The organism is Microcoleus sp. FACHB-831, from assembly GCF_014695585.1.
In the GTDB taxonomy this organism is placed as follows: domain Bacteria; phylum Cyanobacteriota; class Cyanobacteriia; order Cyanobacteriales; family FACHB-T130; genus FACHB-831.
On the sequence record NZ_JACJON010000054.1, the window covers coordinates 1 to 57,671 of the forward strand.

The following is a 57,671-nucleotide window of genomic DNA, read 5'->3' on the forward strand; positions in this document are numbered from 1 at the left end:
CGGACAGCAATGTCTTTCCGTTTTGTCGAGTGGCTGAACCACAATCGGGACGTATTCATCGCGAATATCGCAGCTTTGGGCTTTGTTTGGGCTTGAAATCTGTTTAAGTCCCGTTAAACGCAGATAATGCACCCCAATCCTTGCAATCTCTAAAAGCTGAACCGATTCGGGTTGATTCGTTAACCCTTTTAGAATCGGATGACTTTATATTGCACCTAGAATTTCCAACTCTGTCTAGAAAAAAATAGCAAGATGTAGGGAAAGTTTGGCTGGTGGAACCGCGAGGCCTAAATTTTTTAATTATCGAAGACAATTTGTGAAATTAATAGCAATTTACAAGTTGTAGAAGCAGCCTTTGAGAAAATAAAACAGCCAGCGATCGCGTAAACTTAAACACGATTAACACAACAGGAGCTTTCCATGTCCCATTTGCTGCGGATGATTCTACCGTTGCTAGTATTGCTCCTGAGTGTCACTGGTCTTTTTCTTAGTTCCTGGATTGTTATCCCCGCTCCAAATATGACGTTAATCGTATTAGGGGTAGGTGCGCCTGAAGTAAGCAACTGGCTGATGGTGCTAAACGCAGTAGCTATTCTGTTAGCAATAGTAGTAATGCGTGGCAGTAAACTTAAGGGCGCGAAGCGTTACTCTCGCATAGCTGTGGCTGCTAGTTTGCTAGCACTGTTTCTGAGTTCCTTGCCAGCTTTGCAACTGAGTTCGACAGAACAGCGTCTAAACCGTGCAATGAGCAACGCGCTTGGCTCCGACTATAGCGTAAATCTGCCAAATAATGGGCTTTTACCCATGCGCGATCGCCCCTTCGTTCTGGCTGATGCATTTAGAGGCATCAATCCCGGTGAAAGTCGCTATACATCTGGCATTCGCTTTGCTCAACCAGATGGCGTACCCCTGAGCATGGATATCTACCGTCCGCCTCAAGTGGGAAAATATCCCGCCCTTGTTGTAATCTACGGTGGCTCGTGGCGCAGCGGAACCCCAACACAAAACTCTGATTTTAGCCGCTATATGGCAGCGCGTGGCTATACTGTCTTTGCAATTGATTATCGTCATGCACCCTTGCATCGTTTCCCCGCCCACCTGGATGACGTGCGTACCGCCCTAGCCTTCATCCGCCAGCACGCAACCGAGTATGAGGCTGATATAGAACGCATGGCTTTGCTTGGGCGTTCGGCAGGCGGACATTTGGCGATGCTAGCAGCTTATCAGCCTGATGCTATGCCTGTTCGGGCTGTTGTCAGTTACTATGGCCCTGTTGACCTTGCGGGAGGCTATGCCAGTCCGCCACGCCCCGATCCTATCGATACGCGAGCTGTTTTAAGGGCATTTCTGGGTGGAACGCCCGATCAACTGCCCCAGCAGTATAGTCTTGCCTCTCCTATTAACTATGTGAAGCCTCAATTACCGCCAACTTTATTAATACATGGAAGTCGCGATAATTTAGTGCAATTTAAGTTTATACAGCAGATGCACGAACGTTTGCGTGCAGTTGGAAACACTGCTGTTTTGCTGGAAATTCCTTGGGCTGAACACGCTTTCGATGCTGTTTTTCAGGGGTTTAGCAACCAGTTGGCGCTTTACTATACTGAGCGATTTCTCGCTTGGGCGCTGCGCTAATACCATTTTGGATTGTGAAAGCTTTTGCCTAGAGTGGATTTCAGAGTATTTATTGTATGTTTGAAGCTAGGAAAGCGATTTTTTGTTATAGAATTTGTACCCCGCGATCGCATTCTTGTTCTCGCCAATAAAATACGCGCTGAAATTCAACGCAATTCACTTTACTAGCACTAAGCCTATCTTTAGTATCTCTATACACCCTGGTCAATTTGGTACTACTGTAGTATTTAAACGAATTCCTGCATAGATTTAACAAGGATTGCAGGTTTTACCCTAAGTTTTTCGTCCAGAAATTCACGCAGGTGTGAGGATAGACCATGCGGCAACTTGTTGGGGGCAGCCTACAATTTGGTGGATTAGTTGTTAAGGCTTTATTAATTTCAAGCATCTATCATATGGTAGATATTTCAGCCGCTAAAGGTCAAAGTATTGAGGCGGTAGAATTTGTCAACGGACAGGAAACAATTAATCAAGATAATCAGGATGCCCAACCTCTGGATCGAGAAGATATTGATGGGATGGGGCAAGTAAACAATGTATCGCAATTGCGGGACGTAAAACCAACAGATTGGGCTTATGAATCGCTGCGATCGCTTGTCGAACGTTACGGCTGTATAGCAGGTTATCCCGACAGCACATTTCGGGGAAATCGTTCGCTAACGCGCTATGAATTTGCCGCTGGATTGAATGCGTGTTTAAGACAAATTGAGAAATTAATTGCCTCTGGTACGGGCGATTTGGTCAGCAAATATGATTTTGCTAAACTGAGAAAGCTGCAAGAAGATTTTGCAATCGAGCTAACAAATCTGCGCGGCAAAGTAGATGCTCTCGAAGCGAGGACAGGAGAACTGGAAGCTACCCAGTTTTCTACAACTACTAAATTAAATGCTGAATTAATTACTTTTCTTGCCGATGCTTTTGGTAAAGAGGCTGACCCCCGAAATAACGCTATTTTGCAGTATCGCGCTCGCCTTACCTTTGATACAAGCTTCACTGGCAAAGACCGCTTGCGAACTCGCTTACAGGCCACTCAAACGGCTAGATTTGACACCTCTACAAAAAACAACGGGCCAACTAATGAAGCTCGTTTAATCGCTACTGGAAACAGCAATAACGATCTCATCCTCAACAGATTAGAGTATCGCTTTCCAGTTGGGGAAAAACTAACAGTTTATCTTGAAGCTAATACAATCGATCCTTCGCTGACATCAGATCCGATTACTCCATTTGCTGAACCTGCTGATGGTGCTGTTTCCAACTTTGGTGAAATTAACCCGATCTATGTTCCTATAGATAATAGAGCAGGCATAGCTGCTAACTACAAATTTAATAACGCCCTCAATCTGGATGTTGCCTACTTTGGTGAATCTGGGGCGGGTACAGATCCATCAGCTAATAATCCTAGCAGCGGATCGGGAATATTTTTAGGTGGCTACAGTGCCTTTGCTCAGTTAAATATTAAGCCAAATGACCGCTTTACAGTTGGCTTAACTTACGTTAATTCTTACTCTCCTCTGAATGGAGTTGATACTCTCACTGGTAGCAGAGCATCTAGAATACTTGTTAATAATACCGCAGGTGTGCCCGTCCCCGTTGTGGGGAATTCATACGGTATAGAAACAAATTACAGGATAACTAATGGCTTTGCGCTTGGTGGCTGGGCGGGTTACACTGCTGCTCGTGCTATAGGTCTTGGTGATGCTGATATATGGAACTTTGCTATTACTTTGGCTTTCCCCGATCTTGGTAATAAAGGAAGTTTGGGCGGGATAATTTTAGGGATGCAACCCAAGGTAACTGGTAGCAGTCGTGCGTTAGGTGCGGCGCTGGTGGCAAATGGACAATTGTCTGAAGGAAGAAGCGATCGCGATACTGGATTCCACATCGAAGCTTTTTATAGATATCATTTAACGGATAACATTTTAATTACTCCTGGCTTCTTTTGGCTGACAGCACCTAACCATGATGCCCGTAATCCTGATGTTGTGATTGGTGTTTTGAGAACAACTTTTCTTTTCTAGTGGCACTAATGTCAGGATTTGATAACTTTTGGATAATCCAAAAATCTAAGTCTTAGGATAGTAGCGATCGCCGCCCTGTTCTACTAAGAATAATCTATTACCGCAGCAACGGGGATTTACTTGCTATGCCACAAAGGAAATGGCTATTTTTAATTTTATTTTCTGCCACTCTAGCTATAACTTTGCTGGTTGGGGGTTTGAGAAGCGATCGCGTCTTCGCGCAAAAGGGAAGCGATTCTAAACAAAAATTAGTGATGGTTACTTCCGCTGACTATCCACCTTATGAGTTTCGAGACACTGCAACTGGTAGTGCTGATATTATCGGCTTTGACGTAGACATTGCTAAAAATATTGCGCTTCAGTTAGGGTTTGAACTTGAAATTAAAGATACAGACTTCAGCGGTATAATTCCTGCATTGCAGTCGGGTCGTGCTGACTTTGCTATGGCTGGTATGACTCCGACAGCAGAACGCAGGAAAAATGTAGATTTCTCCGATATTTACTACGAAGCCAAAAATACAATTGTTGCGAAAAAAGGTAGCAACTTTACCAAGCCAGAAGATTTAGCAGGGAAAAAAGTCGGAGTTCAGTTGGGTTCGACTCAAGAAAAAGCAGCGAAAGAATTTAAGGATGTAAAGCTTGTAGCGCTTAATAAGACTGGGGAAATAATCCAAGAAGTTAAGTCAAAGCGGATCGCCGCTGCAATTATAGAAGATACAATCGCGAAGGGTTTTATCGCCAACAATCCAGATTTGGAATTTAACACGATTCCAAATAAGGGGGAAGCTGGCTCTGCGATCGCATTTCCCAAAGGCTCCAATCGAGTCAATGACTTCAACCGCGTATTGGCGCAAATGAAGCAGAGCGGTGAAATAGAAATTCTAGTTAAAAAGTGGTTTGAAAATCAGGGCAAAACTGAACCCCCCGCTAGCAGTTCAAGCTTATCTTTTGCCAAAATAACTTCCCGGATTCCTTTTATTCTAGAAGGAATATTAGTTACCTTACAATTCACAGCAATATCGGCAGTTTTGGGGTTCATCTGGGGAACCATTCTGTCTTTGTTTAAGATTTCCACGATTAAGCCACTGCTTTGGTTTGCTACAGCCTACACATCAATATTTCGAGGCACGCCGCTACTATTGCAAATAGCTTTAGTCTATTACGCAACGCCTCAACTAACTGGATTTAATATTCCCGCCTTATTAGCAGGCGTAATTACCTTTACTTTAAACTCAGGAGCTTACATTTCTGAGACAATTCGTGGCGGTATTCTTGCAGTTGACAAAGGACAACGGGAAGCGGCTTTATCCTTGGGTGTTCCCTACAGACCGATGATGCTAGATGTGATATTGCCGCAGGCGATAAAAAATATTTTGCCAGCGTTGGTGAATGAGAGTATTGCACTGCTCAAAGACTCGGCGTTAGTTTCCACAATTGGTGTCACCGACTTATTGCGCCGTGCCCAAATTGTAGGAGCAGAGCAATATATTTACTTTGAACCTCTGTTATTTGCTGGTGCGATTTACTATTTGATGGTTATGAGTTTAACATGGGGGGGCTATGCGCTCGAACGAAGATTACAACGCAGCAGTTAAGGTTGAAAATTTGCATAAATCCTTTGGCAACCTTAAGGTGCTGCAAGGAATTTCGACTGAAATTGGGCACGGTGAAGTTGTAGCGATTATTGGCCCTTCTGGGTCGGGTAAATCAACTTTTCTGCGCTGCATGAATTTACTGGAAATACCGACTTCGGGAAAGATTTATATCCAGGGATCTGATATTACATCCCGAAAAACAAACATTATGAAGATTCGTCAGAATGTTGGGATGGTGTTTCAACATTTCCATCTGTTTCCGCACATGACCGTCCTGAAAAACGTCACCTATGCGCCAATAAAGGTGAAGCACCTTTCTCCGGAACAGGCGCGGCAAGAAGGCTTGGAATTGCTGTCAAAAGTTGGTTTGGGGGAAAAGGCGGATGTTTATCCTTCTAAATTGTCGGGGGGACAGAAGCAGCGTGTTGCGATCGCTCGTTCTTTGGCGATGAAGCCGGATATCATGTTGTTTGATGAACCAACTTCAGCACTCGATCCAGAAATGGTTAAAGAAGTTTTGGAGGTGATGAAAGACCTTACCAAAACTGGCATCACGATGGCAATTGTGACGCATGAAATGGGGTTTGCGCGAGAAGTTGCCAATCGCATTTTATTTTTGGATAAGGGAAATTTGGCTGAAGATTCGCCGCCTAGCGAGTTCTTTACTAACCCGAAGTGCGATCGCGCCAAACAATTCCTTGAAAAAATGTTGTAACGACTAAATTTAAGCAGAATCGCTCTCTACTCTGACTCTCTTAACCATTTTACAAAGCGATTTCCGAGAAAATTTGCCTTACTCAATTTGGCTGGACTTTCCCTGGTGTTGGTTATTTTTTACTAAGAGTTAAACCACCTTAATACGTCCCCGACGAAGGGCACGATATAGACGGTTAACTATCCGGTGTTCTTCTTCCTCAAGAGCATTTTCCAGAAATGCTGTTCTCAAGACACGCTGCTCATGAGCTGTTATCTGATGAGAATTAGCAATTCGAGCTGCAATTTCGTAAATCTCAGATTGCCAGAAAGAGCCTTGTGAACTAATACAGGTTTCCATATTTAAACCTTTTTGAGGAGCCATTGTTTTTCAACAAGCAACTTCATTATAAAAAGCTGAAAAGTGCTAATCAATTATCATTAGGTAGATCCTGGCGAGGATGCTAGCCTTATTTTTAAACGTTTTTGGTAGCTAATTGTAGGCAGTACAATTGGCAATTTAGCCGCTGGGGAGACGCGAACGAATCTGCGTCTCTACAAAAGGACGGACAATCAGAGGCTGCCAGGGTTTAGCTGGCTGGAAGATTGCCTTTACCAGCGATATATCTTTTGTTTAGTAGAAGCATATATTAACTACTTAATTATATGCGTAAGTACCACCTTTAGAGGATGTGTGAAAAATATCTAAATATATGATCGAAAAAGCGATCGCGTAGTCAAGCATCTCGATGTAGAGTATTGATGCTTAAACTCTTAGTTCCTGCGCGTTCCTCTCAGAATCGTTAATATAGCTTTTTAAAGGTTTTCTTAAACTTGGGGGGAGTATTAGAGATTGGGGCGACTTACAAAGCTATTTAGCAAAACCTTTAAGTTAAAAGACAGTGCCAAACATCCCAACAATATGGTGATAACTGCGATGGGATAGGCGAACCAACGATTATCCTGCTCTATTTTTAGAGACTTGATATTTGAATCTTGCACAAAGGCATTGATCTCAGAGGCTTTGCCCCCTGTAGAGCTAAAACTGATATTAATTGGGAAGTAGAGTTTCCCGTCAGCCGTTAGCAGGACAAGCTGATTTGATTTCCCCTTTGTCTCAACCTCTGCTTTCTTTAACCCATCGAGTGGGAAAGGAGTTACGGTTTCCCCCTGCAAACTGGACAGCACGAGTTTACACATACCCAGACGTTGGAGGCGATCGCATTCCAACGTTGCCAGTTGGGGATTGAGCAAAATTACTCCACCTTGGACAACCAAAACAACCCCTGCAACCGTTGACCAGAATGCTTTCTGTACTTCTGCGGAAACGCCATGAATTTCAAATGAGGTATATCGCGGTTTCGATTTTCTAGAGCCTTTGTTAGAACTTCCCATGCTTGCCTTCATCTTGTAGGGCAATTGAAAAAGATAAATGTAAACTTGGTTAGATACAAGCTGGTTCAACCTAACTCCGGTTTGGGTTGAGAATCAAAAGCATTCAGGCGATGGGTGTTATATTGTTTACCTTTTATGTTGCTATTTAACCCCGGCTGTCGCCGTCCCCCTTACCAACGGGGACTACAGGAGTACCTCATTTGTCACAAACATTTAGGTAATCCATATTAGGTTTAGCAAATCCCTCAAAGTCAGGCTGCGCTATCTTTTGGCACTGGTCGAATAATTGCTGGCGCCGAGGGTTTGGCTGGTTGAAAAATTGCTTGCAGCGCCCGTTCGAGTGTTTCAGCCATAACGATGCGGTTCTCGTAGACAACAATTACTCTTACTAATGTCGGCAGACTATTTTGTTCTGCTTCTAGATAAAGTGGTTCAACATAAAGTAGAGATTTTTCAATCGGAATTACCAATAAATTCCCCTGAATTGCTCTCGAACCTTGGCGATTCCACAAGGAAATTTGCTGGGATATTTCCGGATCTTGGTTAATCAAAGCTTCAATTTGCTCAGTTCCGTAGACCAGTTGTTGCTTGGGAAATTGATATAACAATAACTTGCCGTATTCTGAACCATCCGAACGCGCCGCCAACCAGGCAATTAAATTAGTACGTTGCGTAGGAGTAAAAGGAAGGAGCAAAATAAACTCTTCCTCGTACTCTGTTGGCAGCTTCATAATTAGATAATAAGGCTGCACTGGTCGAGGTTCGCTGCCATAAATCTCAGTGGGAACTTGCCAAAGGTCTTCCCGGTTGTAGAATACTTGCGGATCTGTCATGTGATAAGCCAGCAAACGTTCGGATTGGATGTTAAAAAAGTCCACCGGATAACGCAGATGACTGCGGAGGGTAGCTGGCATGGTATCCAGAGGTTTTAGCAAGTCGGGGAAAATTGCACTCCAGGTCTTAATGATGGGGTCTTGGGGATCGGCAGCATAGAAATTAACATCACCGTTGTAGGCATTGATGACAACTTTGACGGAATTGCGGATGTAGTTAAATTCGTTTTTGCCAGGGTCGGAATAGGGATAGCGATCGCTCGTAGTATATGCATCGATAATCCAGTAAAGATTATTTTGTTGGCTATCTGTTTTTTCACGCTCCTTATCGGCGTCAGCAACTATTAAATAGGGGTTTTTATCGAAGCGCAAAAAAGGAGCGATCGCGCGAACTCTATCTCTAATATTCCGGCGGAATAGAAGCTTTGTTTGCGGCGTAAAATTACGGGTAAAAAGCATCTGCCAGTCTTTTAAATACTCGGCAAATAACAGGCGCTGCCACAAAGCTCCAATTGCTACCCCGCCGCTGCCATCATACGTGTTGTAGACATTTTCGTTGCCGCTGGGATAGTCTAACTCAGCAGCTCTAGTTGGGGTCATTACATAGGTGTTAGTAAGTTCACCGTAGTAAATCCGGGGTATGCCAATAGGAATACTCGCTCGAATGCGATCGTTTGATGTCCCTAAAGCGGTGGTAGGATTTGCATTTGTGGCAATATCTTTAACATAATAATCTGGAAGTCCGCCTGGGGCGACTTTATTCACAGGACTAAGGGTAAAACCGTAACCATGAGTATAAATTAAATGTTTGTTAACCCAAGTCTTGGCTTCTTCTGGAACCGCATTGTAATCTAACTCTCTAGCAGCAATAATGACTTGTTGCTTGTCTGTATCTACATCGTTTATCTTCAGGGTGTATCTGTCAATATCAGCATCTAAAAATTTGTAGTAAAGCCGGATTTGTTGTAACTGCTGATTAGTTTTCAGGAGGGGATTCGTATCCCAGAGGCGAATATTGCGAATCGTCTTGTCGTTCTTCTTTAGGTCAGCAGCGCTTAGTTCTCCTTGCGGATCGAAGATTTTTACTTCAATATTTTGCAAATCAAATGCTGCCCTTGTTAGGGCAATACTGCGTTCTAGGTAAGGCCTTTCTCGCAGCAGTTCATTTGGTTGAACGATAAGACGTTGCACTACTGCGGGTAAGGCTCCCCCTGCTAAGGCGCCGACCACTACATACACTCCTAGCGCCAATAAAGGCCATCTTTGTACTCGCCCTTTGCTCCTGAACCAGAAAAGCATTCGCCATAGCAAAAAAGCTGCACTCACAAGTGAGAATATGCTCAAAATGGTATGGATTGGCAACAGCAGGTTCGATTCAGTGTACCCAGAACCGTAAATCGCGCCAATAGGTGAATACAGCAATTCATAGCGCTTCAGCCAATAACGGAGGGCAAGAGCCAGCATTAGCAAGCTACCCAGTCCGTATAAGTGGCGCAACTGGGGTCGCGAAAATCCAGGAAATCTACCTTGGCTCAGGCTATCTCCTGATAGTAAATAAAGCAGGGTGACTGCTACTATACAAAATAAAAATAGGCCGAATAGCCAAAATTCCAGTAATTCCCAAGCTGGTAATTTAAAAACATAAAAGCTAATATCTTTTTCAAATAAGGGGTCAACGCTTTTAAAAGTTGTGGGCTGGAAATATTGCAACATCCTCGCCCAGTTTGCTGACAGCACCAGACCAAAAACTAAACTTATGGCTAGGGCGATCGCTCTCAACACAAACTGAGGATAAATCAACACCAGCACCGCCGCTGCTAAGACAAAACCAAGCGGGCCTACTTGAGACAATACTTGCTTACCCAAAGGCCAAATCAAATCGAGTTTAAATCTCGCTGGTAGGGGAGGAGATATTTCAAAACTGAGATTAGGATGCCAATAGGTTGCTGCTATTTGACCATAGTGGAGTAGCATCAACCCAATCAGCAAACTCAATCCCACCACTATGGGCAACAGCGATCGCAAATTTAGAAGCGATGACTTAGGACTTAGAACTGAGTGCTGAGGAGTGAATAAAGACTCCGGACTCCGGACTCCGAACTCTGGACTTATGGGGGAGCTTTCTTGGGAATATTTTAATCGCTCTGCCAGGGTCAAATTGAGAAGTAAAAATGCACCTGAAACGCTAAGCGCGATCGCCCATAATACGAGTTGAGTTCTTACCCTCAGCAGAAATGACTTTAAATATCCAACTTCCTGAAACCAAAAAACATCTGCTGCCAGGTGAGCGACTAGATCGAAAGCTAGCCACACTCCTAGCAGCAGTATAATAAGTCGAGTAATTCTGTTCATCGTTCATTGTTCATTGTTCTATTACTTCTAACTATGAACCATGAACCATCAACTATGAACTATGAACTATTAGCTAAACTGTTCGCCTACATCTAGGTTAAACAGCGTTTGCAGCGCTTGCATAGCTTTGCGCCTAGCTTCGATATCTTGCTGCGATCGCAGTTGCACCATCGGATCGTGCAGAATCTTATTTACAATTCCGCGTGTTAGTGCCTCGATGATTTCTTGATGTTTGTCAGCAAACTCAGAACCCAGGCGAGATAGGGCTTTTTCTAATTCTTGAGCGCGGATGGTTTCCATTTTGTCGCGCAAGCAGCTAATAGTTGGAACCGTTTCCAAACTGCGCCACCACACTTCAAAAGCTTCCACCTCTTCTTCGAGCAATCCTTCGGCTTCCATCGCCAGACGCCGCCGACTTTCCTGGTTTTGAGCCACTACCGCTTTCAAGTCATCGACATTGAATGCATATACGTTATCCAGCTCGTTAACATCAGCATCCACGTTGCGCGGTACTGAGATGTCGAATACCATCAAACGGCGATTGGGTTCGAGAGTTGCTTCCAACTTCGACCGATCCAGCAGGGGTTCTGTCGCGGCGGTGCTGGTGAAGACTATATCAGAGGTAGCGATCGCCCCCGTCATTTCCCCAAGCTCATAAATTTGCAGGCTTGCTTCTGGGAACTGGCTCGCCAATTCTTCCGCCCGTTTTACACTGCGGTTCACAATTGATATCTGGACTGCTCCCTTAGCTAATAAGTGTTGCACCAAGAGTCGCGACATTTTGCCAGCGCCGATAATTGCTACTCGACAAGCAGCTAAATTTTGCGCTTTCAACTGCGCTAACTCCACAGCCGCCGAACTAATGGAGACAGCACCAGTCCCGATACTTGTTTCCGTGCGAACCCGCTTTCCAGCCGTGAGCGCTTGTTTGAACAAACGGTTCAGCAGGCTGCCAATGCCATTGTATTGCTGTCCCAGTTTGTGAGTATGTTTGACTTGAGCGAGAATTTGGCCTTCTCCCAGCACCAGACTATCTAACCCACCTGCTACCCGCATCAGGTGCATGACGGCATCGGTGTGTAATAAAACAAACAGGTGATGCCGCAGATGATGTAAGGGTAATTTGCTGTGATCGGAGAGAAACTGGGTGACTTCGCGCACTCCCTGTTCAGTTTCCCTAGCAACGATATAAATTTCTAGGCGGTTACAGGTGCTGAGGATAGCAACTTCTTGGATGTGCGGGTAGCTGGTTAGTTGAGCGATCGCGCTTTCACAACTAGCTTCTGGAATGCTCAGTTTTTCCCGCACTTCCACTGGTGCCGTCTTATGACTTAGCCCCACGACTGCAATATTCATCTTGTTTTACAGTGTTCTCAAATCGTCAGGTTTGCAGGCTGTAAATTTGTCAATTCAGGCAATTTATAAAGTTGTCAAGTTAGAAGGTTGGGCAAATTCGCCACCCCGGAGACCCTCTGCGGGTGTCAATTTGACGAATTTGCAACTTTTAACCCTTTAACGATCTTAAACCTTCTAACTCTTTATTTACCGCAATTGCAGCGACTTGGGTTTTTCAAACATATGGATGGTGTCAACAAATCGCGCCGTCTGCGACTGGCTGGAGATTACCAAGCTCTGAGTCCGTGCGCCACCGCTGAAGAAACGCACGCCTTCCATCAGCGTACCTGGGGTAATACCGCAAGCTGCAAACAGAACCGTGTTGCCACAGGCGAGTTCTTCGGCGTTGTACACTTTGTCTGGGCTGGTAATGCCCATTGATGTCAACCGTGCGATATTGCTTTCTTTGCTTTCGCCAATCAAGCCTGTTTTGACTACCTCTGGATCGTAGATCAGCTGGCCTTGGAAGTGTCCGCCCAAGCAGCGCATTGCAGCAGCAGAAATTACGCCTTCTGGTGCGGCTCCGATTCCCATGAGGGCGTGAATGTTTGTTCCAGCAAAGCCACAGCAGATGGCAGCAGAAACGTCACCATCGCTGATCAGTCGCACTCTGGCGCCAGCTTGACGGATTTCTTGAATTAGCTCTTTGTGACGGGGACGATCCATCACCACTACTACCAGTTCCTCAATAGAGCGATTTAGACAATCGGACAAAATTTTGAGGTTTTCGGTAGCTGACTTGTTGATATCTACATGATTTTTAGCTGCTGGGGGTGCAGCGAGTTTTTTCATGTAGAAGTCAGGCGCGGCAAATAGACCGCCTTTTTCGGAAATGGCTAATACTGCCATTGAACCATTTTGACCGTAGGCAACCAGGTTTGTACCTTCGCAGGGGTCAACTGCGATGTCAATTTCAACCAGTTCGTCTGGGTTGCAGAAAGTTTTGGCGTCTTCACGGGTACATATACCGACTTCTTCGCCGATGTAGAGCATGGGGGCGTCGTCTCTTTCGCCTTCGCCGATGACGATGCGACCCCGCATATAGATTTTATTCATCCGCTCCCGCATAGCTTCTACGGCTACTTGGTCAGCGATGTTTTTTTCGCCTTTCCCCATCCACCGTGCGGATGCCATCGCGGCTTGTTCTACAACCTCTATGATTTCTAAACCGAGTGTATTTTCCACTAAGACTATCTCCCAACTGCTTGATTTTGCGTCGTTTATTCGGGCTGCTACCAGTAGACAAGTCTACCAGAGTAGGTATGCCCTCTAGGGCGAGTGTTGTATCGACCTGTGTTAAGTTTTGCTTCCGATAGCGATCGCTTTTTGTCTGAGCAGTACATTTGTACTGTAAATAAATAAGTAGAACTGCTCTCCAAGCGTCTGTATTTGAGGCAGAAAAATTAATGGCAACCTACCCATTTCTAGTTCGCCAACCCACGAAACACTTCAAAGTGGAATTAGAATAATGCAACTATTAAAAACTTATATAAAAAGTGGTGCTGGGGCCTATGTCGATGTTCGAGAGGGCGATCGCGCTAGAGTTGAGACTATTAATATGACAAGTTGATTTATGGAAAATAAAAGAAAAATTATGAATAGTCGGAACTTGCTCAAAAGATACGCTGCTGGAGAAAGATATTTTGCTTAAATTAGCTTCGCCTCGCGATTTGGAATAAAAAAAATTGCGTAAAATTAACTTGAGTAGAGCCGATTTGGATAACGGCCGATTGGAGCGATACCAACCTGAGTGGGGCTAACTAGCGCCAGTATTGATCTAGGCTAGATAAAGTTCATATAAAATCGACAACTTTAGAAAATGCTGAACTTTCTCAACCCTCTCTTAGGTCGTCATCCAGAGCGTATCAAAGCCAATGTAGAAATTTACACTTGGCAAACTTGCCCTTTCTGCATTCGGGCAAAAATGTTGCTGTCGTGGAAAGGCGTTAAGTTCACGGAATATAAAATTGATGGCGATGAAGCAGCTAGGGCTAAAATGTCTGAACGTGCCAACGGACGCCGCAGCGTGCCCCAGATTTTTATCAACAATCAGCACGTTGGTGGGTGTGACGATATTTATGCGTTGGATACAAAAGGCCAGCTAGATCCGCTGCTAGCCGAAGCAGCTTTAACCTAGAATTAGTCAGCGCAGACAGGAGTCGGTTGTATAGCCCGGGCTTCTAGGGTGCGGGCAATATCAGACTATGACAGTTAACGATCCAGGATATCTAATTCACCAACAATGGATGAGTCGTGCCTTAGAACTTGCAAGATTGGCAGGAGAAGCGGGTGAAGTTCCAGTTGCTGCGGTAATTGTTGATGCTAATGGTAACGCGATCGCTTGCGCCGAAAATCGCAAAGAACGCGACAACGACCCTACAGCACACGCTGAAATCTTGGCCATCAGAGCAGCGGGAAAAGCACTGAAAAACTGGCACCTGGGCCAATGCACTCTCTACGTCACCCTGGAACCTTGCCCGATGTGCGCTGGTGCAATAGTTTTAGCTAGGCTTAAACTTCTCGTTTACGGTGCAGACGATCCAAAAACTGGCGCAATTCGTACTGTTGCTAATATTCCCGATAGCGCCTGCTCTAATCATCGCTTGCCAGTTCTTGGCGGTATCCTAGAATCCGCCTGTCGCCAACAACTGCAATCGTGGTTCGCCTATAGAAGGCAAAAGTAACAAGGCAAAACTGAAAAGAAAAGAGTTTTTTTACCCAAATAGCACGGGTTGTCCTCCTGTCTGCTAAATCTAACGTCTCGCGTTTAGCAAGATCTAACTGATGACAGCCCTAGAAGTGTCCCTCTGGTACAAGACAGCAGAGACTAAAAAATCTAGTTTAGATATAAGGATGCCAATAAACCCTGAATTCCAGATGACTCAGCTCGACTCCTCAGAACAGAACATAGAGACGACAACACCAGGTAAGAGTGTTCCTTTTAGTCCCGGCCTTTCCCCCTGGCTACCCCGCATCGTCTATCCGCTGGGACGTTACGTTGTGATGCCCTTTTACTTTGGCAGGATGGAAGTTTCTGGGCAGGAGCATATTCCCAAAACCGGGCCAGTTATTCTAGCTCCAACCCATCGGTCTCGCTGGGATGCGTTTGTAGTACCTTACGCGGCAGGTAGACTGGTCACGGGGCGCGATCTGCGACCTATGGTTTCAGCTAATGAAATGAAGGGGCCGCAAGGCTGGGTCATTCGACGCATGGGCGGGTTTCCTGTGGATACCGAGCAACCAGGTATTGGCAGTTTCCGTTATGGAGTAGAGCTACTCCATAAGGGAGAAATGGTTGTTATTTTTCCAGAGGGCGGCATCTATCAGGATAATCGCGTTCATCCTCTCAAGCGGGGTCTGGCTCGGATCGCTCTGCAAGTTGAATCTAGCAGTCCAGGATTGGGTGTGAAAATTCTCCCCATCAGTATTATTTACAGCGAACGAGTACCGCACTGGCGCTGCGATTTTACAGTAAATATCGGTAGCCCTTTGAATGTGGCTGATTATTGCAATGTATCGCCTAGACTTGGTTCGCAAAAGCTAACTGCTGACCTGGAAGCGACGCTTAAACAGCTAGATGGTGAAAGAGCGATCGCTCCCTCTCCTATTCAATCCTCTACTTCTCTAGAAAACGTTCCCAGCGCTCAGCTGTAGGTTATTATCTCCGCGTTCTCAGCTATAAGCTGGGAACGCAAGTTTAGAGCGCTGCTGACAAGGCCAATTTTTAAATTTTTCACCATTAATAGAAAATATTCACTCGTGGGTGTTGGGCGATCGCTTCCTAGCAGGCGATCTTTTTCCATACCCCAAAATATTAAATTTTTCCGAATTTATCTTTACACTCCTTGAATTTGCAGTTATTGATAGAAGCAATATACTTCTTCCCCCCTAAGACAGATTTATGGGACAAGTGCTGCATTATCCAGTGCAACTCTCTTTCAAATTTTGGGCGTTAGCACCCCAAATATTAGTCACAGATGCACATGGCAATCTAGTTTTTTATGTAAAACAAAAACTCTTCAAACTCAAGGAGTCTGTTACTGTATTTGGCGATGTCGAACAGACTTCTCCCTTGTATACAATCAATGCCGATCGTATCATAGACTTCTCAGCTCGCTACAATTTTACTGATAAAAACGGATTTCATATAGGTGCAGTGAAGCGGAGGGGGATGAAATCCCTTTGGAAAGCGCGTTTCGATATTTTTGATGGTGATACTAATGTCTTAACTATCAGCGAACAAAACCCTTGGGTAAAAGTCTTTGATGCCTTATTACAAGAAATTCCTATTGTCGGTATGTTAAGCGGGTATGTCTTCCATCCTGTTTACCAAGTTTCCCGACCAGACGGGAATGTTGTTATGCGGTTGGAAAAGCAACCTTCTTTTTTATCGAGAAAATTTACTATAAAACAGGTCGATCAACTCAGCGACATTGAAGAGACGCGGGTTTTGCTTAGTATTCTAATGATGATTTTATTGGAGCGCACTCGCGGCTAATTCCATTTTATATTTTGGATTTTAAAACCAAAATACCAACGTGAAGTCTAAAACAAAACTGTAAGTAGAGGGACTTAATAATTTGTAGGAGGAGTAGAGCGATCGCTCTACCCCCCCTACCTTTGTCAATGTTGGGTTTGTCGCTCAATCCAACCTACAAAATAATATTTATTAATTCGGTTGTTCTAGTTATAAAGGAGCGATCGCCTACAATTTTATGCTGAATTTGGATAATCAATCATGTAGAGACGGCGATTTATCGCGTCTGTACAACAAACAACTAGACACCCAAATTTAACTCCCAACCGTTCAGCGTCCCAGTATCCAACTGAGCAAAGTCTACTACCCGCAATTGCCACCTACCCGATGCTGGCACGTTGATCAATTGCCCTAATATTGGTGTACTTTGCACCGAATAAATTGTTTGCAACTGAGTTGCAGAACCCAGTACGCGACTTTGCAACAGCACCGTCCTACCATCAGGAGCAATCAAACTAACCTCTATATCCCCCAAAAAGCTGTGTTCGATATTGACGCTTACTTGAATATCTCGCACTCGGTTGTTATCACTAATTGAAATAGCACTGCTAATACCTTGGGGATTGTCATCGGGAATGGCAACGCGGTTGTCATTACGTCCCTGAACGCGCCGGGAAACTGACCCTTGAACCTTCTGCTGTTGGGCTGCTTGGACAGCTTTAAAAGCATTGACTTTGCCATAGCCAAACCACTGCGAGTAACCGTTGGCATCATAAGTGCCTAATTTTAGACCCAGTTGGGGGTCTGGATCGGTGTCAACAATTTTGTCAGCGGTTTGTTGCAGAATTCGCTTAACGTCCTTGGCGGTAAGATCGGGGTTGGCTGACAGTATAAGTGCGGCTACTCCGGCGACAATTGGACAGGCGCTGGATGTACCGCCGAAGGTTCCGGTGAAGTTGCTTTTGTCGTACCCCGCAGCGCCCATTTGGTCGGTGGTGAATACGCCCAAGCCGGGGAGTGTTATGTCTACTTCGGGGGCGGTAGGAATTAAGCCTGTTTTTTCAAACCACATCCCCGGCGGCGCGTTGTTGCTGGGGGCGCAAACGGATATGCTTGTTCCCCAGTTGCTATAGGCGGCTTTTTTATTGAGGCTGGTAGAGGAAGAAACAGCGATCGCATCTGGATGAACCGTAAAACCTGCTAGCCACTGGGTTGACCCTTTGAGGATATTATCCGGCCAATCGCGTTCGTTAACCGTTCCGTTGGTAGGACGATTGGCATTACCTGCGGCGAAGACTATTACACAACCTTTACCATTGCGTCCAGATGTAGCGGCGCGGGTAAGGGCGGCGCGTTGTCGCAAGGAAAGGGGAAAATATACGGCTGCTGGCCCCCAACTACAGGATATGACCGAAGCTCCATTCTTCACAGCATGGCCAAACACCTGTTCGATGCTTTCATCATCCAAGTATCCTGTAGTGCGGATGGGCATAAAGGCACAACCGGGGGCGACTCCTACTATGCCACTGCCGTTTTCTTCTGCTATTGCTATCCCCGCGCAAGCTGTCCCGTGACTCGGTTCGCCTCCTTCGGGTAAGGGTACGAAGTCGTTATCTTGGAAGTCTTTGGGGGCAACAATTTTGCCCTGACCCTGAAAGTCTGGGTGGTTGATGTCAAAGCCATCATCGGTGACAGCGACGACGATGGAGCGATCGCCTTTAGTTATATCCCACGCTTTCTCAACAAAAATGTGGGAATTACTTGCTATCTGAAATCCCTTGCCGCTGTTGTTAAGATACCACTGTTGCGGATATAAGGAATCTGTGGGGTGGTAATGCTTTTCTTGTCGCACGACGATATTAGGTTCAGCTACAAGTACCTCTGAACGCGCCATCAATCGGTTAGAAATTTTGACAGGATTTTCCCCAGCTTGCTGGGTAACTTGATAAACGAAGGTGTTAGGAATTCCCTCTACTGGTTTGAGCATTTTTAAGCCCAATTCAGCTATAATTTCCTCCCTCTTTTGTTCATCCACCTGCGAAGCAAATTGAATCGTTACTTGGTCGGTCAAGTATATGAGTGTTGCTGGACTATCTTTAAGTTGGTAGACGTGACTAGCAAAGGCAACATCATCTGAAGTTCTTGCCGCCTGCATTGCTTTATCTCGAAGTGCAGGGTCAACTCTAAACTCTTGTAAGGATGGGGATTGTCCGCTTTTTGTAGGAATTTCGCCTGCCCGTTGGGCATTTGGGATTTGCTTTGGTAATTTGGTATTAGGTGAAGTGAGGCGGAGGGTGAAGCGATCGCTTACTTTTTCCAGCGCCAGTTCTTCACCACCCCGCTGTAAAATGTTACCCACGCTTTCTTCGGGTACGCCCGCCACTTGGGCATTTGCTTGGCTAGATTCAGGCGGATTACCAGGGCTGTTCATATAATAAATTACTCCTGAATATTATTTCTTTTTAACTAGCGATCGCCTCTTTCATTTTTTACTAGCTAATTGCTAATTTATTGCTTGTTATTCATAATTTCTAAAACTTTCCTTCCCTCCTCTCCCACTGGGGAGACGCGATAAATCGGCGTCTCTACAATATTCCCTCGTATCATATCCGTTCAATTGACCTGAATAAAAATTTCCCCGCTTCACCGCGTCCCCGCATCAGTCTTAACTAAGGGTATTCAACCGGACACGATATCACTCGCCAATTTCCCATTCCCCATTCCCCATTCCCCATTAATTAATAGGTAGTTCAACTATAAAACAAGTTTCTTTTGATTTACTCTTTACCTGAATTGATCCTCCTAAATAACTTACCAATTTTTGCACCAGCGCCAGCCCCAGACCAGTTCCACCATGTTTCCAGGGGTCGTTACTAGGAATGCGATAAAACTTGTCAAAAATGCGGGGAATTTCAGTGACGGGAATTTCCACACCAGAATTGCTCACGCTTAACTGAATTATTCCCGCTTTAGTACGCGCACTTACTGTAATTTGTTCTTCCGGTGGAGTGTACTTACAAGCATTATTAAGCAACTCTGTGAGAATGCGAGCCAAAATGTACGAATCAGAAATCAGACCAGGAATTTCAGGAGCAATATCAATTTGTAATAGTTGTTGATGTTTCTGTGCTTGATATTCAAAGGGTTCGACTACGTGAGGAATCCAGTCTTGTAAATTAATTAGTGTTTTGTCTAAATCTTGAGCCGCTACATTGAGTTGCTGCAAGTCCAGCAGATCGTCTATAAGCTTTAGTTCCCGTTCGCACTCATCATTCAACAGATCGAGGTAAATAGCACTTGGACTAGATTCTGCATTGAAATTGCCTACTTTAGAACAAGAACCGCATTCTTCATTTATTGATTCCAACATTTGCAGCGCCATTTTCATGTTTGATAAAGGCGTTTTTAGTTCGTGAGAAACGGTCATCAAAAAATCGTCTTTTAGGACGTTAATTTTTTCCATTTCCTTCACTTGAGCTTGTGCAGCTTGGTAAAGCCGAGCTTGACGAATAGCGATCGCGCATTGATTTGCCACCTGCTGTATCAAGCGTATTTCTAACTCATTAAATACATATTCTTTGTTAGTCACTAACCATAAATCGCCCAACACGCCTTGATCGTCAAAAATAGGGCAAGCTAGCGTTGCTAACCGCTCGTAATTACCATCGAGTCGAGCGGAAACTATTTTACAAAATTGCAAATACTGGCCTTGCAGTAGCTGAGAGTATATCTCAGGAAAATTAGCTATTTGCACCACGCGCCCCTGAGATGAGGGCGTTGAAGTTGCATATTCATAACAAATAGTGGAAGTAGCTGCGTCAAGGTCATACAACGCTGTATGGCAGTATTCAACTCCAAGGACAATTGCTAATTCTTGTACAGCTGTTTGCAAAATATTACTTTCGTCGAGGCTGTCGCGCACTTTGTCGGTAATGCGTTTGAGCATTGCTTCAAATTTGAGAGCCTGTTGCAACTGAGCTGTGCGTTCTTGTACCTGAAGTTCGAGGTTTGTGTTGAGCTTAGCAAGCTGTTGATAAAGTTCAGATTGTTGAAGGGCGATCGCAAGCTGTCCTGCCAGTTGTTCTAGCAAATCTATTTCAAATTGGTGCCATTGACGGGGTGCCAAACAGTGATGGGCAATTAGCAGCCCCCACAAGTTTTCCCCTTGTAGAATAGGTACTACCAAATTAGCTCTAATCTGAAATTGAGCCAGTAAATCTACATGGCAAGGAGCCAAACCTGCTGTGTAAATATCCGTTACTGCTTTAATGTAACCCTGTTTATAGTCTTGAACATAGGATTTAGCAAAGCAGAGGTCATGTATTGTTTTTCCCACGATAGAAGTCCAAGCAGAATCTACCGACTCCACTGCAACAACCCCACTCCAGTCTGATTCAAAGCGATAAACAATTGCTCGATCGATTTGAAGAAAATGCCGCACCTCAGTTACTGTAGTGGTGAGAATTTCCTCTAGGTTAAGAGACTGGCGAATGCGAGTTGCGATCGCTCCCATCAGTCTTTCCCGTTCGTGCTGGTATTGTAATTCCGCATTTGCCCGACTAGCTTGAACCAGACGATGCAAGCGCTGACGCAATACTGCCCAGTGGATGGGCTTGGTGACATAATCGGTAGCACCTGACTCAAATGCTCTATCGACAGATGCTTTATCCTCAAGGCTAGTGATCATCAATACAGGCGTGCCAGATGGCATATTACTACTAGCAAGCGCTCGTAATTTGCTACAGCAAGTAAACCCATCCATAACGGGCATCATGGCATCTAGCAACACTATATCGGGACGTTTGCGAGTGAAAGCAGCTATTGCCTCTTCCCCGTTACTAGCCTGTATTACTTGATACCCCTCTTGTTCCATCATGCAGCACAACTGCGTCCGCATAAACCTATCGTCATCGACGATAAGCACGGAGGGGGAATCTTGGTGAGTGGGAGTGAAATTCATACCTGACTCCGGTGGCGTTCCATGTTCAAAGCCGCCTTAACCCTTTCATACTCTGTTTGAATTTCTAACACTTTCACGGATGCAGCTTGAATATTTTCACAGCGGCTCATTGCTTCAATTTTTTTGCACAAATTAGCGAGATTTGTAGCACCAAGGGCAGCACTGCTGGATTTAAGAGTGTGGGATGCGTGATTTAGAGCGATCGCATCTCTTTGCTCAACTCCCGTTAACATTGATTGTAATAATTTTGGCGCATCTTCTAGATAGCAATCAATCAATGTAGTCAGGATGTGCGAGCTGTTTTCTCCGAGTGTTTGACAAAATTCTTGCAGTATTTCCCTATCGATGGAAGTGTCTGCTACCACCTGCCTAGTGCTGAGTGGAAAGTTATCATTAGTTTGCTGCCCAAATCTGGAAATTTCTAAGCTACTCTCTTGTGTGCTGACACCGCTTATGGGCTGACATTTCTTTAAAGCCTCAACCACTTGTGCCATTCTGAAGGGCTTGCTAATGTAGTCGTCCATGCCTGCATCAAGGCACTGTTGGCGATCGCCTTGCATGGCGTTAGCTGTCATAGCAATAATCCGAGGACGCAAACCCAAGGGCCATTCCTGACAAATCTGCCTTGTCGCCTCCAATCCATCCATTTCTGGCATCTGCACATCCATCAGCACCACATCATAAGGTTGACGGCGCAGGGATTCCAGCACTTCTAGCCCATTGCCAGCCACATCTGCTCGATACCCAAGCTGTTGCAGCAGGCACACGGCGAGTTGCTGGTTTATCCTGTGATCCTCGGCTAAAAGAATCCGCAATGGTAAGCTTTGGGAGAGTTTGAGGTCTAATTCACTTAGGTTGGAGGGCGATTTGGTGAAACCAGAGCGTTGGTCGGCTGTAAAGGCTTTTCGCTGCTTCGACATCGCTAGAGAAGCAAAAATAGTGGTTACGGCATTGTAAAGCTGGGATGGTTTAATCGGTTTGGTCAGGTAAGCTGCGAATTTTACCTTATCTACAATTTCTCCCTTCTCTTGCTTGCCCAATGAGGTCAACATTACTAAAGGTAAGTCTTGGCCATTAGGTAACAAGCGTATTTCTGTCGCCAAAGTTAATCCATCCATCTTTGGCATTTGCATATCTAAAAGGGCCATGTCAAATGCCTGCCCCTCACGCAGCCAGCCTAGAGCTTCTTCCCCAGAGGATGCTGCCTGCGTCACCATCCCCCACGACTGTGCTTGCAAGGTCAAAATCTGGCGGTTGGTAGCATTGTCATCCACAATTAACAGTCTTTTTCCAGTTAACTGCGGGGTAGCATTTAGTTCGACAAGCGGGGAATCTGGAGAAGATGGGGCAACTAAGGTGAAATAAAAACTAGAGCCTTCCCTTTGTAAAGATGGGTTTACATACAAGGGCGGTTCCCAATTATCAGGAGGATTTCCTCCTACTACGCCTCTGGTCTCAACCCACAGCCTGCCACCCATGATTTGGCTCAAACGCTGGCTAATAGCTAATCCCAACCCAGTACCGCCATATTCGCGGGTTGTAGCGGAATCAACCTGGCTAAAGGACTTAAACAAACGATGCATCCGGTCTGAAGGGATGCCAATTCCCGTATCTTTGACGGCAAATTGAATTTCGTAAATAGAGGATTGGGAATGAATTGTCCCAATTTCGGAGTCCTTGTAGAGACGCCGATTTATCGCGTCTCTTAATTCCCCATTGCTAATCCCTATAGGAGAAGCTGCGTTCTCCACCCCTCCCTGTTGTACAGCCGAGCGATCGCATCTGGCCTGTTTTGCCGAAACTGTTACTACCACCTCGCCAGTTTTAGTGAATTTGACCGCATTACTGAGTAGATTTACTAAAATTTGGCGCAGTCTAGTCACGTCGCCAATTATCGTGCTGGGGGTTCCTGGCTCGATCAGGTAGGCTAACTCTAAACCTTTTTCACAAGTAGCGGGAGCAACTAAATCCAGGGCACTTTCGATGCACTCTTGCAGGTTGACGGGTTGTTCTTCTAATTCCAGCTTGCCTGACTCAATTTTGGAAAAGTCTAGGATGTCGTTAATGATGGTGAGTAAGGTATCAGCACTACTGCGGATTGTTTCGGCAAAATTTCGTTGCTGGGGCGATAGCTCTGTATCGAGCAATAATCCGGCCATGCCAATTACTCCGTTCATGGGGGTGCGGATCTCATGGCTCATTGTGGCCAAAAATTCACTTTTGGCACGGGTTGCTTCCAGCGCCTGCTTAGTAAGGATAATTTCAGTCTCCACAGCTTTTTTAGCTGCAAGCCGCATCTCCAGTTCATCCATGACGATATCGGCTAAATTTTGGAGAATCTCCTTTTCGGCTTCTGTAATATGACGGGGTTTATGGTCAAGTACGCAGACAGTTCCCAACCTGTAGCGATCGCTTGTCACTAACGGAGCCGCTGCATAAAACCGCAGCCCAAAGTCTCCAGCTACCAATGGGTTAGACAATGTGCGCGGGTCTACTTTAGCATCTAGTACGGCGTAAATATCTTCTTGCAAGATCGCGCTTGCACACAGTCCTGGTTCGCGTCCAATCTCCTGCACTTCTAGCCCATGATGAGATTTAAACCAGATGCGATCGTGGTCAACAATGCTAACAATTGCAATTGGTACGTTAAAGAATCGGGAGGCTAGGGCTGTAATCCGGTCAAAAGCTCCATCAGGAGGTGTGTCCAGAATGTCGTAGCGCCGCACCGCTGCTAGTCGCTCCGCTTCATTTAAGGGAACCATATAAATATACTTGACTAACTTATATTACTTTAGCTGTATAGCCCTCGTGAAATAATCAGCAATAACGCTTAAAGGGCATCATATAAAAACTGAATTCTACTAAGTAATAATGTCCTTAGGGCAATTCGGTTCATTTAAGAGCGAACTGAGGGTTAATTGACTTTTTTACTTTGCCTTTAGCTGGTTTAAATCATGCTCAAAGGCTTCTTGCTCTCGAATAGGTATCTTTAGTAAAAAATACTTATTTTCTCTCAATAATCTGCGATCGCCGTTTTCATTTGACTGGCCTACAGCAAAAATAGTGGAATGAAAGCTGCGCCGTACAAATCCTCATCAATAATATAAATTTTATTTATTCATGATGCTGCAATTTATGACGACCGAAAAATAAATAAGTTTTACAAATTGCTTTGTAAGCTAACAAGCCAAAGAAACTAAAATTCCATACTAAAGATTGAAAAGCAGGGATTAAAAAGAAATTACAATATTGTCTCTTCTGTCACTCTTCCCGGACTCCGGACTCTTCCTCTCCCCGGCGAGTGGAGTTACCTTTAAAGCAGAGGTCGCGGAACTTTCTGGCAATCGTCTAAGTCTAGTTGCGGGCAAGGCTTGGGGAATATCCTTTGCAGTTGTATATCAACCCACTGGGGTCTGGCAATGGTAAGATAACCCCAAGTTTAGCAATTTTGCTGTTTCTGCTCACCCACTAGAATTACTACATGGTATCTTCTGGAACTGGTCGTCGCACTGGCTTTACTTGCCTTTTTTCCTTACCCCTCGCGGGACTAATGGCGCTGATGCCATCGGCGCAGGCTCAAAACAGGGTTCCAGCACTACCAGCACAAGACCCCGGTCAGGCACAGCCCGACTTGACCGACCCCAATAATCTCCGCCCGTTGAACCAGGATGGTAGCATTCTGAGTTTGCAGGGTGGACAGCGTTTAATGGCTGAGGCTGTTAATGCGGTTGGGTCACAGAACTATGCTGCGGCTGGCAAAAAACTTCAGGAAGCCCGCCAGGTTTTTAATCAGTTATCTAATTTCTACCAACAACTATCCACGAGTTTCTCAGGCATTGACAATCGGGTTTCTGACGATAACCGCAAAAAAGCTCTTGATACTGCCCAAATGCGGGATGACGCTACCTATCAGCTGGCACTCGTACACCGGGCGCAAAATCAGCCAGAACTGGCAGTGCCTTTGTTGATTCAGATCATTCGCAGCCAAAATCCCACCCGCGACTTAGGCAAAAAAGCTTACCAGCAGTTGTTGGAACTGGGGTTTGTAGATTCTCCCTTTCCTCGCGCTAGCGAATCTACCTCCTCAACGCCTTCGCCAAAACCTTCGTCAACGCCTTCGTCAACGCCTTCGTCAACGCCTTCGTCAACTCTACCCAAACGCTAAATTATACTTATGGGTGTTGTAGTGCGGTAAGGGCGGCTTCGGTTTCTTAGCACGTCTGCTGTCTGCCCGCGAAAATTAAGCCGCGCTTTGCCCCCTACAAAAATTGAAGTATAACGGGAGTTTTAATGGTTAGCCCAGCTCAGGTAGAGACAATGATTAAGGCAGCATTGCCAGATGCTCACGTGCAGGTTCAAGATTTAACTGGCGGCGGCGACCATTATCAATTAGTAGTCGTATCATCCCAGTTTGAAGGCAAGAGCCTCGTGCAGCAACACCAGCTAGTCTATAAGGCGGTTGGGCAAGCAATGGCTACAGAAGCTATTCACGCGCTAACTTTCAAAACCTACACTCCTCAAACTTGGGAGGCTGCTCGTCAGGTTGTTTAAGCTCAAGAAGGCGCCGCTTCTGTCAACCGCCAGTAAACTAGAAATAAAGGACTTGAAGGCAGAGATTATGACACCAGAAGTTAAAGAGCAGATTGACAAGTTGCTAAAAGAAGACAAAATTGTAGTCTTTATGAAGGGCAACAAGCTGATGCCCCAGTGTGGTTTCTCAAATAATGTAGTACAAATTTTGAATACACTGGGCGTCCCTTACAAAACTGTTGATATTTTGGAAAACTCCGAAATTCGCCAGGGCATTAAGGAATATTCCAGCTGGCCGACAATTCCCCAAGTTTACATTAATGGCGAGTTTATCGGTGGCTCAGATATTATGATCGAGCTTTACCAGAAGGGAGAGTTGCATCAGCTGGTAGAAGTGGCGTTGGCTTCTTAAAGTTTAGATTTTTCTCCGCTAATAATCCCCTCAGATTATCTTGAAAATCAAGATAATCTCAGGGGATTTTCATGTCTTTGCTGACGCGATCGCACTTGTAATAAGTTAAAAGCTAAACTATACAAATGACTGCGCCAGCTCAAACCTAACGATGCTTTATGATTTTTTGCCGATCGAAAAACTTCTTCCCTAAAAGATGTTGGTCAGAGAAACTCTGACCTTTTAACCAATTAAAGCCATTGCGATGAATTAGTAGTAGCCTGATTCTCGTTCTGGCTGGGTCATTTCAAAGTTGGATGGGTCGTAGAGGTAGCGCGTGACTTCTTCCTCTAAGCGGTGAATGAGATAGGGTTCGAGGGCGCTACTGTGTCGCATGGCAGCTAAATAGCCATCTACATACAGGCGCAGGTCATCGAAGCGATAACCCCGGTTCCATTGTTCGACGAGGGCGTCGGTAAGTTTTTGGTAGTAGCGGATGGTTAGAGTATCTTGTAGCATGGTAGGGCCTCGAAATTTCGCGATCGCTGCAATAATTTTTGTTGTGCTTGTGGTCGATAAAAATCAATTATTCTTAAGGCTGGGTAAGACAAGAATTTCCTGCTTCGACTTAGGAAATTTGTAAGTCGGGGTAGGTTAATATAACTCCTGCTACCTCTCCCAGTCAATCTTGATAAAGGTTTCCTCAAAGATGCCATGCTTTGGTGGCATGGGGTTGCGAGGATGGCTACAACGTCAGTTTTTAGGGACAATTGCAGGCGCGATACCTAGTAGGAGATAGGAATCTATAATTTAGCAGAGGTTTAACAAAATTCCCTGCCGTCATATCAGCTTTTTTAAGGTTCTGGGCGGATAAAGGAGTGCATACAATCCTCGCGAGAGTGCTAGGCACGCGCTTCGCGATCGCACAGACGGCTGATATTTTTCCCTATCATAGATGCCCCACCTAGTTCGCTTTTAGGATAGCAACCTAGATCGAATGATGCTGGCCGTCAATCCCCATACGGGAGATATAGGTGAAGACTCGATGCATTCTGTCAAAGTTGCCTTTATAAGTCTTTGATTCAATCGTAGTAAAGTACACCATCGGCGTCATGCACCAGTTGGGCTATTTCTACCATTTCTCCAGAGGTATTGCTTCAGGGCTTACCAAGTTTGGGAGTAGCAGGGACATCGCCCCCACAGCCTTCTTCAAGGTTATTTTTGTAAAGCAAGGATTCTGGCGTCAAATCCTTAAGAGCGATCGCCTTCTTGTTAACCTTCGTTAAGTTTATTGTACTAATTATTCTTTGGCGCAAACAATTTTCATAAATCGTTGGCGATTATTTTTCTTTGCCCTGCTCCCTATCTTCTACTCTTGCAGCTCAGAGTAACAGTTGTTACAAAACCATGACAATTGGTTTGTTAACCTGAGACTCACCAGCTTGAAGGGAAGTATCATAGTGTCCTCGGTTTGTATTCAAATCATCGAGGGAAATCCTCACCTGCGATCGCTACTGGGCTGGCACTTACAGCAAACAGGCTACTGGGTGTGTCAATCCGCTGGCCTGACTCACGCTAGGGAGATGTTTTACAGTCGCCAACCCACGCTCGTCATCCTTGACTCCGACCTGCCCGATGGCGATGGCGTAGAGTTCTGCCGCTGGCTCCAACAACAGCGACATTCGCTTATATTGATGCTTTCTGCCCGCAACACAGAAAGCGATATTGTCACAGGTCTGAAAGCCGGAGCCGACGATTATCTGACTAAGCCCTTTGGGATGCAAGAATTTCTGGCACGGGTAGAAGCTCTAATTCGCCGCATCCGCGTCACTTCAGCACCAGCTTCGCTGGACTATGGCGACCTCAAAATTGACTTAGTGCAGCGTCGCGTCCGCTTTAAAGAAGAGTTCATTGACTTGACTCCCCAAGAATTCAGCCTGCTTTACGTCCTCGCTCAAGCTGGGGGAATACCGCTGAGTCGTTCCGAACTGCTGCGCCGCGCATGGCCAGACGCTATTGATAACCCGCGTACTATAGATACCCACGTCTTGTCACTGCGTAAGAAAGTTGAAAATGACCCGCGACAACCCAGCTTAATTCAAACTGTCCGTAACGTGGGGTATCGGTTCAACCCAGAAATTATCAATACAGCAGTCACTTCTCAACGGTCGGCGGTCGGCTGAACTTCGCCGCACAGCTTAACTTCGGCATTCTAGAGCGCCCGTCAACTAATAGTTGGCGGGTGTTTTTAATTTTTCGGCGCGATCGCCCCCAGCAACCCTTAACCGTCAATTAACCATGCAGGGGATGTTTTAGCTGCCAACCAAACAACGTTTGCTCTAACCAAAGCAGTATCTATAGCAAAAATTATTAAATTGTTGCATTTTTCTTAAAACTCTGTTACATTTATTTACATAAGGCAACAAAGGAAATGCAGCTATGAAGACAATCGACGAAAGAGGCATACTGAACAACTATGCAAATGAGCCTGTAGTCTACGTTGCAACGTACCCAACAGCAGACGAGCAGCGTCGCTATGCCTTGGAAAGCGTAGCAGCCATCGTATTAGTCAGCTTGGTGTTGTTGACAGCATTTGGGATCAACTAAAACATCCCCTGTATTAATGACTCGGAAATTTAACAAATAAGGAGATTTTCTGATGAAAACTAATTATGAATTTGATAGTCGCTTTTCTTATGCATCGACAGTTTTTAACGCTGACTTCAACAACTTTGCACCTATTAATGCCAATCAAGCTTGGTCGCTATTCTTAACCGCTGGTCGCAACGATGCAGCACTGGGAGATAACCCAGAAGTGGGGCGATTCTTCAACAATATACTCAAAGCTGTTGCATTCACAGCAATTATTTCACCATTTATTTTCCGCACTTTCTAAAGCAAAAATAGCTAACCCAATAATAAAACCCCAGTCTGTTGACCGGGGTTTTATTATTTTAGATGGTCGATTTTAGATTGAAAAAATTCTGGCTGCTAAGTTAAGAATTGGCTAAAATTAACTCCATTCCTCAGCCGCTTTAGCTTCAGCCTGAATTAAAGTTTCGCGTAACTTAGGCCAATTCATCTGCTCAGAGGGAGTGTCGCTAATTAAACTGCCATCTTGCAAATAAAGCACGCGGGTAGAAAACTGTTGAGCTAGATCTAGCTGGTGATTTACCATCAAAATCGTAGTGTTTCCTTGCTGGGAAAGTTGAGTTAAAACTTGCACGACGTGAGAGGCGCGACCAGCATCAAGGGCAGATGTCGGCTCATCTAATAATAAGATTTTGGGTTGCGCTACTAAGGCACGACCTAGAGCCACTATTTGCCGCTGTCCTAGTGATAGCTGCAACTCCGTCCGATTTAGCCAGTCTTCTGGTATACGCAGTTGCTCCATCCAGGTTATCAGCCGTTGCTGAATTACGGATTTGGCGACACCCTGCAAAACTAGCGGATAAGCTAAAGTCTCCCCAACAGTCATCCCTAACAGCTTCGGTTCTTGAGGAAGCAACATCACCTGTCGCCGCAACTCGATAACTGGGATTTGACGATAATCTTGATTTTCTAGATAAATTGTCCCGCTGGTGGGTTCGCTGAGTCGGTTCAACAGCCGCAATAGCGAACTTTTCCCAGCGCCAGATGGGCCGATAATAGTAATGCGCGATGCTAGCATCTCCGTAGAAGGAGCGCCCCCATTCACCTCAAAAGAAATATCTTTCAGCAGGTATTGGGAGCCTACTGGCGCGGCTAGACTAACTTGTTCAAGGCGTAACAACTTTGTGTCTTTGTCGTTCAAAAAATTATGTTAATTTCCCTAGACTAACAGCAGTCCAAATTGTCCAACTATCAACAAAAAACAGCAACAGCGTAAACGTCAACAAAATAAGATACATCCAGGGTTGCGCCAAAGGACGGACATCACTTGTATCAATTCCCGTCTTATTTTGTACCAGTTGGACTAACTTAGAAAAGCCAACCACGCGCATCGGTAATAAATAACCCTGTCCCGAATGGCTGACAAAATAGTAAACTATTCCCCCTTGTCCAGTGGTGCGGAGTTTTAAATCTTTAACTTCTGTCCAAGGTAACTCCCAACCCTTACGAAAAAAACGCGGAACCCAACGGGGATAACTTACTTGGATTTTTTGCTCATCCAAAATTACCCTTTCGCTCAACGCACCATACAACGCCACAAAACCAAAGCCAATTCCCAGCCATAGTAACGCTGGCGGCACTAGCGATGCTGTTACTTGGGACAAAAACGGTAGGGGAATTGTCAGCGCCAGATATAGCGCCATTAGGGTGATGCGAATTAGGGGAGAAATGCGAAATATAGAAGGTAATTCGGCCTGAAATTCAAGGTTTGTTGACACAGCTAATATTTATACAATTTCTACGAAATTTATAGGTTAAGTGGGCAATCATAGCCGTGTCAAGGTGACTGTTGATGGGTGAATACCACAAACCACTAAAGTAATTAACTTGACCTAGCTGGAGAATAGCAGCTTTTTGGTGTACTGTACTTGGGCGTTTGCTTCAAAAATGCGATGTATTTGCTGTGGTGCAACGATGTTCTCCCTTAACCCTTGCACCATGACACTCACCGGACTCTCTTGCACAAACCGCTTAAATATTGCACGTAGCACTTACCCTGTTCTCCTGTGGTCTTTATTTCGTTGATATCGCGCAGTTCCCATATCCTATCAACAGTCAGCTTGACAGGGCTAGCTAGGCATTTTCTACGCTAATGCTGCGCTATTTGCGACCCCTACGTTTAGTGTCTTCGTGCCAGTAAGCCGTCAGAATTTGCTGATTTTGCAGCCCTGCGACACAGACGACTCGCAGCCCTCTAAGAACATCAATAAACCGCCAGTAAGGAGTATGCTGCAAGCTTTTGTCTTGAAGCGTGAAGGTAAGTGCGCCATGACTGGTTTGCATTTCTCCATACATTACGGCAATTTGAATCATGGCGTTGCTGATAGCCCTCTGCTGCTGCCTGCGTTGCAGATGATTGCAATCTTTGCTCTTACATACAGGTGTGAGAGTGCCAAGATGATTCATATTGGCATCACTCTCCATGATTTGACTGATCTGCCTGTTCTTGTGCATATTATTTTCCTCTTAAGCTTATAGTTCCAGAATATAGGGGTAAATTTCCAACGTACAGAGACAATAAGGACAGATGTTACTTTTTGTATCTGCCTCTAAATGCACTTGGGGATGATTTGAGGTTGAGGGGTTGCTAAAAGCATTGCCAAAGACGCGATCGCGTTGGGCAGCTTAAGCTTATGTAACATATTGTCGGTAGGCTAATAGTCTGCAAACCCTAACAATCAGCTCGTGTAGTAATGGCTCATCTCGTGAAGCAACACCCGCAACCGCTGGCAATCTCGCAATAAGAACTGGGACTGCTTCCCAACCTGGATTGTACTTATATTTCAGGATTGCAATGGCGCAATAGTACTTGCGAGCCTTCCTAGCAGTTTAGCAATTGATGTAACAGCTTTTCTCGAACGGCTGGCAATTTAGGCTAATAATATAGAGTAAATAAAAAATATTTATTAACAAGACCCTTAACAGCAAATCTTATTTTGTTGTTAATTGCGAACTCCTAAAGCAGTGCTGGCGCGATCGCATTCAAATAAGGAATAAGTGCATAACCTATGCACTCTGCTAACCTTGGCGGAACTGCATTCCCGATTTGCCACATTGCTTTCTTCATCGAGCCTGCAAAAATAAAAGTGTCGGGAAATGTTTGCAATCTAGCCATTTCACGAGCAGAAATGACGCGGTTAAGATATGGATGAATATGAGTACCGCCGTGATTTTCTTTAACAGTCATGCTTGGTTTACCAGGATATTGACGCTTGAAAGCATCAACATAACTTTCATATAAAGAACCGCCTGGGGGAACTTTGGCAATGCGTTCTATAAACTCAGGTGAATGCTTAGTCCACTCGTGGTTTATTTCTGGTATGGAAGTATATGGTGGTAAATCGGAAATAGCTAACTCAATAGGTTTATATTGGTGAGGAAATAATTGAGCTTTTGGATATGGGTTAGGCATCCCAAATCGGTTGGCAATAAAAATAGCTCGCGGGCGAATTTGCGGAACGCCATAAGCAGCAGATTCAAGAATTGCAACGGAGATATGGGGATAGCCTATAGATTCAAACTCCTCGCAAATTGCGCGGTATACAGCACCTTGCTGCATTGTGAGAATTCCCGGCACGTTTTCCATAACAACGTACCAAGGACGTATCTCGGAAACGACGCGCACAAATTCTCGAAATAGACGATTGCGAGGGTCATTAGGATCGCGTTTTCCTGCAACCGAGAAGCCTTGACACGGTGGCCCGCCTACAACAAGATGGACTTCGGGAGAAGCAATTTTTTCAAGGAATTTTTGCGAATTAAAGTTTTCAATATCTCCGCAAAAATGATGACATTGGGGGAAGTTTTGTGTATGAGTTGCCAGCGCGATCGCGTTTATTTCAACACTTGCTATTGGTCGAAATCCTGCTTGAACTAAACCTTGCGTGATTCCTCCCGCACCGCAGAAAAGATCTACAAAATTATAGCTAGATGCTGGCGGGGTTGGCGGTTCAATATCAATGAATATTTTGTAGCGATCGCTGTTATTTATTTCTAGTTCGCGTTGGATGCGTTCGTAACGCCCTAACTTTGCTTTCTTCTGATTTAAAGCAGGTTTTTGTTCTCCCCCACTGGGGGAAAAATAGGGTGGCTTTGATTCCATCTTTTCTTCTGCTGAACTAGACTAATTTTGAAAGGGATGCCTTTTTCAAAAGGGAGCGATCGCTTTCCACACTCACAACCCCAACGCCCTTCTTAAAGCAGCATCAACCCTATCCATCACTGGACAAGCGCCAATTTTTCTGTCCACTTCCCGATCTACTACAGTAGCCAGATTATCAGCCACCACAACTGAATCCTTCAACAATCCCATCTGTTGACCAACATCACTATCTTTCTGAATCGGAACTCGCGTTGCTCCCGTTCTGCTCAGGTTAGAGGTGATGAGTGCGACAATTCGTTGGGGGACTCCTGTACTAATATCATCCGATTGAACTATCAACGCTGGACGCTTCTTATATGTCCGCAAGTCCGAGCTAGGATAGCGGACAAGAATGACATCACCGCGCTTATAGCTCATCGTAAGCTTCCATTCCCGGTGCTTCCCAATCTTCCTTAAAATTCATCAGGCGATAGTACGTCTCTTTAGCTTCTGCTCCTGACCAACCTAAATCGGAAATTAGCAATTCGCTGTCAGTTTGCGAGAATTTAGTCGCAATATTTTCTTTATCCACTGACTCTTCTATAGGTTGGTTTTCAATGTTATGGCTTTGCATCAATTTTCCTTTCTAAATATTATCAATTTGCTAAATAACGCCGCAAGAAACTTTCCAAAGATTCCATTTTCATGGTGAAAATAGACTCCAGATTCGCAATATCCTCCGGCATACAGAAAAATTCATTGTCCAGCAACGTCCGCAGAGTACCCAAACCTTTATAAACCTTGGGATTTAATAACCCCACTGTACTCCGCACCCCATCAAACACAAACATCGGCGGGTTAATGACAACTGGATCTCTGTTAAAAATCCGGCTAAAAATCCGGGGAATATCCTCGCGCTGTAAAATATCTGAACCGCCAACAGGCAAAATTTTATTGCGTGCCCCTTCAACTGTTAGCGAATCTACAGCAATCCGCGCTAAGTCGTCGGTACTAACAATAGAAGTGCGGCTTTTCGGGTCGCCAATTAACAGATAAATCCCAGTTTGACGAAAATTTTCTGCTAGTGGCAACAGATTTGAGGCAAAACCAGAAGGGCGCAAAATGGTGTAATTCAACCCACTTGCTATCAAGTATTTTTCTACTTCCCGCTTTGCCTTAAAAGTCGGTGCATCTTCATAGCCTCTGTCAGCACCCAATACGGAGATGAAAACAAAATGTTCGACACCAGCTTCTTTGGCTCTATCGATTAATTCAATATTTGCTCTATAATCTACCGCTTGAGCATCACCATTTGATCCGTGAGCGCTAATAATGTATTGAGTATTTTGACAAGCTTTCTGAATATCTTTGTCTTGTCGCAAATCGCCAATAAATATTTCCGCACCCCGCTGTTCAAATTCTCCGTAGCGAGAGGTGAGGCGAACAAATGCCCGCGCCGGAATTTCCTGCTCTCGAAGCCGCCGCACAATCCGGCGTCCGAGTCCTCCTGTTGCTCCAGTTACTAAAACCATGATGTCAACTCAAAACTAAAAATTTAAAATTCAAAACTCTACAATTACCGGGGTATGATCGCTTGGTTGCGGTAACTTTCTCGGTGCTTTATCAATTGTGCAACTAATTGCTCGTTCGTAGATATCGGGGGTGAGATAGTGATGATCTATCCGCCAACCCCAGTTTCGCCGGAAAGCCGCAGCGCGATAGTCCCACCAACTGTAGTGTCCTGCTTCTAGGGTAAACTTGCGAAACGCATCTGCCAAACCCAATTCTAAAATCGAGTTTAAGGCTTGCCGCTCTAAATCGGAAGCCATGATGCGGTTTTTAAAGGCTGTTGGTTCGTAGATATCCCTGTCTTCTGGGGCAATGTTGAAATCGCCGCAGACTACCATAGGGGCGGGGAGGAGGGCTTGCAGATATTCGCGCAGCACTTTCAGCCAGCCCAGCTTGTAATCATATTTGTCGCTACCTACCGCTGAACCATTAGGCACGTACAGGTTAACAATACGGATACCATCAACAACGCCAGTTAGTACCCGCTTCTGTTCGTCTAAATCTGATGTACCGAGAATAGGAGAAAATCCTTGAGTGACATCCTCTAAGGGTGTCTTGCTGAGGATGGCGACGCCGTTGTAAGATTTCTGTCCAGAAACGTAGAGGTGATAGCCTATTTCTTCAAGGGGCGATCGCGGGAAATCTTTGTCCACCACTTTCGTCTCTTGCAGACACAGGACATCTATAGGGTTATCCCCCAACCACTGCACTATATGCTCTAATCGGGTGCGTACTGAGTTTACATTCCAAGTAGCGATTTTCATGTCTTGGGCTAGGCGAAGCAAGTCGGGTAGTGTTCGCCCACATATTAGCAGTTATTAAAGGGCGATTCGCTTTCGCGATAGCTACGCTTTACGCCCATCTTCCCGGATACTGCCAAATGATGCGAGTATTTGTATTTGAACAATTTACTTATAAAATATTTGGCGTGTATATATTTTAATTTATCCTATGCTAAACAAGACAAAGCTAATTTTTATATCCTTATTTTTGGTAACTTTGTGTAGTGCTTATTTTGTATCTCAGCATATCTCTAACGCTAAAAATTCAACTCCTTGCCGTCCGCAAAGTCTGACTTTTACTAGAGTAAATAACGAAGGTAACAAAGACGCTCGTGCTGGGAACTATGTCATTATATTTAACCCAAAATCCCCTGAATTAGATTTTAAAGTTAGTCTCGCTTTAGCACATGACATTTATGCTAAAAATGCTAACGGCGTCCTTCGTAAAGAATATGTACCTAAAAGATTCCGTGAAATCATAGCTGATAATAATGCCAAATTAAATGGTAAATTACCCATTGCTGCAATTAATGGCGATTACATCGATCCTGAGAATAAACCCCAAGGGCTAAATATTTCTAGGGGTGTAGAGTATTCAGGTGCATTTAAAGATAAGCGGTCTTCCTTCGGAATTTCTGGAGGTAAACCACAACAACGCCAAGCTACTATTCAAGTTGGCAGGAGAAAGGATAATTTTCTCAACTATAACCTTGTAGGAGGTAATGGAAGATTTTATCGGGATGGCAAGTTTAAAGATATTTGTAAAGATTTGGGAGAATATGCCTGCAAGCAGGAAGTTAGCCGTTCTATGGTAGCTATTACTTCTAAAGGATATGTAGTTTTGCTCGTTAACAATTCTGCGCCTAATCAACAACTTTACCCAGATAAATTTGATAATGTCCTTGAAGGGATAGCTGGAAATTACTGTTTAGGCAATATTCAGGAAGGGATGTTATTTGATGGAGGTTATTCTACAGCAATTTATTTTAAAGATAAAATATTTGTTGAGAATTTAAATCCGATTGGATCGGTATTCTTAATTTACAAAAAGTAAGGTGGGCATTGCCCACCCTACAAGTTAAATCGTGCAATTCAAATCCCCAGCTTTTTGGCTGAAGCGGAGATTCTCGCGGTAGTCTACTCGACAATCAATCACGGCTGGTACATCCTGTGCTAAAGCGTCTTTTAACATGGGAATGAAGTCAGCAGTTGATTCAATCCGATAGCCTTTTAATCCCATACTTTCTGCAAATTTGACAAAATCGGGATTGCTGAACTGGATAAAGGATGACTTGCCAAATTGGTTGTGCTGCTTCCACTCAATTAAGCCATAACCGCCATCATTGAAAATTATGGTGACGAAGGGCGTACCGACACGCAGGGCTGTTTCTAATTCCTGGCAATTCATCATAAAGCCGCCGTCGCCAGATACAGCTACAACTTTGCGGTTGGGATGAACCAATTTAGCCGCGATCGCTCCTGGAATCGCAATCCCCATCGCCGCAAAACCATTAGAAATCAAACAGGTATTAGGGCGATCGCAGTGATATTGACGCGCCATCCACATCTTATGAGCGCCCACATCAGAAATAACAATATCCTCTGGCCCCATCACCTGTCGCAAGTCATAAATTAGCTTCTGAGGCTTAATTGGAAAACCATCATCATTGGCATACTGTTCGTAATCCGCTCGAATATCTTCCCGTAATTCTAAGGCGTAAGGTTCTGGTTTGCCGTGCCTGTCCGTTCGTTTCAAAATTTCAATTAGGGAATCGGAAATATCGCCTACAACTTCCACTATGGGGATATAGCTACTATCAATTTCAGCAGGAGTAGCGCCAATATGAATGATTGGAATCTTGCCTTCTGGATTCCACTTTTTAGGCGAATATTCAATCAAATCATAACCAATCGCAATTACCAAATCAGCCTTTTCAAAGGCGCAAGTTATGTAATCTCGCTGTTGCAATCCTGTCGCCCACAACGCTAAAGGATGGGTGTAGCGCATGACGCCTTTACCCATAAAAGTATTTGCCACTGGAATATTCAACATCGTGGCAAATTCAGTTAGGGCATCGCTAGCTTCTCCTCGAATTGCGCCATTGCCCACCAAAATTAGCGGATTTCTTGCGCTAGAAATTGCCTCAGATGCTAGTTCAAGAGTTCGGAAAGAAGCGAAAGTTTTCGAGCGCGAGTCTTTATTCAAAGGTTCGCCCGTTACTGGCATCGCCGCAATATTTTCTGGCAAATCGATGTGAACCGCACCAGGCTTTTCACTTTGAGCGATTTTAAAAGCTCTGCGGACAAGTTCGGGCGTAATGCTGGGGCGAACAATTTGGGCGCTCCATTTAGTAACTGGCCCAAACATCGCTACCAAATCGAGATATTGGTGGGATTCAATGTGCATTCTGTCGGTTCCCACTTGCCCGGTAATGGCTACTAAGGGAGCGCCGTCTAAATTAGCATCGGCGACGCCAGTCATTAGATTAGTAGCACCAGGGCCAAGCGTGGAAAGGCACACTCCTGCCTTGCCCGTTAGACGCCCATAAACATCCGCCATAAAAGCAGCGCCCTGCTCGTGACGAACGGTAATAAATTTAATCGAAGAATTTTTAAGAGCTTCGAGTACGTGCAGGTTTTCTTCACCTGGAAGTCCAAAAATGTACTCGACTCCCTCGTTTTCTAGACACTTTATCAATAGTTCAGCTGTGTTCATTTGTTTCTCAGGTTGGCCCATTTGACTTTCCCCCCACTTCCCTTAGCTATTAGCAAATTGATGTATGATTTTAGATTGGTGGAGGTCGGAGTTTCTCCGCTTCCAATGATTTTGGATGTATCACCAATCTAAAATCTAAAATTTCAAATCGCGTTGACTGCTATCACTTCACCCAAACGCTTTTGACATTGACAAATTCGTGAATACCCTGGATACTTAATTCGCGTCCATATCCGGAACGCTTGATACCTCCAAATGGCAGACGCGGATCGGATTTGACCATGCCGTTGATAAAGACGGCTCCAGCTTCGATTTCATTAATTAAGCGATCGCGCTCCTCTTCTACGTTAGTCCAAGCGCTGGCTCCCAAACCAAATGATGTATTGTTAGCCATAGCGATCGCCTCATCAATATCCGCTACCCTGAATAGCAGCGCCACTGGCCCAAAAAATTCTTCATGACTGGCAGGGCTGCCTTCTGGAATGTCCGTTAAAATTGTTGGCAGATAAAAATTCCCAGCCCTATCCGATAACGGCTTCCCCCCTGTAAGAACTTTTGCCCCCATCGCCGCGCTTTCTTGAACTTGTTTGTCTAAGTCTTTGAGAATTGATGGAGTTGCCAGCGGCCCTAAGTCTGTTTCCGGATTCATAGGATCGCCTACTTTCAAGGCCTGAAGTTTTTCCACCATGCGACGTTCAAATTCATCAGCTATGGCTTCAACGACGATAAACCGTTTCGCAGCAATGCAAGATTGACCGGTATTGATCATCCTGGCTGTAACCGCAGTAGATACAGCAGCTTCTAAATCCGCACTCTCTAGGACAATATACGGGTCGCTACCCCCCAATTCCAAGACTGTTTTTTTAATTTGTTTCCCTGCGGCGGCGGCGAGGCTCATCCCCGCGGGTTCGCTTCCTGTAAGTGTTGCGGCCTTAACACGCTCGTCGTTAATTATGAGTTCAACTTTATCTGCACCTACGAGCAAAGTTTGAAATACCCCATCTGGGAAACCTGCCCGCTGCATAATTTCCTCAATTGCCAAAGCACACTGAGGCACGTTGGAGGCGTGTTTGAGCAATCCGACATTGCCAGCCATTAATGCTGGTGCTGCAAAGCGAAAGACTTGCCAGAAGGGAAAATTCCAAGGCATTACGGCAAGTATTACGCCGAGGGGCGCATATCTCACAAAACTATGACTGGCATCGGTTTGGGCTGGTACGTCGGCGAGGAATTGGGCGGCGTTTTCGGCGTAGTAGCGGCAAACTGAAGCGCATTTTTCTACTTCTGCGATCGCGCTTTTCACAGTCTTTCCCATTTCCAGGGTCATTGTTTTCGCGAAGCGATCGCGATCGCCCTCTAATATATCCGCTGCTTTTTTCAGCCATTCCCCCCTTTGTTCCATTGGCGTTTGGCGATACTGCACAAATGCCTGTTGTGCCTTTTCTAGCTTGAGTAAAACTTCCGCATCTGTAAGCGCATTAAATGTCTTGATAGTTTCCCCAGTTGCTGGGTTAATTGTAGCGATCGCCATTATATGAAGCCTCCAATACTAAATTGACTGGGCTAGTAATTATACTCAGTCATTTTTACCTTTCTAATCTTTAAGATCAGACTAATATTGTATTTTGCGAACCATATCTCGCTTTTATGAATGCAAAGCTCCCTTACAATAGTTGTAGGTTTTTAACAAAATTTTTATATTTTTGTAATTTTTATGTAGAATAACGAGTAATGTAGTATTTTCAATTCGCTTGACCCGTCTTTTCCGATCCATAAGCAACCACAATCAACCTTGTGGATCAAAACGAGCCGGTCCTTTACAAGCGCCGCACAGCCGCTTGGGGAGTGCCTCGTCAATTGTTGTGATGAGGATGAACGCCAATACACGACTTCCCACAATATAGGAGGGGTAAATTGGAACTTTCCCACCGTAGCGGAACAAAATTTTCCATCGTCGGCGGTCAGACCTGTCTGGATAGAGGTAGCCAGGTCTTGGCTGTCGATGATGATGAAGACAACTTGCTCCTAGTAACTTACGCTCTCGAACCGCTAAATTGCTCTATCATTACCGCTGGAGATAGTCAGACTGCTCTAGAAAAAGCACAACAGTACCAACCAGATTTGATTTTGTTAGATATTCTGCTTTTCCGCTCCAATGGTTTGGACTTTCTGCATCAACTTAGGAAAGATCCAAAAACCATGAGTATTCCAGTTGTGGCCGTTACTGCTATGGCAAGGCCAGAAGACAAAGAGCGAATTCTGATGGCAGGCTGCAATGACTACATCAGTAAGCCCTATATGCTGGAGGATATGGAAGCGATGGTTTGCCGTTATCTCAAGGGGACAGCGGCGCTTTGTTGACTTTGGTTATGGAGTCACAATGGCGAAATTCGGGCACTTGCTCTAAAACAGCGATCGCGCCCAGGCGACCTGTTTCTAAAGTGGCATCGCTGAGCAATTCCACGACAGATAGCCCCATCACTTCTTGAATCAACGCCTTCATATGCGGTTGAAAGGCTTTGTATAAATCAAACCGGACTTTTGAGGCCAACTCCGCATTCCCGTTATTAACTAGAAGTTGCTCGGCTGGAGTTACAGAACCCTCAATAACAATAGCCAACTTTTCATCAAATAGTTGGCAAGTTACTTTCGCGGGTTGGTGTTCCAGACAAGTTCGGTACAAAGCCTGGATACGCTGCGCGAGCAATCGTTCTATTTGCTTGCGTGTCAGTTGAGATGTTTCCATATGCCTTGGCCTAAAATGTCAAGTAAAGCAACAATTGCTGCTTGTTTGTATAGATATTTACACTGTAGTCATAGGTAATAGTCCAACCACTTATCTATGGGTATATTCTCAACTACATCCTTTGAAAGAGAATAGTATATCTTGGGGGAGAAGGGCGATCGCCTGCGCGTGGCCAAAGCCTAACCTGGCTTTTGTTTCAGCTTCTCAAGTCCTTTGAAGGAGGCGAAGTCCTTTAACAAAAACTAACTTATAATATTAGCTTTTCCTACCTACCAGACAATATGATACCCCAGCCCGCTCTTGTAGATAATGATTCTAAGTATCGTTTAAAATATTTTATACTTAATATTTAATTTCCTGCCCAAAAAGACGGAAATTTTGGCTAATTTTTGCCTAAATATGCAACATCTTGGGGATTTACAGTAAAATATACTTACTAGCTAAATGTATTCTATTTTGATCTCGCCCATTGTCTGGCACGGGCTAACGCTGCAACACCAGCAAGGGATGACATCAGTTTAGAATCTAACATCTCGAATACGAGCCAGTCTTTTTTTAAGCGCCCCTCAGCCGCTTGAGGAATGCCTCGTCCACCTTTCTGTTGAGGCTTCCCTCTTGAACTCCATGACTTACCTTGAACAGACCGTGGATATGGAACTTTCTCGCGGTAGCGGCCAAACTAACATTGACAAACAGCGATTAGTTTTGGCAGTAGATGACAATGAAGATAACTTAATGTTGATAACGTTTGTCTTGGAGCTGTTCGGTTGCTCGTTTATCAGTGCCTCAGATGGCCAGACTGCTCTAGCTTTAATACAAGATAACCATCCAGATTTGATTCTGCTTGATATTATGTTGCCCGACTTGGACGGCATAGAATTTGTTAGCCGTTTGAGACAAAATCCGCGCACAAATATGATTCCAGTGATAGCAGTAACGGCTATGGCAAGAACAGAAGACCGCGATCGCATTCTATCGGCAGGCTGTAATGATTACATCAGCAAGCCGTACATAGTTGACGATCTTGAAGCCCTGCTCCGACGCTATCTCAGTTAAATAAATGTTTTTTTAACCTTAATTGTTGATATATCAAGTCTAGGCGGTTTGTTATAAGAATATGGGTGAGAAGGGCGATCGCGTGATGGGTGATTTTATTTACCCCAAGCCAACGGCCTATCGACTATAAACGAAGTAATAATTACCGACGTGATATTAGGTGTTTGGTGTTAGGTGTTGAGTGTTGAGTGTTATGCCCGCGATTAAAATCGACAACCGCAAATACAAGACTCAAGACATAAGACCCAAGACCGTACTTTTGAGATTTAGGTGGGATTGCGAATTTGAGGCGGAGCAGCCAAAACAGCAATAGTGCCTGTCCGGGCTGTTTCTAATTTAGCGTCGCTGAGCAGGTCTATCACAGATACGCCAACTACTTCTTCTATTAGGGCTTTAAGCTGCGGCTGAATTGCTTTATCTAAATCTGCCCTTACTTGTTCAGCTAAATCCGCTTGACCGTTGTTAGCCAGAAATTGCTCGGGTTGGGTAATGGAATTCTCCAGAATAATGGCAATTTTTTCATCAAAAATTTGGCAAGTCACTTTACTTGGCTGATGCCCTAGTTGAGTGCGGTATAGCGCCTGGATACGCTGGGAGAGGGTTCGTTCTAATTGCCCACGAGTAGGGTAAGAAGGGTCCATAGTTAAAAGAAAAGCTAATAAAAAATATCTATCATAAGAGGGATGATTAGTTAAGACTTTAACAGTAATAAAACCCCTAAAAATACTCCGTTAGAGAGATTTTTAGGAGATAGAGGCTAATTACGGCACTCAGCGGCTTAGGGGTAGAGCAAAATTTTGTAGGTTTCGGGAGTGGGGGCGATCGCTTGTTCTACCGCCTTAGATAGATCTTCAAGCGGGTAGCGATCGCTAATGAGGGCATCAACATCAATCCGCCGATTAAACACAATATCTGCCGCCAAAGATTGCAACCGATAAGAGGAACTGTAACTACCCATTAAATCAATTTCTCGTCTATAGAGAATATTGGGGTTAAGGGGAAATTCCACCGATTCGGGAAACTCAGCGAAAAACAGAATTTTGCCCCCCTTGCGGGTACAGTCTAGAGCTTGGAAAAAAGCCTTTTCACTAGGAACAGCTAACAGCGTTGTATCAACTCCCAAGCCATTGGTAATTGCTTGTATTTTGGCGGGTAAATCTGGATCGCGGGCATCAAAAGCAGCTTCTGCGCCCACATTCAAAGCTTTCTCAATGCGAGAGGGAAGCAAGTCAGTAGCGATCGCTTTCCCGCCGAAATACTTCACAAGCATAACGAACATCAAACCAATCGGCCCAGCTCCAGTCACCAAAACAGTTTGTCCGGGGGCAATTTGGGCTTTTTTAACTGCTTTGAGACAGCAGTTAGTCGGCTCAACAAAACTCGCTTGCTCAAAAGTAGTTGCATCGGGGATAGGAATCAAGCCACCGTTGCGAACGATATGCCCTGGAACCTTGACATATTGTGCAAAGCCGCCACCACTGGGGTTAAAACCAGCAGTTGTGGTGATGTTCTTGTAGTCATCGCACATAGAGAAGTTGTCATTGAGGCAGTATTCGCAGCGCATACAAGGGATGTGGTGCATCACGACAACACGCCGTCCAACTTCCCATCCTTGTACTTCAGAGCCTACCTTAGCGATCGCCCCAGCCGTTTCATGCCCGAAAATGCGCGGCGGCTCGTATAGAGGATAGCGAATCTTTTTGATATCAGACTGACACAAGCCCACAACCTTAACCTGTACCAGTACCTCATCCGGTGCAATTTCCGGCATCGGCACTTCTTCGTAACTTAGTTGATTAACGCCTCTAAATACTTGTGCTTTCATGCTTAATTCTCCTTTACCTAGCGATATTAAACTTTACCATTAGCGCTCGGCTATTAGCTTGTGTTTATTAGCTTTCAGCTAACCGCTATTTACCCAACCACTAACCTGATTTTCTATTTTTTCCGGAATCTTGTCCGCTAGGAACGATTGGGACTATAGACCTAACTTTTATCTACCCCGCCGAGACAGAGCAGCCTTTAGATGCTCGCGACGTTACGCCCGGAGGTAAAGCAGAAATTATAAAAATATTTTTACCAGCAGCCTTTGGAGTCTGGTGACTATTTAATTCAGCGCTAAATTGCTATTTTTTAAAAAGATTGACGGCGTAAAAATAAGGCTGCCGAATTATGCGCGATATAAATCTCTCTAAAGCGCGAAAAATAAACATAAATAAGCTTTAATGGTAGTTTTTCCGGATGCATTAGCAGAAAGTCCGCATAAGTAAGCAGAAACCCTAATACGGACTATCGGCTATGCGTGCTTCCACATCTATCGTTTTGTTGGGAATGATCTCAGTTGCGCTGTTTTTTGATTTTCAACAGCCTCAATCTCAAGCAACAAGCCTGCGGCTATCTAACGATTCTGAGCAACGTGTAGCCGCTAAAACTAACCCGCGCAAGCCTAAAGGCCACCCCCAGCGGGGTAGCGGGCGTCGAGAGTTCTTGCAATATCACGATTCTCCAATTCAGCAATCTTGAATTACCCCAGCCTCGCGCTGGCTGGGAGATTTTAGATGACCCTTTATCCTTTGTGCTTTTAGTTGGTAAATGGCCAATGACGAGCTAGGAATGAATTGTTAGTTCCTAGCAGTTTGCCAGAGTTGGTCAACAGTAACAAACTGGTAGCCTTGGCTTAAGAGCTGGGGAATTAGCAGCGCAGTTGTTTCGGCAACATCTTGTCCGCCGTAGTAGCCATCATGCAAAACAATTAAGGAACCATTCTGAACTAAGCGCAGAACTCGTTGTACTACGACTGAAACCCCAGGTCGTTCCCAGTCCTCCGGTACAACGCTCCACATCACTGGTCTATATTGCCACTGGTGCAATAAGTTTATGGTCTGGGGTGTGAACAAGCCATTAGGAGGACGGACATCTCTAATGTTTTGAGGGTTTATTTGACAGGCTCTCGCGATCGCACTTTGGCTTTCTTCCAAACTCCGCTTCAAGTCTGCTGGACTAAAACGAGGAAAAGCGCGATGATCGTAGCCGTGCAGCCCCAGCCAATGACCGCGCTTGTAAACTTCAAGAGCAATATTTGGTGCGCGGTCAACACAAACACCCAGCCAGAAAAAACTGGCTTTTACGCCATATTGGTCTAATACATCCAAGAGTTTTGGCGTCCACTGGCTATGGGGGCCATCATCAAAGGTGAGCGCGATCGCCCGTGAAGTTTCTGGTCCCGACCACAGACAGCTAGGAAAGCTGCGCTTGAGGATTGGGTACACAATAGGATAAAGCGGTGCTAGCTGCATTTGCTTTCTTTGCCTTTGATTAGTGTTAGCCGTGCCCTTGAATTCTTACTCTAGCGATCGCCAGCAAGGTCAATCTCAACGGCCTTGCCAAATTTTTTCCCTCTTTGCCAGTGTCACCCTGGCAGGATTGCTGTTTGGCTGCACCATCCAGACCACTAACCAGTATGAAGCAACAGCGCGGACAACTTACACCTGGCAAGTCCGCTACTATGCTAATCAAAGCCGCAGGGATAAAGATGAGCGGCTTGAAAGTTTAGTCTCTACCTCGTTAGTTAACCGCAATGGCGAGAAGCCAGAATCCGCCGTCATTGGCCCCGATGACAAAGGACTGTGGTGGCCCGCTATCCCCCCGAAACCGCTTCTGGATGAAATTGAAAAACGGCAGCGCCCCTACGAAACCGCCAGCCCTCCAGAGTTGTTGCAAAAAGTGGAATACCAGATTAGCTATAACAATGGTGAGAAGATTGTTTCTTTGCCTACAAATCACGATGTTTACCGGGAGGTTGCGAAGGCATATCCTACCCGCACGCCTTTGGAACTAACTTTGGGTGTTGACGATAATTCGGTGGAAAAAGCTGAACCCCGATAATGTTAATTTAGGTGCTGGAGAAAGTAAAAATTATTCAATTTGTATCATTCTGCATCAAGTTCCCAAAATTTATCGGCAACCAACAATTTTTCAAATTCACCTGCTGGTATGGGACGGCTGAACAAATAGCCTTGTGCGGCATCACAGTTATGTTGGCAGAGGAAAGAGAGTTCTGCTTGGGTTTCGACGCCTTCAGCAATTACTTTTAAATTTAAGGTGTGAGCCATTTGAGTAATTGCCGTTGTAATCGCGGCATTTTTGGCATCATTATTAATGTTCGAGACAAATAATCTGTCGATTTTTAGGGTGTTGAATGGAAACTGTTTTAGATAGTTTAGTGAAGAATAACCCGTACCAAAATCATCAATAGATATTTCAATTCCTAAGTTTTTAAAATCGCTCATTATTTGAATAGCTATTTTTGGATTTTCCACAATGGTACTTTCAGTTAGTTCTAATTCTAGATATTTGGGTTCAAGATTAGTTTCTTGTAGTATCTGGAGAACTCGGTTACGCAGATTTGGTTGATTGAATTGGCGGGCTGACAAGTTTACAGCTATTTGTAAAGGCGAAAGCCCAGCGAGTTGCCAAGCTTTAGCCTGCGTGCAAGCAGTATGCAAAACCCATTCACCAATGGGGATAATCCATCCGGTTTCTTCGGCTAGGGGAATAAACTCCATAGGCGAAACTAGCCCTTGTCTTGGATGCAGCCAACGCAGTAAAACTTCTGCTCCCATGATTTTTCCGGTATGGAGATCGATCTGGGGTTGATAGTATGGTTGAAATTCTCGCCGTTCTAATGCGTGACGCAGGCTTGTCTGTATGTCATTCAATCGTTCTGCGGCAGGCAGGGGTGGGGTAGAGTAGGGCTGATTAATGGCTACTTGCCTTTCAAATCTAGCGGCGATCGCGCCAAGCAATTCAACTCTGGTAAATGGTTTGGTTAGATAATCATCTGCACCCAGTTCCATGCCTTGACGCAAATCGGATCTATCGGCTTTGGCGCTGAGAAAAATAAAGGGGATGCTTGCGGTTTCTGGTGAAGATCGCAAGGCGGTAATCACGCCGTAACCATCGAGGTTGGGCATCATAATGTCGCACAAAATCAGATCGGGTAAGTGCGTCTGTGCTAACTGTAAACCAGCGAGACCATCCACTGCGGCGATCGCGTCAAATCCCTCTGCTTTCAGAAGTATTAGCAGGTTGTTTCTCACGGGCGGCTCGTCTTCAATTACGAGAATTTTTTTCTTATATTTATCCGTCATTTGTCTTACTTTCCTATTGGTTATAGATCGGCACGCAGACTCTAAATGTTGTGCCAAGCCCAACTTCACTTAGTACGGAAATATGCCCGCGATGCAAGTCCACGCACTTTTTTACAATAGCCAAACCCAACCCGGTACCGGAGATGTTGCCTACATTTGTTGCCCGATGAAAAAACTCAAATAGGTGTTGCTGGTCTTCTTTGGGAATACCAATGCCCCGATCTTGAATCTGGAATACGGCTTCACCATTTTTGCAATCTAACTCCAACGTCACTTTGTCACCTTGGGGAGAGTACTTGATGGCGTTAATGAGCAGATTACTTAGAATTTGCCGCAGCAGTTTTTGATCTATTGCAGCAGTGATTCCTTGGTAATTAGAAATAACAGCGATCGCGCAGTCGGTACCTGCATTCAGTTGTATTTCTGCTGCTAAATGGCGACAGAACTTTATCAGATCCACAATGGTCGGTTTAAACTCTAGCTTGCCTGCTTCAGCTCTACCGATGAGCAAAATATCATCAAGCAAGTTAGTCATCTGTTGAACTGCTGCCTGAATCAGATGTAGTTGTTCGAGTTTTTCCTCTTCAGTCCAGCTGTGGCCGTAATATTCTAGTAATTCAGCTGCCGACAAAATAGTAGTTAGCGGCGTGCGGAATTCATGGCTCGTTATAGAGACAAAGCGAGATTTCAGTTCGCTGAGTTGTTTCTCCTTTGCTAAAGCATTAAAAATTTCTGCTTCTGCACGCTTGCGGTCGGTGATGTCTTGGATCTGCGAAACCTGGTAAAGAGGTTGCCCGTGAACGTTCTGTACGACGGAATTTGTTAGCTGAATCCATACTACGTGCCCGCGTTTGTGGATGTATCGCTTTTCAATCTGGAAGCGGTGAATATCACCATCCAATATACGTTTGTGAGATTTAAGGGTGATATCCAAGTCATCTTGATGGGTGATTGCCCTGATGGTTGTAGCCTGCAATTCTGGCTCAGAGTAGCCCAACATATCGCACAGAGAGCGATTAACCCGCAAGAAACGACCATCGGTTGCGATTAAGGCTATGCCAATGGCGGCATCCTCAAAAGCACTTCTGAATAGTTCCTCACTTTCTCGCAAAGCCTCTTCAAAAGCTTTGCGCTCGGTGATGTCATTCAGCGTACCAGAAGTGCCGATAATCGTCCCGTCGCTAGCAGGGATTAGTCGGGCATAGACTTCAATCCAGCGGTAGCCTACAGCTCCCTCAGTCGCCGTTGAGAGGGGGGAAGATAAGAAAGAATTTTTACTTTTGGTCAGGTAGCGAATCTCGCCACGGCAATAGTTTTTTTTGCCTTCAACCAGCGGTTGAAACAGCTGTAAATGGCGATCGCGATCGTCGGGATGAACATAATTCAAACCTGTTGTACCGATGCTCTCTTCGACGGAAAAACCAGTGATTTCTGCCCAGGCAGGATTAAGAAACGTCCAACAACCATGTGCATCTGTCTGGAAAATCACTTCTTTAACGTTGTCAACGACAGACCGATATTTCTCCTCACTCTCCCGCAGAGCCTCCTGCGCCTCGTGCCGCTCGACCACGAGAGCCAGTAGTTGCCCGTTCACATAGGTTAATTCAGATGTCCGCTGTTGTACTCTAATTTCTAGCTCTTGGTTAAGTTTTTGTACTGCCGCTTCTGCCTGCTTGCGAGCCGTGATGTTAGTACCTGTGCCTATTAGCCTGTAGATTCGCCCATTGTTATCGTACAAGGGGGTTAAGGTTGTCATCCACCACCTATCTTCTCCTGGGAATGGCAAACATTCCTCGTAAGAAATCGTAGTTCCTGCACCAACACACTCTGCATAGCGCTGGCTTAATACCTCTGCTAGATGTGGGGGTAATGCCTGTGAGGGCGTCTTGCCCCGCAGAGCATCTGACGGGAGTCCTGTCAAGCTTTCAGTAGCTGGGTTCAGCCCCCCGTAACGAAATGTGCCATCTTCGAGGACATCTACGACAAAAATCGCATTAGCCACTCCGTCATAAATGCTGCGTAAAAACTCTTGCCGCTCTTGCAGTTTTTCCTCGGCTCGTAGGCGTTCCTTTAGTTCGTTTTCCAGTTTGCTATTAGCTGCTTCCAAAAGAACCGGATTTGGCATAGCTAGTGCTTTGGGTATCAATGGCATTAGTTCCACAGCGGTGTATGCAGAAACCGCAGCTGTCATCGCTTTCACGATACCCGAGAGCCAATAGTGGGGATACCACAGCGTCCACACTTCCATCAGATGTCCGGTGCCGCAAAAGATAATGAAGGCTCCAAACAAGACGAATATTCCGCTGAAGGGAACATTATGGCGCTGGCGGACGAAGTAGAGCAGAAACGCTGTAAGCGAGTAATATGCTGCGGCAATTAACAGGTCTGACACCACATGTAGCCCTACTAACTCTGGCTGCCAGAGGTAACAGTGCCCATGCGGAATAAACTGCCGATAAGACAGCAAACCATTAAAAAAATCCAACATTAAGCCTTTTCCTATAGGATGCTTAAAAACCAATTTTTACATTAACGCCTGAAGTCAGCTTTGAAGCTAGAAGCCTTTCTCTGGCTGGGTTTGAGCCATAATCAATTAAAATTGTTTTTCATAAAATTTTGAAGTTGTTTATATTTACGAGCGAGTTTTGAAATGAAGGTCACATTATCTCAACCCCCTACTTATTGTGCGCCTTTTTCCTCGGCTCTCCATAGGGCGTAATTTCTTGACAAATCGGAGTTCAGCTTCTCCTTACGCTCTGTATCGCGGCAAGTTGGTTTCTTTTATAAATAGAAAAATATAGAACAAGCGTACTAATCAAGTGTGTGAGTAATTGGTGAATTTTTTCATTAGAGGCTGCCATATATCAGATCAATTCATTAGAATGGCTGAGTGTATTTCCGCTCTTTATATTGGGTTCGCCAGCCCAAAGGTGGAGTACATTTAAGAAGAATTATGCACGACAGGAGAGGAAGCAGGGATTTCTAAACTGACAAGCTGAGTGGGGTGAGTATGCGAGGATGCTTGCCAAACATAGCCTTAATAGGCGCGGCGATAATATGGCGACAATATATAGAACAGTTAGAATGAAGGCGATAGGGCGAAACACAAGATACAAAGAGAGGAGCCATGAGGATTCGTGGGGATTTACCCTCTCCCTTCTAGTTCTTGATTCGGACGCATAATTGCTCCTGCTAGGAATTGTTCGGGCGATCGCCGGGAACCGCAGCTAGCTGCGTGTCAGCTCTGTCAAACGTCAATTAGAATGCTGCCAACTCCATCACCAGTCAATTCAACAATATGAGGTAAGCATGGGTGCATTAATTCCGCGCTACGCAGCGGCTACTATTCCACGAAAACAAACCTATAATAGTCGAACAGACAGCGAATTGTAGAATTCAAACAGCGATCGCACATTGAAGACAACGAAGACTGCAACACAGCCACGAACATTTTTTAGAACTTTCTGTTCGCTACCATCCGATGGCATTATCTGGCAGGAAAAGCAGGCTTTACGTTATCTTCATAATCAAAGGTTTAAAATCAAAACCAGCGTGCAATTTTTGTGAGAAAGGCTACAATCGGAAAGGTCTTACACCAAATCCAGCATTAACAACTATCAAAACGCTGCTACTGCATGCTAGCTGTCCGAGAAAGCCTTCTACCTTTCAATGACAAGCGTTGCTATGTGAGCGTTGATAAGCTGGCAAGTCTTATCACTATCTAACTTGTCTCAAGTAGATTAACCAACACTATCTTTTGGTCTTTAACTGAAGGAGCATGAGGAATTCGGCATGACCCAGGCAACCAACGACGTACTCGAAACAATGATTCCCCCTGAGAGCGAAATGTTGGAGCTCTTAATTGAGGAAGAAGCAGACCGAGACGAATTTTTGGATGTTGCACCGGATGAGGACGACGGTAAGCCTGGTAAGGTTGCAAGAGGCCGTCGTCGCGCCCAAACCAAAAAGAAACATTACACAGAAGACTCGATTCGTCTCTACCTCCAAGAAATTGGTCGCATCAGACTGTTGCGTGCGGACGAAGAAATTGAATTAGCCCGCAAAATTGCCGATTTACTGCAATTGGAGCGCGTACACGAGCAACTATCCGAGCGCTTGGATCGACACCCCCAAGACAAGGAATGGGCTGAGGCGGTAAATATGCCGTTACCTCAGTTCCGCAGTCGCTTGTACTTAGGACGGCGGGCAAAGGACAAAATGGTGCAGTCTAACCTCCGTCTGGTGGTTTCGATTGCGAAAAAATATATGAATCGGGGATTGTCGTTCCAAGACCTGATTCAAGAAGGCAGCCTGGGTCTGATTCGTGCCGCTGAGAAATTCGATCACGAAAAAGGTTACAAGTTCTCCACTTATGCAACTTGGTGGATTCGTCAGGCAATAACACGCGCGATCGCGGATCAATCTCGCACGATCCGCTTGCCCGTTCACCTCTACGAAACCATTTCTCGCATTAAGAAAACTACCAAGCTTCTTTCCCAAGAAATGGGCCGCAAACCAACTGAAGAAGAAATCGCCACTCGCATGGAAATGACCATCGAGAAACTGCGATTTATTGCTAAATCAGCACAGTTGCCCATATCTTTGGAAACTCCAATTGGCAAAGAAGAAGATTCCCGCCTTGGAGACTTTATCGAAGCTGATGGTGAAACTCCAGAAGATCAAGTTTCCAAGAACCTCCTCCGGGAAGACTTAGAAAGCGTCCTGGATACCCTCAGCCCCCGCGAACGCGATGTTTTGCGGCTGCGCTACGGTTTGGATGATGGACGCATGAAGACGCTAGAAGAAATAGGCCAAATTTTCAACGTCACCCGCGAACGCATTCGTCAAATTGAAGCGAAAGCTCTCCGCAAGTTGCGCCATCCCAATCGCAACAGCATTCTCAAAGAATACATCCGCTAGAGAATAGCTTTCCTCTATCTGGGGGCGGGGTTTCTCCGCTCCCATTTTTCATTCAAGTTTTGGCTTCTGAATAGTCAGAATTAGCCTTTGTAGATAATAATGTCAATCGCTGCTAAAGAACTATCGCAGTAGGGTTTGTGCAGCTCAATATTTTATTAACAGCAAAATAGATAATACTCAGCGACTCGCTATACAGTTCCACAATTACAAAACCTAATAAAAAAACTGGATCTTTTTTAAGAAAACCCAGCTAATTTGATATTGAGATTTATTGAGGTTGAAAGTTAAAAAGCTACAGCAGCCCCAGCCAGTGCAACACGCCTTGACCAGTTGCTACTTCCGTCATGACAGCAGCGACAAAACCAATCATTGCCAAACGCCCGTTCAAACTTTCAGCTTGTGCTGTAAACCCAAATTTTTCAGCTTTTTGATGAGCTTGCATAGTCAGAACTCCGGTGAAATTTCAGGTTAACCAGGATTGCCAAGGAAGGGAAATTAAATAAATCCCCAGAAATGCAGCACGCCTTGACCAGTAACCAATTCAATAAGTACCGCAGCAGCAAAACCAATCATCGCGAAACGCCCATTCCAGTTTTCCGCTTGCGGCGTAAAGCCAAACTTCACAGCGTTCCGATCTTCACGTTGAGCTTGCATAGTCCGAACTCCGTGTAATGACTTTTGTTAAACTATGTAAAATAATGTAACTAAAGTTTTGTAAAAGCGCAACAGCTTGCGCCGTTGGGTGGATGACTTGTTTTTAGTGCCACAATAAAAAGCAACTCGGCTGGATTCCTCTCACGTCCAAAAAAGCTATGTCGCTAACTCCATCTCAACTCCAGAGCCAGCGTCTCGATAATTATTACAACCAGATACAGGCTGTTATTCTCAAACGTCAAAACGCGATTACGGGGCTGCTACCAGCCAGTACCGCGATTACCGCTCACGGCGACTATACCGACGCCTGGGTGAGAGACAACGTTTACAGCATTCTCGCGGTCTGGGGACTAGCACTGGCTTATCGCAAAGTCAATGAAGACCAAGGACGCACCTACGAGCTAGAACAAAGCGTCGTCAAACTCATGCGGGGGCTGTTGTTCTGCATGATGCGACAAGCTCATAAAGTCGAACGCTTCAAAGAAAGCCAATCCCTTTTAGATGCCTTACACGCCAAGTACAACACCCAGACAGGGGACATTGTTGTAGGCGATGACGCTTGGGGACACTTGCAACTAGACGCAACATCGCTATTTATCTTGATGCTGGCTCAAATGACAGCATCGGGGTTGCACATCATCTACACGATTGATGAAGTCAATTTTGTTCAAAATCTGGTTTACTACATTGGTCGGACTTACCGGACGCCAGATTACGGGCTTTGGGAGCGGGGAAATAAGATAAACGTGGGCAATCCCGAACTAAATGCTAGTTCGGTGGGGATGGCGAAAGCAGCGCTAGAAGCGATTAATGGATTGGATTTATTCGGCGTAAACGGTTCTCAGGCTTCTGTGATTCACGTTTTGCCAGATGAAATTGCGCGATCGCGCATGACTCTCAAATCTCTATTACCCAGAGAATCTAGTTCTAAAGAAATCGACGCCGCGCTATTAAGTGCAATTAGTTTCCCCGCCTTTGCAGTTGAAGATGTAGCATTAGTCGAACGCACCAGACAAGACATCATCAAAAAGCTGGAAGGACGCTACGGCTGCAAACGCTTCTTGCGCGACGGACATCAAACGGTTTTAGAAGATCCGCACCGCTTGCACTACGAACCTTGGGAACTGCAACAATTTGAGCATATAGAATGCGAGTGGCCGCTATTTTTTACCTACCTGGTACTAGATGGCTTATTTCGCGGCGACAAAGAACAAGTCCAAGACTACCAAGAGTGTCTGGAGTCCCTGCTAATAGAACAGGATGGTTTGCGGCTGCTGCCAGAACTTTATTACGTCCCGGCGGATAAGATTGAAGCGGAGAGGGCAAACCCCCACAGCCAGACGCGCCTGCCCAACGAAAATATACCGCTAGTTTGGGCGCAAAGTTTGTATTTATTAGGCCAGATGATTAGCGATGGGTTGTTATCGGTTGGAGATATCGATCCTTTAGGTCGCCACTTGTCCATGGGTAAGCATCAAGATCCCTTAGTACAAATTGCTCTTCTGGCTGAAGATGAAGATTTGCAGGCAAAGTTGGAGCCTCACGGCATTGCGACGCAGACACCCATACAGGTGGAACCGATTCAAGTGCGCTATTCCAGCGAGCTGTCCAACGTTTATACCCAAATTGGACGTAACGATAAACTAGGGCTTACAGGAAGACCTTCGCGGCGATCGCGCAGTCTCACAACCTCAAGAATATTTCGCATTCGCAGCGAAACTATTGCATTTTTGCCGTCGTTCCTCGATCCGCAGCAGTTTTACCTAACCCTCGACTACCATTTCTTGGTAGATCAGATTAAAAGCGAACTTGCCTATATTCAGCGGAATTGGTATCAACTAGGGCGTCCCACAATGACCCTCCTGCTGACTCATACAATGCTGGAAACTGGCGATAGTGCGCTCCTAGAACTTATGCAGGAACTAAATAACGGTCTGTGTAATGGGGTGCGGGTGAAATTGGGGCGTCTGAATCAGCTAATGCTGACAGCAGGAACAGAACGCATTGATTTTCTGCACAAGTTTGAGTTTAGCCGTTCATCTGTTAAAGATGCGGCTGAAGAGCGGTACTATCTCATCAGGAATCAAAAGAAAAATGGGCCGTTAAAACATACTCAAGAATTTTTGCTGGAGTGCGAAACCAATTTAGGCTTCTTACTCAGCAGCCTGCGCTCGTCTGAGAACATTTACGAGCAAGTTGAATTGCTGCATACCTTAGTGCGCTTGCAAGGATTGGATTTTGATACTGGTTTTGGCGAGCCTGCGGTAAAAGTGAAAGTGGCGGATTTGCTTAATGAAGTTTACGAATTGGCGGGTGCTGGTGGCTATTGGGCTGTGGTGCGCCACGCCGCGGGGTTGCTAAATAAGGTGGATGTTGGTCTATCGGATGCGGTGACTGATATTTTGGTGCGCGGTAAGCAGCTTACTGTAGGTAAAGCTTACAGCGAGGCGTCACTAATTACGCGGCCTATGTCTTACACAGAAATTATGGAGAAAATCAGACATTTCTGTGGGGAAGATATACGCGATCGCGTCCTGACTCAAGAAATAGTACTTTACCTCGGCGTACTAATAAAATCTGAACCCGATCTATTTAAAGGTTTGTTGACGCTACGGGTGGGTTATCTAATTCTGCTAGTAACTAGCGAAGTGGCGGCTGAGTTACGACTAACTCAAGATGAAGCTTACGAACACTTGATGCAATCGAGTCCTTTTGAAATTAAGACTAAGTTACGCCAAGTTTTGGCTGGCTATGAGGGGATGAATCAAGTGCTGCGACAGCAAGAATCTTTGCACATTAAACAGCGGGAAGGGGATATTGATTGGGCGGTGCTACCGGAACCGGAAGAAGGCGAGGTAGTGGCTGGCGGTTGGTTGAGGAAGCGACAGATGGAGGGTGCTATCAATCGCGTACCGAAAGATTTTTATCCCAACGTTTGGCAATTGATGAAACACTGCAAGGGTTTGGTAATTGGCGATAAGTTAGAGCGTCGCAATCGCTTGGATAGTCAATTGATTTTGGCCGAGATGACGCCTGGAGAAAAGAATTTCGCCCTGCGGGTTGAGCATTTGCTTAATAAGATTCAAGCGCCTGAATATCGGCAAGTTAATATTGAGGCGCTGATGGAATTGGGGGCGATATGCGATCGCAACCCCGAATTACAAGTTGAAGACTATATTGTGTTAGATGTGCTAGTTGGTCATGCCGTCCGGCTGGCTTGGCTGGAGAAATTCCCCGAACGAGCAGATCGTTACGATGAGCATAAAGCCTTTGCTTGGAGAGCTTTTTACGATACTTCTCCTCGCGATTGTGCAAGTGCGATTGTCAAGGCTTTCCGCTTCTTGACTCAATTTGGGCAGGTAAGCGCTGCTTAAAAACAAAGGGCGATCGCTTTTCCCTCCTTCCCTTGAAGGGAAGGAGGTTGGGGGTTAGGTTGTTTGGCGCGTGTTTATTTATATCCACCTACTTACAAGGAAACGCGATCGCTTCTGATGGTTAAACTTTGAGCCTCTCCCCCTTGTTATTTCCTAAAAAACAACTGGGAAGTAGTTTATCGCCTTATTTCGTTTGTAGTCGATGGCAAGCTTAGAAAAATCTTCGGAGTCTTGCTTGTAAGAAATTTCTTCTTGGCGCGATCGCTCGGTAGCTTCAGAATTCAGAAATTTCTCATGCACTAAGGCAATAGATAGATAGGCGAAAGTTTCCATGTTTTCCTCCCAAAATTTACTAGCATTTGCTAGCAGTTAAGCAAAAAGTCTTTTTCCAATGTGGTATCGATTGACCAGTTTGTTGGACGTGCTTGCCAACTACTCCTCTAAACAGTCTTTTATCCAGGTTTGCACTTAGTTAGCTCCAGACGTTTTAGCAACTGTGCATAACTAAAATCTAGTTTCGATAGCTAACTACAATAAATCTGTCTGTGTCTCGATCCCTCGATCTTCAGTTGTATTTGTGCATCCATATATTCGCCGCTAGCACGCCATTTGATATACGGCTGTGGTGCAGTGTTAGCTAGCGCCTTGCAGATATGCTTATCTTTACGTCTTCAGGGTGATGATTGAATTTTTTAAAAACAAACTCAATTATTACTAATTTGTAATATTTTAACATAGCCCTGCTCTCAACAAGTAATTGTACTTAAACCGACGCTCTAGGTGTTATATCTTAATGGCGGGTATTATTCCTCAATCTCGCCAGTCTAATTAGCCACCTTAACAGCGATATAGCTGGCGGTAAGGGTTGAGGAGTGGGGAATATAAAAGAACTAAAGCTTGTTTCACTTACTATCTGTAACTTGTGCTGTAAAAGATTTATTGCTGAGTCAATTTCCTGGGCGCATTGGCGATATGTCGATAAGGATTTGCCCACTGGATCGCTAATATTTAAGGAATTTTGATTTCCTACAAATTCTTTGAGTGTGAAAGTCTTATTAAAAATCTCAGGGAATAAAGCGATCGCTATATATTTATGAAACTTCGTCATCGTCAGCACTAAATCTGCCCATTCGATTAATTCTGGATTTATCTCTTGAGGTGCGCGGTCATATTTAATGCCGTACTCTGCTAACACGGTTATAGCGTGCGGCGATACTGGAAATCCTTTAAATTTATGAATTCCAGCCGATTGCACTTCAATTACATCAGATTCCCGAACTTTTGTCTCAAATAGCGCTTCTGCCATCGGGCTGCGACAGGTGTTACCAGTACAAACGAATAGTATTCGCATTTCGCACTAACCAAGATTGCATAACAGACTACTTTTCACGGCATTGGTGAATTGAAGAAAACTGCATTTAGGGAAATAAGATTTTAGCGACTACTTATTAAGTTTCTCTGTAGCAATGATTTTGAAACTCCAATCCAGCTTATCCCAAACGCATATAATATAAGGTGGCTTTTGTCAAACCAGAGTATTTCTACTGTTACAAAAACTGCTAACAGGAGAAGTGAGGAACTTACCTAGAAAGTAATTATCTAGGGGCGCGATCGCTGCCTTATGGCACGATAAATATAAGGTTTATGCTAAATTGATATATTAGAAATCTTTTTGCTTATATAAAATAACTTGT

52 protein-coding genes are annotated in these 57,671 nt (G+C 44.9%); 21 read left to right on the forward strand and 31 right to left on the reverse strand.

The annotated features are described in order from the left end of the window. The first annotated feature begins 420 nt into the window (after nt 1-420). The 4 genes from H6F77_RS13795 to H6F77_RS13810 all read left to right on the forward strand — a co-directional run bounded on the left by H6F77_RS13795 (nt 421) and on the right by H6F77_RS13810 (nt 5,966). Entirely contained in the window at nt 421-1,635 is a 1,215-nt protein-coding gene (locus H6F77_RS13795) for an alpha/beta hydrolase (protein ID WP_190489301.1), read from the forward strand. Between the two features lie 317 nt (nt 1,636-1,952). After that, nucleotides 1,953-3,656 carry an iron uptake porin gene (locus H6F77_RS13800; protein WP_199321333.1) on the forward strand — a complete coding sequence of 568 codons (1,704 nt, stop codon included), beginning with the start codon at nt 1,953-1,955 and terminating at the stop codon, nt 3,654-3,656. Nucleotides 3,657-3,781: 125 nt separating this feature from the next. Then, the gene (locus H6F77_RS13805; protein WP_190489302.1) at nt 3,782-5,251 is read left to right on the forward strand and encodes an ABC transporter substrate-binding protein/permease; all 1,470 of its coding nucleotides are present in this window, start codon (nt 3,782-3,784) and stop codon (nt 5,249-5,251) included. After that, nucleotides 5,217-5,966 carry an amino acid ABC transporter ATP-binding protein gene (locus tag H6F77_RS13810; protein WP_190489303.1) on the forward strand — a complete coding sequence of 250 codons (750 nt, stop codon included), beginning with the start codon at nt 5,217-5,219 and terminating at the stop codon, nt 5,964-5,966. Before H6F77_RS13805 ends, H6F77_RS13810 begins: the two co-directional genes overlap by 35 nt. A 129-nt stretch (nt 5,967-6,095) precedes the next feature. Here the strand turns inward: H6F77_RS13810 and H6F77_RS13815 are convergent, their stop codons facing one another. From H6F77_RS13815 to glpX, 5 genes are all read right to left on the reverse strand, one after another. After that, nucleotides 6,096-6,305, reverse strand: a complete 210-nt coding sequence (locus H6F77_RS13815) for a hypothetical protein (RefSeq protein WP_190489304.1) — start codon at nt 6,303-6,305, stop codon at nt 6,096-6,098. Between the two features lie 485 nt (nt 6,306-6,790). Then, on the reverse strand, nt 6,791-7,339 hold the full coding sequence (locus H6F77_RS13820) for a hypothetical protein (protein ID WP_190489305.1): 549 nt from the start codon (nt 7,337-7,339) through the stop codon (nt 6,791-6,793). Nucleotides 7,340-7,590: 251 nt separating this feature from the next. Then, nucleotides 7,591-10,524, reverse strand: coding sequence for a UPF0182 family protein (locus tag H6F77_RS13825; RefSeq protein WP_190489306.1), 2,934 nt, complete (start codon nt 10,522-10,524; stop codon nt 7,591-7,593). Nucleotides 10,525-10,593: 69 nt separating this feature from the next. Beyond that, nucleotides 10,594-11,880, reverse strand: coding sequence for a glutamyl-tRNA reductase (locus tag H6F77_RS13830; protein ID WP_190489307.1), 1,287 nt, complete (start codon nt 11,878-11,880; stop codon nt 10,594-10,596). A gap of 186 nt (nt 11,881-12,066) precedes the next feature. Beyond that, on the reverse strand, nt 12,067-13,104 hold the full coding sequence (gene glpX, locus H6F77_RS13835; RefSeq protein WP_190489308.1) for a class II fructose-bisphosphatase: 1,038 nt from the start codon (nt 13,102-13,104) through the stop codon (nt 12,067-12,069). 634 nt (nt 13,105-13,738) lie between these two features. On the opposite strand from glpX, the gene grxC reads away from it, so the two are divergent. From grxC to H6F77_RS13850, 3 genes are all read left to right on the forward strand, one after another. Continuing rightward, a complete protein-coding gene (gene grxC / locus H6F77_RS13840) occupies nt 13,739-14,056 on the forward strand; it encodes a glutaredoxin 3 (RefSeq protein WP_190489309.1) in 318 nt (105 codons plus the stop codon). Between the two features lie 67 nt (nt 14,057-14,123). Continuing rightward, nucleotides 14,124-14,603, forward strand: a complete 480-nt coding sequence (gene tadA / locus H6F77_RS13845; protein WP_190489310.1) for a tRNA adenosine(34) deaminase TadA — start codon at nt 14,124-14,126, stop codon at nt 14,601-14,603. A gap of 193 nt (nt 14,604-14,796) precedes the next feature. Continuing rightward, nucleotides 14,797-15,573 carry a lysophospholipid acyltransferase family protein gene (locus H6F77_RS13850; protein ID WP_190489378.1) on the forward strand — a complete coding sequence of 259 codons (777 nt, stop codon included), beginning with the start codon at nt 14,797-14,799 and terminating at the stop codon, nt 15,571-15,573. Here H6F77_RS13850 and H6F77_RS13855 read toward each other — a convergent pair. Next, nucleotides 15,564-15,722: a hypothetical protein gene (locus H6F77_RS13855; protein ID WP_190489311.1), complete on the reverse strand. Its 159-nt coding sequence runs from the start codon at nt 15,720-15,722 to the stop codon at nt 15,564-15,566. The two genes, H6F77_RS13850 and H6F77_RS13855, sit on opposite strands and share 10 nt — an antisense overlap. A gap of 98 nt (nt 15,723-15,820) precedes the next feature. Here H6F77_RS13855 and H6F77_RS13860 point away from each other — a divergent pair, with 98 nt between their 5' ends. Then, complete coding sequence (locus H6F77_RS13860) at nt 15,821-16,417, forward strand: LURP-one-related family protein (RefSeq protein WP_242022149.1); 597 nt, start codon at nt 15,821-15,823, stop codon at nt 16,415-16,417. A 280-nt stretch (nt 16,418-16,697) separates the two neighbouring features. Here the strand turns inward: H6F77_RS13860 and H6F77_RS13865 are convergent, their stop codons facing one another. From H6F77_RS13865 to H6F77_RS13875, 3 genes are all read right to left on the reverse strand, one after another. Next, a complete protein-coding gene (locus H6F77_RS13865) occupies nt 16,698-18,827 on the reverse strand; it encodes a S8 family serine peptidase (RefSeq protein ID WP_190489312.1) in 2,130 nt (709 codons plus the stop codon). 303 nt (nt 18,828-19,130) lie between these two features. Next, nucleotides 19,131-21,356, reverse strand: a complete 2,226-nt coding sequence (locus tag H6F77_RS13870) for a GAF domain-containing protein (protein ID WP_190489313.1) — start codon at nt 21,354-21,356, stop codon at nt 19,131-19,133. Further along, nucleotides 21,353-24,118 (reverse strand): GAF domain-containing hybrid sensor histidine kinase/response regulator, encoded by a 2,766-nt coding sequence (locus tag H6F77_RS13875; RefSeq protein ID WP_190489314.1) that lies wholly within the window; start codon nt 24,116-24,118, stop codon nt 21,353-21,355. Before H6F77_RS13875 ends, H6F77_RS13870 begins: the two co-directional genes overlap by 4 nt. 719 nt (nt 24,119-24,837) lie before the next feature. Here H6F77_RS13875 and H6F77_RS13880 point away from each other — a divergent pair. The 3 genes from H6F77_RS13880 to grxD all read left to right on the forward strand — a co-directional run bounded on the left by H6F77_RS13880 (nt 24,838) and on the right by grxD (nt 26,298). Then, the gene (locus H6F77_RS13880) at nt 24,838-25,521 is read left to right on the forward strand and encodes a hypothetical protein (protein ID WP_190489315.1); all 684 of its coding nucleotides are present in this window, start codon (nt 24,838-24,840) and stop codon (nt 25,519-25,521) included. Nucleotides 25,522-25,646: 125 nt separating this feature from the next. Further along, the gene (locus tag H6F77_RS13885) at nt 25,647-25,907 is read left to right on the forward strand and encodes a BolA family protein (protein WP_190489316.1); all 261 of its coding nucleotides are present in this window, start codon (nt 25,647-25,649) and stop codon (nt 25,905-25,907) included. 67 nt (nt 25,908-25,974) lie between these two features. Then, a complete protein-coding gene (grxD, locus tag H6F77_RS13890) occupies nt 25,975-26,298 on the forward strand; it encodes a Grx4 family monothiol glutaredoxin (RefSeq protein WP_190489317.1) in 324 nt (107 codons plus the stop codon). 249 nt (nt 26,299-26,547) lie between these two features. Here the strand turns inward: grxD and H6F77_RS13895 are convergent, their stop codons facing one another. Then, on the reverse strand, nt 26,548-26,796 hold the full coding sequence (locus H6F77_RS13895) for a DUF6761 family protein (RefSeq protein WP_190489318.1): 249 nt from the start codon (nt 26,794-26,796) through the stop codon (nt 26,548-26,550). A gap of 941 nt (nt 26,797-27,737) precedes the next feature. Here H6F77_RS13895 and H6F77_RS13900 point away from each other — a divergent pair. The 3 genes from H6F77_RS13900 to H6F77_RS13910 all read left to right on the forward strand — a co-directional run bounded on the left by H6F77_RS13900 (nt 27,738) and on the right by H6F77_RS13910 (nt 29,173). After that, a complete protein-coding gene (locus H6F77_RS13900; protein ID WP_190489319.1) occupies nt 27,738-28,460 on the forward strand; it encodes a response regulator transcription factor in 723 nt (240 codons plus the stop codon). Between the two features lie 256 nt (nt 28,461-28,716). Further along, nucleotides 28,717-28,884, forward strand: a complete 168-nt coding sequence (gene psb34, locus H6F77_RS13905) for a photosystem II assembly protein Psb34 (RefSeq protein WP_190489320.1) — start codon at nt 28,717-28,719, stop codon at nt 28,882-28,884. A gap of 52 nt (nt 28,885-28,936) precedes the next feature. Continuing rightward, nucleotides 28,937-29,173, forward strand: a complete 237-nt coding sequence (locus H6F77_RS13910) for a hypothetical protein (protein WP_190489321.1) — start codon at nt 28,937-28,939, stop codon at nt 29,171-29,173. Nucleotides 29,174-29,290: 117 nt separating this feature from the next. On the opposite strand, the gene H6F77_RS13915 is transcribed toward H6F77_RS13910, so the two are convergent. From H6F77_RS13915 to xth, 9 genes are all read right to left on the reverse strand, one after another. Beyond that, nucleotides 29,291-30,070 carry an ABC transporter ATP-binding protein gene (locus tag H6F77_RS13915; protein ID WP_190489322.1) on the reverse strand — a complete coding sequence of 260 codons (780 nt, stop codon included), beginning with the start codon at nt 30,068-30,070 and terminating at the stop codon, nt 29,291-29,293. Between the two features lie 4 nt (nt 30,071-30,074). After that, the gene (locus H6F77_RS13920; protein WP_375335940.1) at nt 30,075-30,572 is read right to left on the reverse strand and encodes a hypothetical protein; all 498 of its coding nucleotides are present in this window, start codon (nt 30,570-30,572) and stop codon (nt 30,075-30,077) included. A 189-nt stretch (nt 30,573-30,761) separates the two neighbouring features. Next, nucleotides 30,762-30,920 carry a hypothetical protein gene (locus H6F77_RS13925; protein WP_190489323.1) on the reverse strand — a complete coding sequence of 53 codons (159 nt, stop codon included), beginning with the start codon at nt 30,918-30,920 and terminating at the stop codon, nt 30,762-30,764. A 109-nt stretch (nt 30,921-31,029) separates the two neighbouring features. After that, complete coding sequence (locus tag H6F77_RS13930) at nt 31,030-31,383, reverse strand: hypothetical protein (protein ID WP_190489324.1); 354 nt, start codon at nt 31,381-31,383, stop codon at nt 31,030-31,032. A 502-nt stretch (nt 31,384-31,885) separates the two neighbouring features. Next, nucleotides 31,886-33,031 (reverse strand): DNA cytosine methyltransferase, encoded by a 1,146-nt coding sequence (locus H6F77_RS13935; protein WP_190489325.1) that lies wholly within the window; start codon nt 33,029-33,031, stop codon nt 31,886-31,888. A gap of 72 nt (nt 33,032-33,103) precedes the next feature. Next, nucleotides 33,104-33,448 (reverse strand): type II toxin-antitoxin system PemK/MazF family toxin, encoded by a 345-nt coding sequence (locus H6F77_RS13940; protein WP_190489326.1) that lies wholly within the window; start codon nt 33,446-33,448, stop codon nt 33,104-33,106. Then, on the reverse strand, nt 33,438-33,644 hold the full coding sequence (locus tag H6F77_RS13945) for a hypothetical protein (protein WP_190489327.1): 207 nt from the start codon (nt 33,642-33,644) through the stop codon (nt 33,438-33,440). Before H6F77_RS13945 ends, H6F77_RS13940 begins: the two co-directional genes overlap by 11 nt. Before the next feature lie 22 nt (nt 33,645-33,666). Then, complete coding sequence (locus H6F77_RS13950; protein WP_190489328.1) at nt 33,667-34,542, reverse strand: SDR family oxidoreductase; 876 nt, start codon at nt 34,540-34,542, stop codon at nt 33,667-33,669. Nucleotides 34,543-34,572: 30 nt separating this feature from the next. Next, nucleotides 34,573-35,343, reverse strand: a complete 771-nt coding sequence (gene xth, locus H6F77_RS13955) for an exodeoxyribonuclease III (protein WP_190489329.1) — start codon at nt 35,341-35,343, stop codon at nt 34,573-34,575. A 187-nt stretch (nt 35,344-35,530) separates the two neighbouring features. Here xth and H6F77_RS13960 point away from each other — a divergent pair, with 187 nt between their 5' ends. Further along, complete coding sequence (locus H6F77_RS13960; RefSeq protein ID WP_190489330.1) at nt 35,531-36,415, forward strand: phosphodiester glycosidase family protein; 885 nt, start codon at nt 35,531-35,533, stop codon at nt 36,413-36,415. 24 nt (nt 36,416-36,439) lie between these two features. Here H6F77_RS13960 and H6F77_RS13965 read toward each other — a convergent pair whose 3' ends face one another. Then, nucleotides 36,440-38,077, reverse strand: a complete 1,638-nt coding sequence (locus H6F77_RS13965) for an acetolactate synthase large subunit (RefSeq protein WP_206753462.1) — start codon at nt 38,075-38,077, stop codon at nt 36,440-36,442. Between the two features lie 163 nt (nt 38,078-38,240). Next, the gene (locus H6F77_RS13970; RefSeq protein WP_190489332.1) at nt 38,241-39,608 is read right to left on the reverse strand and encodes an NAD-dependent succinate-semialdehyde dehydrogenase; all 1,368 of its coding nucleotides are present in this window, start codon (nt 39,606-39,608) and stop codon (nt 38,241-38,243) included. A 383-nt stretch (nt 39,609-39,991) separates the two neighbouring features. Here H6F77_RS13970 and H6F77_RS13975 point away from each other — a divergent pair, with 383 nt between their 5' ends. Then, entirely contained in the window at nt 39,992-40,438 is a 447-nt protein-coding gene (locus H6F77_RS13975; protein ID WP_199321335.1) for a response regulator, read from the forward strand. Here the strand turns inward: H6F77_RS13975 and H6F77_RS13980 are convergent. After that, complete coding sequence (locus tag H6F77_RS13980) at nt 40,413-40,823, reverse strand: Na-translocating system protein MpsC family protein (protein WP_190489333.1); 411 nt, start codon at nt 40,821-40,823, stop codon at nt 40,413-40,415. The genes H6F77_RS13975 and H6F77_RS13980 overlap by 26 nt on opposite strands. Before the next feature lie 624 nt (nt 40,824-41,447). Between H6F77_RS13980 and H6F77_RS13985 the strand changes: the two genes are divergently transcribed. Then, on the forward strand, nt 41,448-41,879 hold the full coding sequence (locus H6F77_RS13985; RefSeq protein WP_199321336.1) for a response regulator: 432 nt from the start codon (nt 41,448-41,450) through the stop codon (nt 41,877-41,879). A 266-nt stretch (nt 41,880-42,145) separates the two neighbouring features. On the opposite strand, the gene H6F77_RS13990 is transcribed toward H6F77_RS13985, so the two are convergent. Together H6F77_RS13990 and H6F77_RS13995 are read right to left on the reverse strand one after the other, a co-directional pair. Next, entirely contained in the window at nt 42,146-42,520 is a 375-nt protein-coding gene (locus H6F77_RS13990; RefSeq protein WP_190489334.1) for a Na-translocating system protein MpsC family protein, read from the reverse strand. A gap of 137 nt (nt 42,521-42,657) precedes the next feature. Then, a complete protein-coding gene (locus H6F77_RS13995) occupies nt 42,658-43,704 on the reverse strand; it encodes a zinc-dependent dehydrogenase (protein ID WP_190489335.1) in 1,047 nt (348 codons plus the stop codon). Between the two features lie 473 nt (nt 43,705-44,177). On the opposite strand from H6F77_RS13995, the gene patX reads away from it, so the two are divergent. After that, entirely contained in the window at nt 44,178-44,402 is a 225-nt protein-coding gene (patX, locus tag H6F77_RS14000; protein WP_190489336.1) for a heterocyst-inhibiting protein PatX, read from the forward strand. A 98-nt stretch (nt 44,403-44,500) separates the two neighbouring features. On the opposite strand, the gene H6F77_RS14005 is transcribed toward patX, so the two are convergent. Continuing rightward, complete coding sequence (locus H6F77_RS14005) at nt 44,501-45,175, reverse strand: polysaccharide deacetylase family protein (protein ID WP_190489337.1); 675 nt, start codon at nt 45,173-45,175, stop codon at nt 44,501-44,503. Between the two features lie 31 nt (nt 45,176-45,206). On the opposite strand from H6F77_RS14005, the gene H6F77_RS14010 reads away from it, so the two are divergent. Continuing rightward, nucleotides 45,207-45,764: a hypothetical protein gene (locus H6F77_RS14010; protein ID WP_309228851.1), complete on the forward strand. Its 558-nt coding sequence runs from the start codon at nt 45,207-45,209 to the stop codon at nt 45,762-45,764. A gap of 44 nt (nt 45,765-45,808) precedes the next feature. Here H6F77_RS14010 and H6F77_RS14015 read toward each other — a convergent pair whose 3' ends face one another. Continuing rightward, entirely contained in the window at nt 45,809-47,029 is a 1,221-nt protein-coding gene (locus H6F77_RS14015; protein ID WP_190489338.1) for an EAL domain-containing response regulator, read from the reverse strand. Nucleotides 47,030-47,042: 13 nt separating this feature from the next. Beyond that, on the reverse strand, nt 47,043-49,517 hold the full coding sequence (locus H6F77_RS14020; RefSeq protein WP_190489339.1) for a sensor histidine kinase: 2,475 nt from the start codon (nt 49,515-49,517) through the stop codon (nt 47,043-47,045). Nucleotides 49,518-50,821: 1,304 nt separating this feature from the next. Between H6F77_RS14020 and rpoD the strand changes: the two genes are divergently transcribed. After that, nucleotides 50,822-51,949 carry an RNA polymerase sigma factor RpoD gene (gene rpoD / locus H6F77_RS14025; protein WP_190489340.1) on the forward strand — a complete coding sequence of 376 codons (1,128 nt, stop codon included), beginning with the start codon at nt 50,822-50,824 and terminating at the stop codon, nt 51,947-51,949. A 292-nt stretch (nt 51,950-52,241) separates the two neighbouring features. On the opposite strand, the gene H6F77_RS14030 is transcribed toward rpoD, so the two are convergent. Further along, entirely contained in the window at nt 52,242-52,391 is a 150-nt protein-coding gene (locus tag H6F77_RS14030; RefSeq protein WP_190489341.1) for a CAB/ELIP/HLIP family chlorophyll-binding protein, read from the reverse strand. Between the two features lie 53 nt (nt 52,392-52,444). After that, nucleotides 52,445-52,603, reverse strand: coding sequence for a CAB/ELIP/HLIP family chlorophyll-binding protein (locus H6F77_RS14035; protein ID WP_190489342.1), 159 nt, complete (start codon nt 52,601-52,603; stop codon nt 52,445-52,447). A 158-nt stretch (nt 52,604-52,761) separates the two neighbouring features. On the opposite strand from H6F77_RS14035, the gene H6F77_RS14040 reads away from it, so the two are divergent. After that, nucleotides 52,762-55,977 carry a glycoside hydrolase family 15 protein gene (locus tag H6F77_RS14040; protein ID WP_190489343.1) on the forward strand — a complete coding sequence of 1,072 codons (3,216 nt, stop codon included), beginning with the start codon at nt 52,762-52,764 and terminating at the stop codon, nt 55,975-55,977. A 153-nt stretch (nt 55,978-56,130) separates the two neighbouring features. Here H6F77_RS14040 and H6F77_RS14045 read toward each other — a convergent pair whose 3' ends face one another. Then, entirely contained in the window at nt 56,131-56,310 is a 180-nt protein-coding gene (locus H6F77_RS14045; protein ID WP_190489344.1) for a hypothetical protein, read from the reverse strand. Nucleotides 56,311-56,767: 457 nt separating this feature from the next. Further along, nucleotides 56,768-57,328, reverse strand: a complete 561-nt coding sequence (locus H6F77_RS14050; RefSeq protein WP_190489345.1) for a low molecular weight protein arginine phosphatase — start codon at nt 57,326-57,328, stop codon at nt 56,768-56,770. Between the last annotated feature and the right edge of the window lie 343 nt (nt 57,329-57,671).

Excerpts from the sequence above, each read along its gene's own strand:
- H6F77_RS13795 (WP_190489301.1), top strand. The coding sequence starts at position 421 with ATGTCCCATTTGCTGCGGATGATTCTACCGTTGCTAGTATTGCTCCTG.
- H6F77_RS13800 (WP_199321333.1), top strand. The coding sequence starts at position 1,953 with ATGCGGCAACTTGTTGGGGGCAGCCTACAATTTGGTGGATTAGTTGTT.
- H6F77_RS13805 (WP_190489302.1), top strand. The coding sequence starts at position 3,782 with ATGCCACAAAGGAAATGGCTATTTTTAATTTTATTTTCTGCCACTCTA.
- H6F77_RS13810 (WP_190489303.1), top strand. The coding sequence starts at position 5,217 with ATGCGCTCGAACGAAGATTACAACGCAGCAGTTAAGGTTGAAAATTTG.
- H6F77_RS13815 (WP_190489304.1), bottom strand. The coding sequence starts at position 6,305 with ATGGAAACCTGTATTAGTTCACAAGGCTCTTTCTGGCAATCTGAGATT.
- H6F77_RS13820 (WP_190489305.1), bottom strand. The coding sequence starts at position 7,339 with ATGGGAAGTTCTAACAAAGGCTCTAGAAAATCGAAACCGCGATATACC.
- H6F77_RS13825 (WP_190489306.1), bottom strand. The coding sequence starts at position 10,524 with ATGAACAGAATTACTCGACTTATTATACTGCTGCTAGGAGTGTGGCTA.
- H6F77_RS13830 (WP_190489307.1), bottom strand. The coding sequence starts at position 11,880 with ATGAATATTGCAGTCGTGGGGCTAAGTCATAAGACGGCACCAGTGGAA.
- grxC (WP_190489309.1), top strand. The coding sequence starts at position 13,739 with ATGCTGAACTTTCTCAACCCTCTCTTAGGTCGTCATCCAGAGCGTATC.
- tadA (WP_190489310.1), top strand. The coding sequence starts at position 14,124 with ATGACAGTTAACGATCCAGGATATCTAATTCACCAACAATGGATGAGT.
- H6F77_RS13850 (WP_190489378.1), top strand. The coding sequence starts at position 14,797 with ATGACTCAGCTCGACTCCTCAGAACAGAACATAGAGACGACAACACCA.
- H6F77_RS13855 (WP_190489311.1), bottom strand. The coding sequence starts at position 15,722 with ATGGAAAAAGATCGCCTGCTAGGAAGCGATCGCCCAACACCCACGAGT.
- H6F77_RS13860 (WP_242022149.1), top strand. The coding sequence starts at position 15,821 with ATGGGACAAGTGCTGCATTATCCAGTGCAACTCTCTTTCAAATTTTGG.
- H6F77_RS13865 (WP_190489312.1), bottom strand. The coding sequence starts at position 18,827 with ATGAACAGCCCTGGTAATCCGCCTGAATCTAGCCAAGCAAATGCCCAA.
- H6F77_RS13870 (WP_190489313.1), bottom strand. The coding sequence starts at position 21,356 with ATGAATTTCACTCCCACTCACCAAGATTCCCCCTCCGTGCTTATCGTC.
- H6F77_RS13875 (WP_190489314.1), bottom strand. The coding sequence starts at position 24,118 with ATGGTTCCCTTAAATGAAGCGGAGCGACTAGCAGCGGTGCGGCGCTAC.
- H6F77_RS13880 (WP_190489315.1), top strand. The coding sequence starts at position 24,838 with ATGGTATCTTCTGGAACTGGTCGTCGCACTGGCTTTACTTGCCTTTTT.
- H6F77_RS13885 (WP_190489316.1), top strand. The coding sequence starts at position 25,647 with ATGGTTAGCCCAGCTCAGGTAGAGACAATGATTAAGGCAGCATTGCCA.
- grxD (WP_190489317.1), top strand. The coding sequence starts at position 25,975 with ATGACACCAGAAGTTAAAGAGCAGATTGACAAGTTGCTAAAAGAAGAC.
- H6F77_RS13895 (WP_190489318.1), bottom strand. The coding sequence starts at position 26,796 with ATGCTACAAGATACTCTAACCATCCGCTACTACCAAAAACTTACCGAC.
- psb34 (WP_190489320.1), top strand. The coding sequence starts at position 28,717 with ATGAAGACAATCGACGAAAGAGGCATACTGAACAACTATGCAAATGAG.
- H6F77_RS13910 (WP_190489321.1), top strand. The coding sequence starts at position 28,937 with ATGAAAACTAATTATGAATTTGATAGTCGCTTTTCTTATGCATCGACA.
- H6F77_RS13920 (WP_375335940.1), bottom strand. The coding sequence starts at position 30,572 with ATGGCGCTATATCTGGCGCTGACAATTCCCCTACCGTTTTTGTCCCAA.
- H6F77_RS13930 (WP_190489324.1), bottom strand. The coding sequence starts at position 31,383 with ATGCACAAGAACAGGCAGATCAGTCAAATCATGGAGAGTGATGCCAAT.
- H6F77_RS13935 (WP_190489325.1), bottom strand. The coding sequence starts at position 33,031 with ATGGAATCAAAGCCACCCTATTTTTCCCCCAGTGGGGGAGAACAAAAA.
- H6F77_RS13940 (WP_190489326.1), bottom strand. The coding sequence starts at position 33,448 with ATGAGCTATAAGCGCGGTGATGTCATTCTTGTCCGCTATCCTAGCTCG.
- H6F77_RS13945 (WP_190489327.1), bottom strand. The coding sequence starts at position 33,644 with ATGCAAAGCCATAACATTGAAAACCAACCTATAGAAGAGTCAGTGGAT.
- H6F77_RS13950 (WP_190489328.1), bottom strand. The coding sequence starts at position 34,542 with ATGGTTTTAGTAACTGGAGCAACAGGAGGACTCGGACGCCGGATTGTG.
- xth (WP_190489329.1), bottom strand. The coding sequence starts at position 35,343 with ATGAAAATCGCTACTTGGAATGTAAACTCAGTACGCACCCGATTAGAG.
- H6F77_RS13960 (WP_190489330.1), top strand. The coding sequence starts at position 35,531 with ATGCTAAACAAGACAAAGCTAATTTTTATATCCTTATTTTTGGTAACT.
- H6F77_RS13965 (WP_206753462.1), bottom strand. The coding sequence starts at position 38,077 with ATGAACACAGCTGAACTATTGATAAAGTGTCTAGAAAACGAGGGAGTC.
- H6F77_RS13970 (WP_190489332.1), bottom strand. The coding sequence starts at position 39,608 with ATGGCGATCGCTACAATTAACCCAGCAACTGGGGAAACTATCAAGACA.
- H6F77_RS13980 (WP_190489333.1), bottom strand. The coding sequence starts at position 40,823 with ATGGAAACATCTCAACTGACACGCAAGCAAATAGAACGATTGCTCGCG.
- H6F77_RS13985 (WP_199321336.1), top strand. The coding sequence starts at position 41,448 with ATGACTTACCTTGAACAGACCGTGGATATGGAACTTTCTCGCGGTAGC.
- H6F77_RS13990 (WP_190489334.1), bottom strand. The coding sequence starts at position 42,520 with ATGGACCCTTCTTACCCTACTCGTGGGCAATTAGAACGAACCCTCTCC.
- H6F77_RS13995 (WP_190489335.1), bottom strand. The coding sequence starts at position 43,704 with ATGAAAGCACAAGTATTTAGAGGCGTTAATCAACTAAGTTACGAAGAA.
- patX (WP_190489336.1), top strand. The coding sequence starts at position 44,178 with ATGCGTGCTTCCACATCTATCGTTTTGTTGGGAATGATCTCAGTTGCG.
- H6F77_RS14005 (WP_190489337.1), bottom strand. The coding sequence starts at position 45,175 with ATGCAGCTAGCACCGCTTTATCCTATTGTGTACCCAATCCTCAAGCGC.
- H6F77_RS14015 (WP_190489338.1), bottom strand. The coding sequence starts at position 47,029 with ATGACGGATAAATATAAGAAAAAAATTCTCGTAATTGAAGACGAGCCG.
- H6F77_RS14020 (WP_190489339.1), bottom strand. The coding sequence starts at position 49,517 with ATGTTGGATTTTTTTAATGGTTTGCTGTCTTATCGGCAGTTTATTCCG.
- rpoD (WP_190489340.1), top strand. The coding sequence starts at position 50,822 with ATGACCCAGGCAACCAACGACGTACTCGAAACAATGATTCCCCCTGAG.
- H6F77_RS14030 (WP_190489341.1), bottom strand. The coding sequence starts at position 52,391 with ATGCAAGCTCATCAAAAAGCTGAAAAATTTGGGTTTACAGCACAAGCT.
- H6F77_RS14035 (WP_190489342.1), bottom strand. The coding sequence starts at position 52,603 with ATGCAAGCTCAACGTGAAGATCGGAACGCTGTGAAGTTTGGCTTTACG.
- H6F77_RS14040 (WP_190489343.1), top strand. The coding sequence starts at position 52,762 with ATGTCGCTAACTCCATCTCAACTCCAGAGCCAGCGTCTCGATAATTAT.
- H6F77_RS14045 (WP_190489344.1), bottom strand. The coding sequence starts at position 56,310 with ATGGAAACTTTCGCCTATCTATCTATTGCCTTAGTGCATGAGAAATTT.
- H6F77_RS14050 (WP_190489345.1), bottom strand. The coding sequence starts at position 57,328 with ATGCGAATACTATTCGTTTGTACTGGTAACACCTGTCGCAGCCCGATG.